This window comes from Pseudoduganella sp. GW821-FHT12E03 (assembly GCF_058807115.1).
Genome location: NZ_JBXAQJ010000003.1, coordinates 351907 through 408653, shown reverse-complemented (window position 1 = coordinate 408653; position 56747 = coordinate 351907). Strand labels below are relative to the sequence as shown.

General features: G+C 63.6%; 52 protein-coding genes and 1 pseudogene (1 of these 53 running past the window's edge). 32 read left to right on the top strand and 21 right to left on the bottom strand.

The window, feature by feature from the left end; all coding sequences use genetic code 11:
• Positions 1-170 carry the 3' portion of a metallophosphoesterase family protein gene (locus AC1RRC_RS09670; RefSeq protein ID WP_493055184.1) on the top strand. It extends 571 nt beyond the left edge of the window, so the window shows 170 of its 741 coding nt (coding positions 572-741); the start codon falls outside the window, past its left edge; it ends in the stop codon at positions 168-170.
• Positions 171-254: 84 nt separating this feature from the next.
• Here the strand turns inward: AC1RRC_RS09670 and AC1RRC_RS09665 are convergent, their stop codons facing one another.
• Complete coding sequence (locus tag AC1RRC_RS09665; RefSeq protein WP_493055181.1) at positions 255-1037, bottom strand: alpha/beta fold hydrolase; 783 nt, start codon at positions 1035-1037, stop codon at positions 255-257.
• Between the two features lie 148 nt (positions 1038-1185).
• On the opposite strand from AC1RRC_RS09665, the gene AC1RRC_RS09660 reads away from it, so the two are divergent.
• Positions 1186-1920 carry a substrate-binding periplasmic protein gene (locus tag AC1RRC_RS09660; RefSeq protein ID WP_493055178.1) on the top strand — a complete coding sequence of 245 codons (735 nt, stop codon included), beginning with the start codon at positions 1186-1188 and terminating at the stop codon, positions 1918-1920.
• 22 nt (positions 1921-1942) lie between these two features.
• Here AC1RRC_RS09660 and AC1RRC_RS09655 read toward each other — a convergent pair whose 3' ends face one another.
• From AC1RRC_RS09655 to AC1RRC_RS09645, 3 genes are all read right to left on the bottom strand, one after another.
• Positions 1943-4042: a DUF4214 domain-containing protein gene (locus tag AC1RRC_RS09655; RefSeq protein ID WP_493055176.1), complete on the bottom strand. Its 2100-nt coding sequence runs from the start codon at positions 4040-4042 to the stop codon at positions 1943-1945.
• 119 nt (positions 4043-4161) lie between these two features.
• Positions 4162-6288, bottom strand: a complete 2127-nt coding sequence (locus tag AC1RRC_RS09650) for a UvrD-helicase domain-containing protein (RefSeq protein ID WP_493055173.1) — start codon at positions 6286-6288, stop codon at positions 4162-4164.
• Positions 6289-6361: 73 nt separating this feature from the next.
• Positions 6362-7282 carry a LysR family transcriptional regulator gene (locus AC1RRC_RS09645; protein WP_493055171.1) on the bottom strand — a complete coding sequence of 307 codons (921 nt, stop codon included), beginning with the start codon at positions 7280-7282 and terminating at the stop codon, positions 6362-6364.
• 159 nt (positions 7283-7441) lie between these two features.
• Here AC1RRC_RS09645 and AC1RRC_RS09640 point away from each other — a divergent pair, with 159 nt between their 5' ends.
• The 11 genes from AC1RRC_RS09640 to AC1RRC_RS09590 all read left to right on the top strand — a co-directional run bounded on the left by AC1RRC_RS09640 (position 7442) and on the right by AC1RRC_RS09590 (position 25342).
• A complete protein-coding gene (locus tag AC1RRC_RS09640) occupies positions 7442-9070 on the top strand; it encodes a GMC family oxidoreductase (protein WP_493055168.1) in 1629 nt (542 codons plus the stop codon).
• A gap of 10 nt (positions 9071-9080) precedes the next feature.
• On the top strand, positions 9081-11054 hold the full coding sequence (locus AC1RRC_RS09635; RefSeq protein WP_493055167.1) for an alkyl/aryl-sulfatase: 1974 nt from the start codon (positions 9081-9083) through the stop codon (positions 11052-11054).
• Positions 11055-11228: 174 nt separating this feature from the next.
• Positions 11229-12665 carry a coniferyl aldehyde dehydrogenase gene (locus tag AC1RRC_RS09630; RefSeq protein WP_493055511.1) on the top strand — a complete coding sequence of 479 codons (1437 nt, stop codon included), beginning with the start codon at positions 11229-11231 and terminating at the stop codon, positions 12663-12665.
• Positions 12666-12688: 23 nt separating this feature from the next.
• Complete coding sequence (locus tag AC1RRC_RS09625) at positions 12689-14335, top strand: 3-(methylthio)propionyl-CoA ligase (protein WP_493055165.1); 1647 nt, start codon at positions 12689-12691, stop codon at positions 14333-14335.
• A gap of 54 nt (positions 14336-14389) precedes the next feature.
• Positions 14390-16354: a DUF1302 domain-containing protein gene (locus AC1RRC_RS09620; RefSeq protein ID WP_493055162.1), complete on the top strand. Its 1965-nt coding sequence runs from the start codon at positions 14390-14392 to the stop codon at positions 16352-16354.
• 11 nt (positions 16355-16365) lie between these two features.
• Positions 16366-17721, top strand: a complete 1356-nt coding sequence (locus AC1RRC_RS09615; protein WP_493055160.1) for a DUF1329 domain-containing protein — start codon at positions 16366-16368, stop codon at positions 17719-17721.
• 94 nt (positions 17722-17815) lie between these two features.
• Entirely contained in the window at positions 17816-18919 is a 1104-nt protein-coding gene (locus tag AC1RRC_RS09610) for a WD40/YVTN/BNR-like repeat-containing protein (protein WP_493055158.1), read from the top strand.
• Positions 18919-21294 (top strand): efflux RND transporter permease subunit, encoded by a 2376-nt coding sequence (locus tag AC1RRC_RS09605; protein ID WP_493055156.1) that lies wholly within the window; start codon positions 18919-18921, stop codon positions 21292-21294. Before AC1RRC_RS09610 ends, AC1RRC_RS09605 begins: the two co-directional genes overlap by 1 nt.
• A 130-nt stretch (positions 21295-21424) precedes the next feature.
• Positions 21425-22717, top strand: coding sequence for a methyl-accepting chemotaxis protein (locus tag AC1RRC_RS09600; RefSeq protein ID WP_493055155.1), 1293 nt, complete (start codon positions 21425-21427; stop codon positions 22715-22717).
• A complete protein-coding gene (locus AC1RRC_RS09595) occupies positions 22714-24183 on the top strand; it encodes a methyl-accepting chemotaxis protein (protein WP_493055153.1) in 1470 nt (489 codons plus the stop codon). The genes AC1RRC_RS09600 and AC1RRC_RS09595 overlap by 4 nt, the downstream gene beginning before the upstream one ends.
• Positions 24184-24235: 52 nt before the next feature.
• Positions 24236-25342, top strand: coding sequence for an ATP-binding protein (locus AC1RRC_RS09590; protein ID WP_493055150.1), 1107 nt, complete (start codon positions 24236-24238; stop codon positions 25340-25342).
• On the opposite strand, the gene gluQRS is transcribed toward AC1RRC_RS09590, so the two are convergent.
• Entirely contained in the window at positions 25306-26280 is a 975-nt protein-coding gene (gene gluQRS, locus AC1RRC_RS09585; protein ID WP_493055149.1) for a tRNA glutamyl-Q(34) synthetase GluQRS, read from the bottom strand. The two genes, AC1RRC_RS09590 and gluQRS, sit on opposite strands and share 37 nt — an antisense overlap.
• Positions 26281-26446: 166 nt before the next feature.
• Here gluQRS and AC1RRC_RS09580 point away from each other — a divergent pair, with 166 nt between their 5' ends.
• The 4 genes from AC1RRC_RS09580 (at position 26447) to AC1RRC_RS09565 (ending at position 29701) form a co-directional block, all read left to right on the top strand.
• On the top strand, positions 26447-28084 hold the full coding sequence (locus AC1RRC_RS09580; RefSeq protein WP_493055145.1) for a M28 family peptidase: 1638 nt from the start codon (positions 26447-26449) through the stop codon (positions 28082-28084).
• Positions 28085-28184: 100 nt separating this feature from the next.
• Positions 28185-28544: a nuclear transport factor 2 family protein gene (locus AC1RRC_RS09575; RefSeq protein WP_493055143.1), complete on the top strand. Its 360-nt coding sequence runs from the start codon at positions 28185-28187 to the stop codon at positions 28542-28544.
• 93 nt (positions 28545-28637) lie between these two features.
• On the top strand, positions 28638-29234 hold the full coding sequence (locus tag AC1RRC_RS09570) for an RDD family protein (protein WP_493055140.1): 597 nt from the start codon (positions 28638-28640) through the stop codon (positions 29232-29234).
• A 41-nt stretch (positions 29235-29275) separates the two neighbouring features.
• A complete protein-coding gene (locus AC1RRC_RS09565) occupies positions 29276-29701 on the top strand; it encodes a hypothetical protein (RefSeq protein ID WP_493055137.1) in 426 nt (141 codons plus the stop codon).
• Between the two features lie 87 nt (positions 29702-29788).
• Here the strand turns inward: AC1RRC_RS09565 and AC1RRC_RS09560 are convergent, their stop codons facing one another.
• The 6 genes from AC1RRC_RS09560 to AC1RRC_RS09535 are packed head-to-tail and all read right to left on the bottom strand — an operon-like array spanning position 29789 to position 35591.
• Complete coding sequence (locus AC1RRC_RS09560; protein WP_493055135.1) at positions 29789-30559, bottom strand: cyclic di-GMP-binding domain-containing protein, MshE-related; 771 nt, start codon at positions 30557-30559, stop codon at positions 29789-29791.
• A 15-nt stretch (positions 30560-30574) separates the two neighbouring features.
• Complete coding sequence (locus tag AC1RRC_RS09555) at positions 30575-31525, bottom strand: AraC family transcriptional regulator (protein WP_493055132.1); 951 nt, start codon at positions 31523-31525, stop codon at positions 30575-30577.
• Positions 31526-31539: 14 nt separating this feature from the next.
• On the bottom strand, positions 31540-32121 hold the full coding sequence (locus AC1RRC_RS09550; protein WP_493055130.1) for a DUF2059 domain-containing protein: 582 nt from the start codon (positions 32119-32121) through the stop codon (positions 31540-31542).
• A gap of 12 nt (positions 32122-32133) precedes the next feature.
• Positions 32134-33783: an OmpP1/FadL family transporter gene (locus AC1RRC_RS09545; protein ID WP_493055128.1), complete on the bottom strand. Its 1650-nt coding sequence runs from the start codon at positions 33781-33783 to the stop codon at positions 32134-32136.
• A 2-nt stretch (positions 33784-33785) separates the two neighbouring features.
• Positions 33786-34811: a transporter family protein gene (locus AC1RRC_RS09540; protein WP_493055122.1), complete on the bottom strand. Its 1026-nt coding sequence runs from the start codon at positions 34809-34811 to the stop codon at positions 33786-33788.
• A gap of 9 nt (positions 34812-34820) precedes the next feature.
• Positions 34821-35591, bottom strand: a complete 771-nt coding sequence (locus tag AC1RRC_RS09535; protein WP_493055117.1) for a C39 family peptidase — start codon at positions 35589-35591, stop codon at positions 34821-34823.
• A gap of 480 nt (positions 35592-36071) precedes the next feature.
• Between AC1RRC_RS09535 and AC1RRC_RS09530 the strand changes: the two genes are divergently transcribed.
• The 8 genes from AC1RRC_RS09530 to AC1RRC_RS09495 all read left to right on the top strand — a co-directional run bounded on the left by AC1RRC_RS09530 (position 36072) and on the right by AC1RRC_RS09495 (position 43375).
• On the top strand, positions 36072-36587 hold the full coding sequence (locus AC1RRC_RS09530; protein ID WP_493055114.1) for a DUF6160 family protein: 516 nt from the start codon (positions 36072-36074) through the stop codon (positions 36585-36587).
• A gap of 256 nt (positions 36588-36843) precedes the next feature.
• Positions 36844-37359, top strand: coding sequence for a DUF6160 family protein (locus tag AC1RRC_RS09525; protein WP_493055110.1), 516 nt, complete (start codon positions 36844-36846; stop codon positions 37357-37359).
• A gap of 91 nt (positions 37360-37450) precedes the next feature.
• Positions 37451-38251, top strand: coding sequence for a hypothetical protein (locus tag AC1RRC_RS09520; RefSeq protein WP_493055107.1), 801 nt, complete (start codon positions 37451-37453; stop codon positions 38249-38251).
• Between the two features lies 1 nt (position 38252).
• Positions 38253-39290 carry a hypothetical protein gene (locus AC1RRC_RS09515; protein WP_493055104.1) on the top strand — a complete coding sequence of 346 codons (1038 nt, stop codon included), beginning with the start codon at positions 38253-38255 and terminating at the stop codon, positions 39288-39290.
• Positions 39291-39294: 4 nt separating this feature from the next.
• The gene (locus AC1RRC_RS09510; RefSeq protein ID WP_493055102.1) at positions 39295-39759 is read left to right on the top strand and encodes a hypothetical protein; all 465 of its coding nucleotides are present in this window, start codon (positions 39295-39297) and stop codon (positions 39757-39759) included.
• A 172-nt stretch (positions 39760-39931) separates the two neighbouring features.
• Positions 39932-40696: a substrate-binding periplasmic protein gene (locus AC1RRC_RS09505; protein WP_493055101.1), complete on the top strand. Its 765-nt coding sequence runs from the start codon at positions 39932-39934 to the stop codon at positions 40694-40696.
• 13 nt (positions 40697-40709) lie between these two features.
• Positions 40710-42212 (top strand): dipeptidase, encoded by a 1503-nt coding sequence (locus AC1RRC_RS09500; protein ID WP_493055099.1) that lies wholly within the window; start codon positions 40710-40712, stop codon positions 42210-42212.
• 266 nt (positions 42213-42478) lie between these two features.
• A complete protein-coding gene (locus AC1RRC_RS09495; RefSeq protein ID WP_493055097.1) occupies positions 42479-43375 on the top strand; it encodes a TraB/GumN family protein in 897 nt (298 codons plus the stop codon).
• 54 nt (positions 43376-43429) lie between these two features.
• On the opposite strand, the gene AC1RRC_RS09490 is transcribed toward AC1RRC_RS09495, so the two are convergent.
• Positions 43430-43921, bottom strand: coding sequence for a hypothetical protein (locus tag AC1RRC_RS09490; RefSeq protein WP_493055094.1), 492 nt, complete (start codon positions 43919-43921; stop codon positions 43430-43432).
• Here AC1RRC_RS09490 and AC1RRC_RS09485 point away from each other — a divergent pair.
• Together AC1RRC_RS09485 and AC1RRC_RS09480 are read left to right on the top strand one after the other, a co-directional pair.
• Complete coding sequence (locus AC1RRC_RS09485) at positions 43920-44045, top strand: hypothetical protein (protein ID WP_493055093.1); 126 nt, start codon at positions 43920-43922, stop codon at positions 44043-44045. The genes AC1RRC_RS09490 and AC1RRC_RS09485 overlap by 2 nt on opposite strands.
• A 54-nt stretch (positions 44046-44099) precedes the next feature.
• A complete protein-coding gene (locus AC1RRC_RS09480) occupies positions 44100-44333 on the top strand; it encodes a hypothetical protein (RefSeq protein ID WP_493055090.1) in 234 nt (77 codons plus the stop codon).
• Here the strand turns inward: AC1RRC_RS09480 and AC1RRC_RS09475 are convergent.
• Positions 44274-44666, bottom strand: coding sequence for a VanZ family protein (locus tag AC1RRC_RS09475; protein WP_493055088.1), 393 nt, complete (start codon positions 44664-44666; stop codon positions 44274-44276). The genes AC1RRC_RS09480 and AC1RRC_RS09475 overlap by 60 nt on opposite strands.
• Before the next feature lie 336 nt (positions 44667-45002).
• Complete coding sequence (locus AC1RRC_RS09470) at positions 45003-45767, bottom strand: SDR family NAD(P)-dependent oxidoreductase (protein WP_493055084.1); 765 nt, start codon at positions 45765-45767, stop codon at positions 45003-45005.
• A gap of 103 nt (positions 45768-45870) precedes the next feature.
• On the opposite strand from AC1RRC_RS09470, the gene pyrF reads away from it, so the two are divergent.
• Positions 45871-46692, top strand: a complete 822-nt coding sequence (pyrF, locus tag AC1RRC_RS09465; RefSeq protein WP_493055080.1) for an orotidine-5'-phosphate decarboxylase — start codon at positions 45871-45873, stop codon at positions 46690-46692.
• A 111-nt stretch (positions 46693-46803) separates the two neighbouring features.
• Here the strand turns inward: pyrF and sbcB are convergent, their stop codons facing one another.
• Both sbcB and AC1RRC_RS09455 read right to left on the bottom strand, forming a co-directional pair.
• A complete protein-coding gene (gene sbcB / locus AC1RRC_RS09460) occupies positions 46804-48249 on the bottom strand; it encodes an exodeoxyribonuclease I (protein WP_493055077.1) in 1446 nt (481 codons plus the stop codon).
• Positions 48250-48380: 131 nt separating this feature from the next.
• Entirely contained in the window at positions 48381-49343 is a 963-nt protein-coding gene (locus AC1RRC_RS09455) for a GGDEF domain-containing protein (protein WP_493055074.1), read from the bottom strand.
• A 99-nt stretch (positions 49344-49442) separates the two neighbouring features.
• Between AC1RRC_RS09455 and AC1RRC_RS09450 the strand changes: the two genes are divergently transcribed.
• Complete coding sequence (locus tag AC1RRC_RS09450; RefSeq protein WP_493055510.1) at positions 49443-50228, top strand: helical backbone metal receptor; 786 nt, start codon at positions 49443-49445, stop codon at positions 50226-50228.
• A 45-nt stretch (positions 50229-50273) separates the two neighbouring features.
• On the opposite strand, the gene AC1RRC_RS09445 is transcribed toward AC1RRC_RS09450, so the two are convergent.
• From AC1RRC_RS09445 to AC1RRC_RS09435, 3 genes are all read right to left on the bottom strand, one after another.
• The gene (locus AC1RRC_RS09445; RefSeq protein ID WP_493055069.1) at positions 50274-50633 is read right to left on the bottom strand and encodes an HPF/RaiA family ribosome-associated protein; all 360 of its coding nucleotides are present in this window, start codon (positions 50631-50633) and stop codon (positions 50274-50276) included.
• Between the two features lie 169 nt (positions 50634-50802).
• Positions 50803-52062: an MFS transporter gene (locus tag AC1RRC_RS09440; protein WP_493055065.1), complete on the bottom strand. Its 1260-nt coding sequence runs from the start codon at positions 52060-52062 to the stop codon at positions 50803-50805.
• Between the two features lie 107 nt (positions 52063-52169).
• A complete protein-coding gene (locus AC1RRC_RS09435; protein ID WP_493055064.1) occupies positions 52170-53192 on the bottom strand; it encodes a CDP-6-deoxy-delta-3,4-glucoseen reductase in 1023 nt (340 codons plus the stop codon).
• 13 nt (positions 53193-53205) lie between these two features.
• Here AC1RRC_RS09435 and AC1RRC_RS09430 point away from each other — a divergent pair, with 13 nt between their 5' ends.
• The 3 genes from AC1RRC_RS09430 (at position 53206) to AC1RRC_RS09420 (ending at position 54894) form a co-directional block, all read left to right on the top strand.
• Entirely contained in the window at positions 53206-54102 is an 897-nt protein-coding gene (locus AC1RRC_RS09430; protein ID WP_493055060.1) for an SDR family oxidoreductase, read from the top strand.
• A gap of 42 nt (positions 54103-54144) precedes the next feature.
• Complete coding sequence (locus AC1RRC_RS09425; RefSeq protein ID WP_493055058.1) at positions 54145-54405, top strand: hypothetical protein; 261 nt, start codon at positions 54145-54147, stop codon at positions 54403-54405.
• 243 nt (positions 54406-54648) lie between these two features.
• A complete protein-coding gene (locus AC1RRC_RS09420) occupies positions 54649-54894 on the top strand; it encodes a hypothetical protein (protein ID WP_493055057.1) in 246 nt (81 codons plus the stop codon).
• Between the two features lie 91 nt (positions 54895-54985).
• On the opposite strand, the gene AC1RRC_RS09415 is transcribed toward AC1RRC_RS09420, so the two are convergent.
• Positions 54986-56044, bottom strand: coding sequence for a glycine-rich domain-containing protein (locus AC1RRC_RS09415; RefSeq protein ID WP_493055056.1), 1059 nt, complete (start codon positions 56042-56044; stop codon positions 54986-54988).
• Positions 56045-56291: 247 nt separating this feature from the next.
• A pseudogene (locus AC1RRC_RS09410) lies at positions 56292-56747 on the bottom strand (hypothetical protein); the annotation flags it as partial.

Sequence of the window (56747 nt, the reverse complement as noted above, 5' to 3'; positions counted from 1 at the left end):
TCGAGAACGGGACGCCGCATGCGCGCTATGCGTTACTGGAGAAGGGCGCGCACGGGTGGCAGGTGGAACTGGTGGCGGTGGCGTATGACTGGCGGGCGGCGGCGGAATTGGCGGCGCGTAATGGGCGGCCGGATTGGGAAGTGGCGTTGCGGACGGGGCGGATGGCTTGAGCAGGCGCGTTTCTGCATGCATGGTGGGTCTGTCAGACCCACCCTACGGAGTTACGGTGCGGCGTTGAGGTGCCCAGTGGCCTGTCAGGCCGCGTCGATTTCCTCGCCCACCAGGAAGCCCGCGATCAGCGGGTTGACCACGCCGGCGTGGGTGATCGGCGCCATGTGGCCGCCCTTGGTTTGTGCGGCGGCCGCATTGGGCAGCGCGTCGGCCAGGCAGGCGGCCACGCGGCGGGTGGACAGCGGGCTGTTGGCGCCCGACAGGACCAGCGCCGGCATGTCCAGCTGCGCCATGTCGGCCAGGGTGGCCGGTTCGTTCAGCAGCGCGTGGAAGTCCAGCTTGACTTTGGCGATCTGCGACGTGAAGCGCTGTTGTTGCGCTTCCTGCAGCGAATCGAAGGCGCCGGTGCGGTTCCAGTAATCGATGAAGGTGCGGGTGCCGTCCTGGTCGCTGGCGGCGTCGCGGATGCAGGCGACGACATCTTCGATTTCCACGCGCGCTTCGTCGGCTTCGTCCAGCAGGTGGAAGGCCACCGGCTCGAATACCGTCAGCGACAGCACGCGCGGGCGTTCCTGGCGTGCCAGGCGCAGCGCGGTGGCGCCGCCATACGAGTGGCCGACCAGGTGGAACGATTCATCCGGCGCCAGTTGCAGCGAAATCGTCGCCATCACGGCGTCGACTTCATGGGCCAGCGAAAAGGCGGGACCTGCCGCGTCTTCCGGGAAGGGGGATTTGCCATAGCCCAGCAAGTCAACCGCGATGAAGCGGAAGCTGGACTGGTGCTGGTTGATCAGTTCGGACCACTGGCCCTTGGAACTCATGGAGCTGTGCAGCAAAACAACTGCGGGCAATGCGTTGGAAGTCATTTGTGGTGAAAAAGCGAACGGCGAATCCGCGATTATATGCGGCTTTTTTGTGCAGGAGTACCATATGCCAATTAACAATTGGTAAGTTGGCATGAACACCATTTAATCCCGGCATAAACCGAATTTTCCACACCAAGCTGGTCACAACATGCGAGTAAACCCGTCCTTGCTGGTGCTTGGCTTGGCGCTGCAGTGGCTGGCGGCGGCAGGTTGCCGCGCGAACGAGCCGATCGTCGTCACCTACCATGACCGTCCGCCCTATCTGGCGCAGGGGGCAGATGGCGCACCCACCGGGTTGACGGGCACGCCCGCCGCCCATGCCTTCCGCCATGCCGGGGTGGCCGTGACGTGGCTGGTGGCGCCCACCAACCGCCAGCTGGCGATGGTCAAGGATCCGCAACAGCGCAGCTGCGCCGTGGGCTGGTTCCGCAATGCCGAAAGGGAGCGCTTTGCCCGTTTCACCAAGCCGATTTATCGTGACAAGGAATGGGTGCTGGTGGCGCATGCCGGCTACGCGGCGCGCGGCGACGCCACCTTGGACCAGTTGCTGCAAAACCCCGCCACGCGCATCCTCGTCAAAGACAACTTTTCCTATGGCCCGGAAATCGACGCCATGATCGCGCGCGGCAAGCCCACCGTCGCCGTCACCACCGGCAACGCGGAACAGATGCTGCAATCGGTTAGCGCCGGCATGGTGGATTTCATGTTCGTGTCCGAGGAAGAGGGCAACTATATGGTGTCGCGCAGCGGCGACCGTGGCGCCGGCTTGCGCCTGCTGCGGCCGCGCGGCATGCCGCGTGGCACGGAACGCTTCATCATGTGCGGCAAGGCGGTGCCAGAGAGCGTGATCGACCGGCTGAACAAGGCGATCACGTTCCGCTGACGCGGTTTGCCGCGCCGCTGCGTTACAGCGGCAGCGGGTCTTGCATCCCGATGATCGTCACGGGCCCGTTCGATACCAGGAAGTCCGGCAACAAATCCAGCGCGTTTTTCAGGGTGGCGTCGGTTGAAATGCCCGCCATCCAGTGCAGGCCCGCGGTGGTATTGACCCGGTACGCCTCGGCCAGTTCCGGCGTCGCCAGGGCCGCGGTGTATTCCAGCGCTCCCACGACCTTGTTGCGCACCGTGACCGCATCGCTGCCGGTGGCGCCGATGATCATGTATTGCGCCAGCGTGGCAAAGTCGAGCTTCTGGTCGCGCAGCATGCCGGTCCAATACAGCAGGCCCGCAGTATCGCCGCCGCGCCCGAACAGGTTCGTATACAGCGTGTTGACCGCCAAGGCATCGTCGCCCTTGCCTTGCCACTCCGGCAGCGATGCCAGTTCAGTGGCCAGCGCGGCGGGATCCCTTTGCGCCAACCATTTCTGCAGCGCGTCCGGCGCGGCGGGGCGGTTCAGCATGGCGACATACACCTGTTCCACCGTCAGCTTGTCCAGGATCGGCGGGATGTGTGGGCCGTCGTTCTCGCTGTACGGATCGATGTCGCCGACGTCGACGGCGGCGACTTTCGCTTTGATGGCGGTTTCCGTCCATTGCGGCAGCAGCGTGGCGGCTTTGTTTTGCGCCACCGCCCGGGGCAGCGTATCGGCCAGCTCGTCCAGCATGGCGCGCACCTGGGTGATATGCGCCAGGGTGGCATAGGTGTCGACGCTGGCGCCGATGCCGGTGCCGGCCTGGGTGACGGCGGCGCCCATGATTTGTTTAAAGGCGTCCAGGGTGGCGCTGCTGATCGAAGTCGGCGACGTGATGATCGTGGCATCGGCCTTTAACAGCAGCGCGGCGGCGTTGTTCAGCACTTGCAGCGCGGTGGCGCCGCTCTCCAGCGCGACGCTGCCTTTCGCCGCCGCCAGCACGCCGGCCATGCCGTCGTAGGCTGCCCGCATGGCCGCGTCCAGCGACAGTTTCGGCGGCTCGTAGCGGATGCCATCCAGCGGCAGGCGCGCGCTCAGCATCTGCAAGGTGCGCGCCACCACCTCGGCAATGGCGTCGATTTCCGCATGGATGGCGTGGATGGACAGCGGCGCGGTGCGCGCGCCGCTGTCGGCGTCAAACGCGGCGGTCAGACTGTCCGTGGCAGGACTGATTTTCACGCCGAACGCCGTGGCCAGGACGGCATCCACGGCATCGGCTGTCGTGCCGGTGCGCACCAGCGCATCGCGCAAGGTCGTCATGGCGCTGGCGGTGGCGCGCACCAGCGTGGTGGCCGGATAACTGCCCAAATGTTGTTGGGTGTACGTCAGCGACAGCGTGCCGTTGTGGGCGCGCTGGGTCGCCAGGTCATAGCCGCCCGTGACCACGATGTGCTGGTCCCACGAGGCCGGCGACTGCGGGAAGTCCGCTATGCCGGCGCTGGCCAGCAGGAAGTGGCCATTGGCGTCTGTTTTGGTGGGGAATTCCGTCGCGTCGAGCATGCCATTGCCGTTGAAGTCGACGAAGACCGTGGCGTCGCGCAGGTAACCCACGCCTTGCGCCTGGCCGCTGATCATCGTGGTGCTGGTGCCGGGGTTCGCCAGGTATTTCGCCAGTCCAGCGCGCGCGGTTTGCAGCGAGGCCGCGTCCGTCACCTGTTCCAGCCACATGGCGGAAATCGGGCCGATATCGCGGTCCGCCACATAGCGCAGCAAGACGTTGACGCCCGCGGTCCACTCTTGCGCCAGCACGGCCTTGTTGGCCAGTACGGTGGCATCGCTGCCTTGCGCGCCGCGCAGCAGCGCGAGCGCCACGTTGTCCGGCTTGACGGCGCCGCTGTCGAGCAGGCCGCTCCAGTACGCAACCCCGCCCGCATCGCCGGCGCGGCCAAACAGGTTGTGGTACATGGCTTTGACCATCTCCCTGTTGCTCATGTTGGCGTAGCGCTGCGTGAATTCAGGCGACGTGGAGAACGTCGCCGCGATGACGGCTTGCGGGGCATCGACGCTGGTCCAGTATTGCAAGCCCTCCGGTTCGGCGGGACGGTTGAAATAGGCGATATACAGTTGTTGGACTTCGGTTGCAGTAGGTTTCATGGTCGTTCCTTGAAAGATGCGCCATGTTAGAACCGCGTGACCGGTAAAAATGTGATTGTGATCACATTGCTATATTGGTAACTTTTTGCAAGTTGCCGCGCGAAGTCACCGCCCGCGCCTCAGTGCTGCAGCCAGCGCCGGAACGGTTCCAAATTCATGCCCGGTTCCACGTACCACGCCTTGCGCGACCAGTCGAACTTCGCACCGAGCGCCTTCACTTGCTGCGCTTCGTGGATGGTCGCACTGAGGTAACGGCGGGCCGGTGTCATGTCGCGCGAGGCGGCTTCATTGCGGGCCATCGCCTGTTCCGCCGCCGCGCCGATCGCATTCAATTTCAGGCGCGCCAGGTACGGGCTGCGGCGCTGCGCATCGTCCGGCGCAAGTAACGTCAGGCGCATTTTCGCGCGCGTGGCGGCCACATAAAACAAATTGTCTTCTTCGCGCGGATCGGCCAGCGCGGCCGGGAATTCGCCGGCTTCGAGGAAGGGCAGGATCACGTGTTCGTACTCCTTGCCCTTGGCGTTGACCGCGTAATCGATGGTCACCACGTCCTTGTCGCGCTTGCGCCCTGCGAAGGCTTCGGCGGCATTCAGTTCTTGCCAGAATCCGGCCAGGGTATGGCCCGATGCCTGCGCCGCCGCCATGAAACCTTCGATGGATTTCGCCACCGCTTGCGCGTCGTGTGGGCGCACGAAGATGCGGCGCGCCGCCAGTTCCAGGTTCATCGTCTCGCACACGGCGCGCAGCACTTCGTGCGCCGGGGTTTCCGGGGTGTGGCTGGCCGCGCAATCGATGGCGGCCTTGATCGGGCTCGGACGCCCATGATCGAGGTAGCGTTCATAAAAGCCGTCCAGCAGTTGCGGGTGCTTGGCGATATCGCGCTTGGCCTGCTCCAGCTGTTCATGCGAATGTTCCACTTCGCCAAACACCGCCAGCGCTTCCACGATCGCCATCCGCACGTCCTGCGACTTCACCGCCGCCAGGTCTTTCAAGGCAATCGCCATCATGCCGCGCAAGAACAGGATTTCATCGCGCTGCAAATAACCCGCCATCGGGGGCGTGCGGTAGCCGATTTTTGCGTGCATCAGCGCCTGTTCCACGGCGATGGCCTGGTGCCGGTCGCGCAGCAGCACGGTGCAGCCATCGATTGGATAGCCTTCTTTTTTCCACGCCTTGATGGCGGCCACGATCTTTTCGCCGCACCCGGCGGGATCGGCATACTGCGCCTGGCGGATTTCCGTATGCAGCGGCAAGCCCGATTGCACGGTCTTGGCCTTGAATTCCGCCATCGCCAGCGCCAGGTGCGGGCCATGGCGCCAGGTGATGGTCAGCGGATATTGTTTGACGTTGCCATGGTCGCGCGCAAAGCGGCTTTCCATGAATTCGCCGCTGGCGCCCAGTTTCGAGTGGATCACCTGGTCCTTGTCGCCCGCGCCGACAAACCAGCAATCGGGCTGCGCCAGCAGCGCCGACAGGATGCGGTAGCCCGCTTCATTCAGATCGTGCAATTCGTCACACACCGCCACGCGGTAGCGCGGCAGCGACCCAGCCGCCTCCGGCGCCTGCGCCAGCAGCTTCGCCAGGTCATAAGTGGCGTCGTATGGGCCGCGGAATTGCGCGCTGCCATCGCTGTCGCTGCGCAGCGTTTCATATTCAATCGTGGCCAGGTAATCGGCCAGCGGGGTTTTCAACAGTTCCGCTGCTTCTTCCACGCCGACATATTCCACGTCCACGCTGTCGAGCTGCATGGTGGCCTTTAACGCCAGTTGCACGTCGATGGCTTGCGACAGCGCGATGTTGTGGGTGCGGATATCGAGGTATTCGACCTGGCCCAGGTAGCGCTGGCCGACCCGGCGCAGCGCTTCCAGCAGCCATGGTTTCATGTCGCGCAAATGGCGCAGTCGGGCGACGTCGCCGTGTTCCAGGTCCGCCAGCGTCGCTTCCGCAAAATCTTCAAACGTCGCCACCCGCACGGCGGTCGCCAGCCCGTACGGAATGCCGAGGTCGAGCAGACGCTGGCGCAGCACGTCGCGCGCTTCCGGCGTGAACGTCAAGGCCAGGATCTGTTCCGGCGGCAAGCGGCGCGCCAGCGCTTCGCCGATGCGCAGCGCCAGGGTGGTGGTCTTGGCCGCGCCCGCGTTGGCGGCCACCAGCGAAATGCGGTTTTGCGCCAGCTGGATGGCGGCTTGCTCCGAGGTCGGAATCAAGCCCTGGGGGTGGAAGCGGGGTGCGGCGGTGTCGGACATGCGGAGGTCGGCGTTGGCGGAGAAAGGCGTATTATCGCCCGCCGGACAACAATGCCCAATATTCTCTCTATTCTCACTCGTGCAGGATGGTGGCCACCGTCTGCGCCGCCACTTCGCGCAGCGCCGCGATGGCGATCACCGCGCCGGGCGACATGGTGCGGTCAAACAGCTGCACCACGCCCACGTCCGTCGAAATGCCGGCCAGGCCGGCCACGTCCAGCATCGCCAGCTTGCCATCGCGCACGGCTTCCGTCACGGCGGCGTGCGTGGCCAGCATCACCATGTCGCTGTTGAGCGTGGCATGGACCAGCAACGGAATCTGGTCGCATTGCAAGCGCACCGGCAGCGGCGCGTCCTGCGACAGGCCGCAAATCTTGTACACCAGCGGCCGCACGCGCTCCGGCAAGGTCACGCTGGCCAGGCCGTAGTCCAGCAAATCCTCCACGCGCAGCGGCCGCGCCAGCAGCGGATGGCCGGCGCGCACCAGCAGGCAGCCATATTGGCGGAACAGCGGGGTGATCGTGATGTCCGGCGCCGGTTCGATGTCGTGCGTATCGGCGATGAAAAATTCCAGCTGCTCGCTGCGCAATTGCGCCAGCAACTGGCGCCAGTTGTTGGTGGCAATCGAAACACGCAAGCCCGGATGCCGCTCGCGCAGCAAATCCGTCAGGCCCGGCACCACGCTGGCCATCAGGAACGGGCCGGCGCCAAACGCCAGCTCGCCGCCGTCGCCGCTGCGCAGCAGCGCCATGTCGCGTTCCAGCCCCCGCATTTCATACGCGAGCTTTTTTGCGCGCGCCAGGAACACCGCGCCCACGCTGGTGATGGCGACATTGCGGTTGTCGCGGTCGAACAACAACACGCCCAATTCTTCTTCCAGGGTCTGGATGCTGCGGCTCAACGCGGGCTGGCTCAGGTTCACCTTGTCGGCGGCCCGGGCAAAGCTTTTTTCCTCGGCGACAGCCAGGGCGTGGCGGATGCGCTTGAAGTCCATGAGGCCTTATTGATGGGGTAATTGAGGCGGTGATTGATGCAAAATTTGGATCATACGCATAAATATAATGCAATTTACGCTGAAAAACACCCTCCCTATACTTTCCAACAAGGTCCGCGATCACATGACGGTACCTCAAAACAGGAAGGTCAGGAGAACATGCAGGAATTCGACTACGTAGTGGTGGGTGGGGGCTCGGCCGGCGCGGCGCTGGCGGGACGCCTGTCCGAAGACGCCTCGGTGACGGTGTGCCTGCTGGAAGCGGGCGGTCCCGATAAGAGTGTTTTTATTCACGCCCCGGCGGGCACGGTGGCCATGTTGCCACGTCCGCTCAATAACTATTGCTACCACACGGTGCCGCAGCCCGGCCTCAATGGCCGCATCGGCTACCAGCCGCGCGGCAAGACCCTGGGCGGCAGCAGTTCCATCAACGCCATGCTGTATGTGCGCGGCCACCGCTGGGATTACGACCATTGGGCCGGGCTGGGCAACCCGGGGTGGTCGTATGACGAAGTCCTGCCCTTCTTCAAGCGCTGCGAACACAACGAACACTTCAACGACGCCTATCACGGCCAGGGCGGTCCGCTGAACGTGACCTATCCGCGCCACGGCAGCCCCGTCAACCAGATGTTCCTGGACGCGGCGGCCGCCTGCGGCCTGCCGCTGACGCCGGACTATAACGGCGCGCAGCAGGAAGGCGCCTTCCTGTACCAGGTGACGCACAAGAACGGCGAGCGGTGCAGCTCCGCCAAGGCGTATTTGACGCCGAACCTGCAGCGCCCGAACCTGCGCATCATCACGCACGCGGTGTCGTCGCGCATCTTGCTGGAAGGCCGCCGCGCGGTCGGTGTTGCCTATCACCTTGGCGCGCAATCGCGCGAGGTGCGGGCGCGCCGCGAAGTGCTGCTGTCCGGCGGCGCGTTCGGTTCGCCACAACTGCTGATGGTGTCCGGCATCGGCCCGCGCGCCGAACTGGCGGCGCAAGGCATCCCGGTGGTGCATGAATTACCCGGCGTGGGCCAAAACCTGCAAGACCATATCGATTACGTCCAGAGCTGGCACGTGCCGGCCGACGACCGCACGTTCGGCTTGTCGATGAAGGGCGCGGCCTATATGGCCAAGGGCATGCTGGAATGGCGCCGTGAACGCACCGGCCCCGTCACGTCCACCTATGCGGAGGCGGGCGCCTTCATGAGTTCCGAGCCGGGCTTGCCGGCGCCGGACTTACAACTGGTGTTTGCGCTGGCGCTGGTCGACGACCATGCGCGCAAGGTGCACCGCGGCCACGGCTTCTCGTGCCATGTCGACGTGCTGCGTCCCTACAGCCGTGGCACGGTGGGCCTGGCCAGCCGCGATGCGCGCGACATGCCCCGCATCGATCCCGCCTTCCTGTCGGACGAGCGCGATGCCGCGCTGCTGTTGAAAGGCGCGAAAATGCAGCAGCGTATTTTCGAATCCGCGCCGTTCGATGCGATCCGGGGCGAGATGCTGTACCCGGTCCCGCCGGGCGACGATGCCGCGCTGATGCAGGATATCCGCAACCGTGCCGACACCCAGTACCACCCGGTCGGCACTTGCAAAATGGGCCCCGCCGGCGACCCGCTGGCGGTGGTGGACGAGCGCCTGCGCGTCCACGGCTTTGAAGGCCTGCGCGTGGTGGATGCTTCCATCATGCCCACGGTCATTGGCGGCAATACCAATGCCCCTTCCATCATGATCGGCGAAAAGGCGGCGCACATGGTGCTGGCCGACGCCCGCGAACAACAGGCGGCAGCAGCCGTCATCTGAGGAGAAATACATGAGCAAGATTTCGTACCAGCGCGGCGCGCTGGCGATGGCGGTCGCCCTGACGCTGGCCAATCCGGTCCATGCGGCCCATGCGGCCAACCTGCCGCAGCCTGCCAGCAGCCACACCACGCAAGCCAATAAAGCGTTCGGCGCGGCGCTGCCGCTGGCCGACCAGCAGGATTTCCAGGATGCGCAGCGCGGCCTGATCGCGACCCTGCCGGACCGCCTGATCAAAGCCGATGCGGGCGGCGTGGCGTGGGATGGCGCCGGCTTTGACTTCATCAAGGGCGAGGCGCCCGATTCCGTCAACCCGAGCCTGTGGCGCCAGGAAAAGCTGAACAACCAGCATGGCTTGTTCAAGGTCATGGACGGCTTGTACCAGGTGCGCGGCTATGACATTTCCAACATGTCCATCATCGCCGGCAAGGACGGCTGGATCGTGGTTGATCCGCTGACGTCGGCGGAAACCGCGCGCGCCGCGATGGAACTGGTGCAGCAAAAGCTGGGCAAGCGCCCGATCACGGCCCTCATCTTCACGCACGGCCACGTCGATCACTTCGGCGGCGTGCGCGGCATCGTCGATGAAGCCGACATCAAGTCGGGCAAGGTGCGCGTGGTGGCGCCGGAAGGTTTCATGGAATCGGTTGTGGCGGAAAACGTCCTGGCCGGCAACGCCATGTCGCGCCGCGCGCAATACCAGTTCGGCATGGTGCTGCCGTGGAACGCGCAGGGCGCGGTGGGCACGGGCCTGGGCAAGACCGGTTCCAAGGGCAATATCGGCATGATCGCGCCCAATGAAATCGTCTCGAAGACCGGCCAGGAACTGACCCTGGACGGCGTGCGCATGGTATTCCAGATGGCCAACGGTTCGGAAGCGCCGTCGGAATTCATGTTTTACCTGCCCGACATGAAGGCGCTGTGCTTTGCCGAAGTGCTCAACAACACGATGCACAACATCTACACGCTGCGTGGCGCCAAGGTGCGCGATGCGCTGGGCTGGAGCAAGTATATCAACGAATTGCTGGACGCCTACCCGGATGCGGAAACCGGCTTCGCCAGCCATCACTGGCCGGTGTGGGGCAAGGAGCGCGTGCGCGGCCGCATCACCAACCAGCGCGACATGTACCGTTTCATCCACGATGAAGCGCTGCGCCTGGCCAACAAGGGCGTGACGATGGCCGACCTGGCCAATGCGTCGTATTACCCGAAAGCGCTGCGCAGCGACTTTTCCACGCACGGCTACTACGGCACCCTGAGCCACAACCTGCGCGCCGTCTACAACTTCTACCTCGGCTACTACGACGGCAACCCGGCCACCCTGAATCCGCTGCCGCGCGTGGACAGCGCGCAGCGCCACGTGGCGGTGATGGGCGGTGGCGCCGCCGTGCTGGCGAAAATGAAGGAAGCGCATGGCAAGGGCGATTACCGCTGGGCGGTGGAACTGGGCAACCACCTGGTGTTTGCCCAGCCGGACAACAAGGCCGCGCGCGAACAGCAGGCGGCGTCGCTGGAGCAACTGGGCTACCAGGCGGAGTCCGGCGTGTGGCGCAATGAATACCTGACGGCGGCGCAGGAATTGCGTATCGGCGTCAAGAAATTCACCATCAACACGGCGGGGGCGGACCTGGTGCGCGCCATGCCGATGGAAATGCTGTTCGATTACCTGGCCGTGCGCCTGAACCATGAAAAAGCCGATGGCCTGGCGCTGGGCATCAATGTGCGCTTCACCGATACCGGAGAGCGCTATGCGCTGGAGCTGTCGAACTCCGTGCTGCACAACACCAAAGGCCGTGAACTGAAGCAGCCCAATGCGTCGCTGGAAGTGAGCCAGGCCGCCTTGTTCAAGCTGCTGCTGAAGCAGGCCACCCTGCCGCAGCTGATGCAGGGCGGCGAACTGAAATTGTCGGGCGACCCGCAAGTACTGGGCGCGCTGTTCGGCAAGCTCGATGAATTCGAGAACCAGTTCCCGATCGTGACTCCCTAACCGCCAAGCCGCGGGCGGTAATCCCCGTAGGGCGGTTTGGCGTGAAGCGCCAAGCCGCCGTGCGTGCGCCGTCGCTGACGCAACCAGCACCGGCCCGCACGCAATGGCGGCAAGCCTTCGGCTTACCGCCCTACAGCGCATACCAATAACTAATCGGACATACGAACCATGAACATGAGAGATGCCGGCGTGACGCAACTGGAAGCGGCATTTACCGCGTTGCGCGCCGCCAGCGCCCAAGACCGCACGCCTTTGTTTGCCACCCGCATGGACCGGCTGCGCCGCCTGCTGGCGCTGACCGTGCAGCACCAGGACCGCATCCTGGCCGCCATCAACGCCGACTTTGGCCACCGCTCCACGCATGAAATGCAGCTGGCGGAAATCTTCACCACCATGTCGGCGATCCGCCACAACATGCGGCACCTGCGGCGCTGGATGAAACCGCGCCGGGTGGCCACGCCGCTGCACATGCTGCCGGCCAGCAGCCGATTGCTGCGCCAGCCGCTGGGCGTGGTGGGCGTCATCGCGCCGTGGAATTACCCGTTCCACCTGGCGCTGGGCCCGGCCGCCGCCGCGCTGGCCGCCGGCAATACGGTGCTGATCAAGCCCAGCGAACTGACGCCGCGCCTGTCGCAGCTGCTCAAGGAACTGGTCGAGCAAACGTTTGCCGCCCATGAAATGGCGGTGGTGACGGGCGATGCGGAAGTTGGCGCGGCCTTTTCCGCACTGCCGTTCGATCACTTGTTCTTTACCGGCTCGACCCAGATCGGCCGCATCGTGGCGCAGGCGGCGGCGCGCAACCTGACGCCGGTGACGCTGGAATTGGGCGGCAAGTCGCCGGTCATCATGTCCGCCGATTGCGACTTCGACGTGGCCGCGCCGCGCCTGGCGTTCGGCAAGACCTTCAACGCGGGCCAGACCTGCGTCGCGCCCGACTATGTGCTGGTGCCGCGCCAGCGCGTCACCGAATTCGTGCAAGCCATGCAGCGCGCCACGTGCGCCATGTATCCGTCCGTGATGGACAACCCAGACTACACCGGCATCGTGTCGCAGCGCCATTACGAGCGCCTGGCGCTGCTGCAGGAAAACGCCTTGCAGCAGGGCGCTTCCGTGGTGCCGCTGACCGCCATGGAAAAGTCACCGGGCTTGCCGGGCATGTCCTGTACGCCTCGCAAGCTGGCGCCCGCGCTGCTGCTGAATGTGAACGATGGCATGCAAATCATGCGCGAAGAAATCTTTGGCCCGCTGTTGCCGGTGGTGCCTTACGACACGCTCGACGAGGCGCTGGCGTACATCAACCGCGGCGACCGTCCGCTGGCGCTGTACTGGTTCGGCAAGTCGCGCGCGGAACGCGAGCGCGTGCTGAAGGAAACCATCGCCGGCGGCGTGACCGTCAATGACGCGGTGTGGCACGTGGCGCAGGAAAACCTGCCGTTCGGCGGCGTCGGCGCCAGCGGCATGGGCAGCTACCACGGCGAACATGGATTCCGCACTTTTTCCAAGGAAAAGCCGGTGTTCCTGCAAACCCGCTGGAACGCGTTCGGCATCTTCCGCCCGCCCTATGGCCGCCTGTTCGAGCGCACGCTTGGCGCGCTGAAAAACCTGTTCTGACCTGAGACTATCGAGGATTAACCATGCTTGGATTGATGCAAGACCAGCCGCTGATCGTGTCGCACGTACTGCAACACGCCGAGCGCAACCACCCGAGGGCGGAGATCGTCACCCGTACCGTTGAAGGCCCCGTGCACCGGACCACCTACGGCGACGTGGCGCGCCGCGCGCGCCGCCTGGCCAATGCGCTGACCACCCTCGGCATCAAGCCGGGCGACCGTATCGGCACGCTGGCGTGGAATACCTACCGCCACATGGAACTGTATTTCGGCGTGTCCGGCATGGGCGCGGTGCTGCATACGATTAACCCGCGCCTGTTCCCGGAACAGGTGGAATTCATCGTCAACCATGCGCACGATGAATACGTGTTCTTCGACATGACATTTGCGCCGCTGATCGCGAAAGTCGCGCCGCTGCTGCCGAACGTCAAGGGCTTTGTCGCGCTGGCCGACCGCCTCACCGTCAATGGCCTGCAAATTCCCCGCTTGCTGTGCTACGAAGACTTGCTGGAAGGCGCCAGCGAAGACTACAGCTGGCCGGAACTCGACGAGCGCAGCGCCTGTTCGCTGTGCTACACGTCCGGCACCACGGGTAACCCGAAAGGCGTGCTGTATTCGCACCGTTCCACCGTGCTGCATTCGATGGCGATGTGCAGCGCCGATGGCGCGGCGCTGGCCTCCACCGATTCCGTGATGGTGGTGGTGCCGATGTTCCACGTCAACGCCTGGGGCTTGCCGTATGCGGGCGCCATGTGCGGCGCCAAGCTGGTGATGCCGGGACCGGCGCTTGATGGCGCCAGCGTCTACAACCTGTTGCGCGACGAGCGCGTTTCGCTGGCGCTTGGCGTGCCGACGGTATGGCTGATGCTGTTCCAGCACGTGGACGTGATGGGCTTGAACCCGCGCACCGAACTGCAATTGCGCCGCGTCGCAATCGGCGGCTCCGCCGTGCCGCGCACGATGGTGGAAGGCTTCATGAACAAGTTTGGCGCCAGCGTGCTGCACGCCTGGGGCATGACGGAAATGTCGCCGCTGGGCACCTTGTGCCGCCTGTTGCCCAAGCATGACAAGCTCGATGCGGAAGGCCAGATGCAAGTGCTGCTCAAGCAGGGCCGCGCGCCGTATGGCGTGGCGCTGCGCATCACCGACCCGGACGGCAATGTGCTGCCGCATGACGGCAAGGCGTCCGGCCACCTGAAAGTCAAGGGCCCGTGGATCCTCCAGCATTACTACGGCGCGGAAGGCGAGCAATTGCTTGACCAGAATGGCTATTTCGACACCGGTGATATCGCCAACATCGATGCCGACGGCTACCTGCAAATCACGGACCGCGCCAAGGATGTCATCAAGTCCGGCGGTGAATGGATTTCCTCGATCGACCTGGAAAACGCCGCCATGGGCCACGCGGCCGTGGCCGAAGCCGCCGTGATCGGCGTTGCGCATCCGAAGTGGCAGGAACGCCCGCTGCTGATCGTGGTGCGCAAGCCAGGCCAGCAACTGAGCCGCGAATCCATGCTGGCTTACCTGGACGGCAAGGTCGCCAAGTGGTGGCTGCCGGACGACGTCGTGTTCGTCGAGGAATTGCCGCATACGGCCACCGGCAAGGTGCAGAAACTCAAGCTGCGCGAACTGTTCAGGCATTACCGCCTGCCGCAATCCGAGGCGGCATAAGGCCGGCCCCCGGCACGCTCGGAATACAACGATAAAACCACCCCAGGAGAACCCATGAATCACGAAGTACAGCAATTACCGCAGCAGCGCGGCAGCCTGCGTCCGCGCGCCATGGCGGCCGCATGCGCCATGGCATGTGCGGCACTGGCAACGCTGGCCGCGCCGGCGCACGCCGACACCTTCACGCTCGACAATGGCGTGGAAGGCCGCTGGAACCTGAACCTGTCGCTGGGCCACAGCATCCGCACCGCCGACGCCGACAAGAACCTGCTGTCCAAGGCCAACGGCGGCACCGCCGGCAATGGCCAGGATGACGGCAACCTGAATTTCCGCAAGAACGATCCGATTTCCACCGTGGCCAAGGCGGTCGGCGAACTGGAACTCAAGCATGAGAACATCGGCATGCTGGTGCGCGCCAACGCCTGGTACGACTATGTCACCAGCAACAAGGGCATGCGCCATGGCAGCGTCAATAACGGCTATGTGCCGGGCGCGCGCCTCAGTGATGAAGGTTTCGACAAGCTGTCGACCTTCAGCGGCGTGGCACTCGCCGATGCTTACGTGTTCGGCAATTTCGACCTGGGTGGCAACCCGCTGCAAGTCAAGGCCGGCCAGCAAGTGGTGAACTGGGGCGAGAGCCTGTTCATTCCGGGCCTGAACGCGATGGGCGCATTCGACCTGACGGCGGCGCGCCGTCCGGGTGCGCAAGTCAAGGAAATCCTGCGTCCGCTGCCGCAACTGGTGGCCAATATGGGCCTGGGCAATGGCGTGTCGGTGGAAGCGTTTTACCAGTTCAAATGGAAGCGCACCGTGCTCGATGGCTGCGGCACGTACTGGTCGGTGGCCGATTCGCTGAATTGCCCGCCGGGCGCCGTGGTGTTTGGCGATTCGGTCGGCAGCGACCGCATGCAGTATGACGGCGTGCCCCTGCTGGCCAAGCTGCCGGCCGCGTTGCTGTCGACCGTGGGCCTGACCCCGGGTTCGCTGGTGAACTTCCGCCTGACCCAGGCGCCGCAAAAGCACACGCCGAAAGACAGCGGCCAGTTCGGCCTGTCCAGCCACTACTTCTCGGATGAACTGGGCACCGACTTTGGCGCGTACTTCGTCAATTACCATGCCCGCATTCCAATGCTGATGTCGGTCAAGGGCAAGTCGCCGATCCCTTCAGTGTTCTCGGGCGCCGTGGCCGACCTGGCCGCCAAGCTGCCGCCGGCCGCCGCCGCGCAACTGGGCTTGCTGGCCAAGATGCCAGCCTCGCAACTGGCATGGAACTACGACATCGAAAGCATCAAGGCTTTCGGCGTGTCGGCATCGACCACCGTGGCGGGCGTTTCGCTGTTCGGTGAACTGGTCCACACCCGCGACGTGCCGGTGCAAATCAACGTGCCGGACATCCTGGTCGGCGCCGCGCTGGGTATCGGCCCGCAAGGCTGGATGGCAAAGATGACGCGCGATCCATCGGTGACCGACGGCACTCTGATCGGCGGCTATGACCGCAAGAACAAGACGCAGCTGCAGGCGTCGTTCATCAAGCAATTCCCGCAAGTGCTGGAAGCCGATGCGCTCAACATCATTGGCGAAGTCGGCGTACAAAAGTGGAGCGGCATCGGTTCGTCCTATAACAGCACGCGCTACGGCCGTGGCTTCCTGTTCGGCTTTGGCGACTATACCGGCGTGCCATCGTGCGCCGGCGTCAACCCGTATGCCGGCTATTGCACTTCCGACGGCTACGCGACCCGCTCCGCATGGGGCTACCGCGTGCAGGCGGAGCTGACGTATCCAAACGTGTTTGCCGGCGTGACCCTGAAGCCGCGCGCGTTCCTGTCGCACGATGTCAGCGGTGTTTCCGCCGACAACACGTTCCTGAAAGGCCGCCGCAGCGCCGCCATCGGCTTGCGCGCCGATTACATGAACCGCTACTACGCCGATTTCACGTACACCCGCTACAACCATCACGCCAAATTCGATCAATTCCACGACCGCGACTATGCATCGCTGGTGGTTGGCGCCAACTTCTAAGGAGACCTGACATGAGCATGATGAATATTCATACCCTGCTGAAAGCCGCCGCGTTCGCAGCCCTGGCCACTTCCGGATCCGCGTACGCCGCGTTGTCCCCGGCCGAGGTCGAGCGCCTGGGCAAGGAACTGACGCCGGTTGGCGCGGAAAAGGCCGGCAACAAGGATGGCTCGATTCCTTCGTGGGAAGGCGGCATCACCAAGGCGCCGGCCGGCTTCGATCCGAAGGCCGGCTACGCCGATCCGCTGGGCGACGACAAGCCGCAGTACACCATCACGTCGGCCAACATGGCGCAATACAAGGACAAGCTGGCCCCGGGCCAGATGGAAATGCTGAAGCGCTATCCGACCTACAAGATCAACGTCTACAAGAGCCACCGCACGGCGGCCTTGCCGCCGTCGATGTATGACGCCATCAAGCTTGAGGCGGGCAAGGCGGAACTGGTGTCCGGCGGATCGGGGGTGCAAAACATCCAGAAGTCGTCGGTGCCATTCCCGCAGCCGAAGTCCGGCGTGGAAGCGATCTGGAACCACGTGATGCGCTACCGTGGCGGCAGCGTGCAGCGCTTCTCGACCGAGTTCCCGGTGCAGGCCAACGGCGCCTTCACGCCGGTAACCCGTTCGGAAACCATTGCCTTTGCCCACGCCATGGCCAAGCCGGAAGCCAACCGCCTGCTGTACTACACCGGCGCCATCACCGGCCCAGCGAGCATGGCCGGCGAAGCCATCATGGTGATCGACCCGCTTGACCAGGTGAAGGAAGCGCGCCTGGCCTGGTCGTACAACCCGGGCCAGCGCCGCGTGCTGCGCGCGCCGGACATCGCCTACGACTCGCCGGGCCAGGGCGCGGACGGCTTGCGCACCACCGACGATTACGACGGCTTCAACGGCGCGCCGGACCGCTACGAGTGGAAGCTGGTGGGCAAGAAGGAAATGATCATCTCGTACAACAACTACAAGATCACCAGCAAGAGCCTGAAGTATGCGGACATCGTGCGCCCGGGCCACGTCAACCAGGACATGGTGCGCTATGAACCGCACCGTGTGTGGGTGGTGGAAGCGACCCTGAAGGGCGGCAAGCGCCACGTGTACGGCAAGCGCATGTTCTACCTCGACGAGGACACCTGGCAGGTGGCGCACACCGATGCGTATGACGGCCGTGGCGAACTGTGGCGCGTGCATGAAATCGGCGCGATCCAGTACTACGACGCCTCGACGCCGTACATCGCGTATGAGACGCAATACGACTTGCAGGCGCGCCGTTACCTGTTGACGGGCCTGTCGAACCAGGAAAAACCGATCAAGTTCGGCCTCAAGCTGGAGCCGTCGTACTTCACCCCGGACAACCTGCGCCGCCTGAGCAACTGATCGCGGCGGCAACGGGCACCAACACTGCACTGCAGTGTCTCCTTTGCGCTCCCTCTCAGTTCCCGGGGGGAGCGTTTTTTTTCGGGATGCAAACATGCAAATGACTAAACATTGGGCGGCAGCGCTCGGATTGGCTGTGGCCGCGCTGTGCGCCCAGGCCGCCGAGCCGCTGGACACGCCCGCGCGCGTGTCGGCACGCGCGCACAAATCGCTGCTGACCGGCGTTGCACTGGCCGGCAAGCGGCTGGTGGCGGTGGGGGAGCGCGGCATTGCCGTGTACTCCGATGACCAGGGCGTGAACTGGATCCAGGCCAAGGTGCCGGTCTCCGTCATGCTGACGGCGCTGCAATTCATTACGCCGGCCAGGGGCTGGGCGGTGGGCCACGATGGTGCGGTATTGGCCACGGAAGATGGCGGCGCCACCTGGAAACGCCGCTTCGACGGCGGCCAGGCCAACAAACTGATGCTGGAAGGCGCGCAGCGCATGGCCGAGGCGGCCCGCGCGGCCGCCGGCAGCCAGACTTCCGGGCCGGCGGCCGAGGCGCTGACGGCGGCGGAAAACGCCTTGGGCGATATCGAAGCGGCGGTGAAATTCGGCCCATCGCGCCCGCTGCTGGCGGTGTGGTTCCGCAATGAACAGGAAGGCTATGTGGCCGGCGCCTACGGCCAGCTGTTCCGCACCACGGATGGCGGCGCCACGTGGGAATCGCTGGCCGCCCGCACCGGCAACATGGAGAGCCTGCACTACAACGCCATCGCGGCAGGCACCGGCAACACGCTGTTGCTGGCGGGCGAGGGCGGTAAGGTGTACCGCTCGGCCGATGGCGGGACCACGTGGAAAGTCGCGGACACCGGCTACAAGGGCCACTTGTACGGTGTGCTGGCGGCCGGCGAGGCTTGGATCGCGTATGGATTCGGCGGCAATGCCTTCCGCAGCACGGATAACGGCGCGACCTGGCAAGCGTTGCCGCGCGTGGTGCGGCGCAGCCTGGTGGCGGGCGCGGCCCAGCCGGACGGCAGCCTGCTGCTGGCGGCGCAGGATGGCCGGCTGCTGCGCAGCACGGACCAGGGTAAAACCTTTGCCATCGTGCAGCCGGAGAGCGGCGAACCGGTGGCGGCGATGGCGCTGCAAAGCGGTGGCAAGGCAGTGCTGGCCGGCGCCGGTGGTGTGCGCATGGTTGGCAGCGGAGGAAAATAATGAAAAACGATATCAATGACCACGGCCACCAGAAATTCGGCGCCGTCGAGCGCTTCCTGGAACCGCGCCTGTTCAAGCACCGCTTGGCCGTGCTGCTGTTCTTTATCGTCGCCTCCGTACTGATGGCATGGCAGGCGGCGCAACTGAAGCCGGACGCCAGCTTCGCCAAGATGGTGCCGGCGTATCACCCGTACATTGCGAATTACTTCAAGTACGAAAATGAATTGCGCCCGCTGGGCAACAACATCCGTATCGCGGTGGAAGCGCAGGATGGCGATATCTACAGCAAGCAATACCTCGAGACGCTGAAGAAGATCACCGACGAAGTGTTTTACATTCCCGGTGTCGATCGCGGCAACTTGAAGTCGCTGTGGACGCCGAACGTGCTGTGGATGGAAGTCACCGAAGGCGGCATGAACGCGGGCCAGATCATTCCGCAGGGCTTTGACGGTTCGCCTGAAAAGATTGCCGAAGTGCGCGCCAACGTGCAGCGCTCCGGGCGTATCGGTTCGCTGGTGGCCGCCGACGGCAAATCCACCATCGTCCATGTGCCGCTGCTGGAAACCGATCCGGACACCGGCAAGAAGCTCGACTACGGCCTGTTCTCCGAGCGGCTGGAAAACCTGGTGCGCGACAAATATGAAAGCCAGGGCGTCAAGATCCACATGGTTGGTTTTGCCAAGGTGGTGGGCGACCTGATTCACGGCGCGAAAGCGATTGCCCTGTTCTTCGCCATCACCATCGTGCTGACCATCGTGGTGCTGCTGTGGTATTCGCGCTGCTGGCGTTCGACTGCCGTGACGGTGCTGTGCTGCGGGCTGGCGGTGGTGTGGCAACTGGGCGTGGTGCGCATGCTGGGTTTCGGACTCGATCCGTATTCGATCCTGGTCCCGTTCCTGACCTTCGCGATTGGCGTATCCCACGCGGTGCAAAACATCAATACCATGGCCTCGGCCAAGCTGGGCGGCGCCTCCAACATGGAAACCGCGCGCCTGACGTTCCGCCAGTTGTTCATCCCGGGCACCATTGCGCTGCTGTGCGATGCGGTGGGTTTCTCGACCCTGCTGGTGATCAAGATCGGCGTGATCCAGGAACTGGCGATTTCCGCCAGCGTGGGCGTGGCGGTGATTGTCGCCACCAAGATGTTCCTGCTGCCGGTGCTGATGTCGTATGTCGGCGTGTCCGACGCGTGCCTGCGCCACCAGGCGAAGAAAGCCCGGAGCAAGCACACGGTGATGCGCTTCATTGCCCGCTTTGCAGAACCGAAGCTGGCCAAGGTGGCGGTGCTGGTGGCGCTGGGTGTTTACGGCGCCGCGTATGTGATGAGCCGCGATTTGAAAATCGGCGACCTCGATCCGGGCGCGCCGGAATTGCGCGCCGATTCGCGCTATAACCGCGACAACGCCTTCATCGCTTCGCATTATTCGACCAGCCCGGACGTGTTTGTCGTGATGGTGAAAACCCCGGCCGGCGAATGCGGCAGCTATCCGGTGGCGGAAGCCGTGGACCGCTTCCAGTGGGAGATGGAAAACGTGCAGGGCGTGGAATCGACCACGTCGCTGTTTACCGTGATGAAAAAAGTCATCGCCAATGTCAATGGCGGCGACTTGCGCTGGCAGGCGCTGTCGCGCAACCGTTTCGTGACGAATTCCGCGCAGCGTTCGGTGCCGTCCGAGTTCTATAACAACGATTGCTCGATGACGCCGGTGCTGGTGTTCCTGGCCGACCACAAGGCCGATACCCTGACCCGCGTGGTGCAGGCTTCGGAAAAATTCGCCCAGGCGAACAACACGGAAAACGTGCAATTCATCCTGGCGGCAGGTAATTCCGGCATCGAAGCGGCCACCAACATCGTGATCAAGCAGGCTGAAATCACCATGCTGTTCCTGGTGTATGCGATTGTCGCGGCCCTGGTGTTCTGGGAATTCCGCTGCTGGCGCGTGACCCTGTGCATCATGCTGCCGCTGTACATCACGTCGGCGCTGTGCGAAGCCATCATGGCCAAGCTGGGCCTGGGCGTGAAAGTCGCGACCCTGCCGGTGATTGCGCTGGGTATCGGTATCGGCGTCGATTACGGCATTTACATCTATAACCGCCTGCAGCACTTCCTCGATGAAGGTCTGGCGCTGAAGGACGCTTATTTCGAAACCCTGAAAACCACCGGCGTCGCGGTGGCGCTGACCGGGGTGACGCTGGCGCTGGGCGTGATGACGTGGCTGTGGTCCGACATCAAGTTCCAGGCCGACATGGGCTTGCTGCTGGTGTTCATGTTCCTGTGGAATATGGTGGGCGCCATCATCATGATCCCCGCGCTGGCCTGCCTGCTGTTGCCCGCCAAGCGCAAGGAAACCGGCAAGGTGCCGGTGCCGGCGTAAGTTCTTTTGTCGGCGGTGCCTGCCGCGTAGGGCGGTTTCCGCTTTGGCGGAAGCCGCCATGCCCGCATCCCGGTGTTGTCAGCCATTGTCGGCGATAGCGGTTGAAATTGTTACCTAGTGAGGAGTCACGATGCGTCTGCTCAACCTGAAAATCCGGGGCCGGCTGGCGATAGGCTATGGCGGTATTGTGCTGGTCATGGTGGTGCTGTCGGTGGGCGGCATGGGGGCGATGCTGGCGGCGCGTTCCCGGACCTTCGATGCGCTCGACCAGCACCTTGTGAAACTGGCGCAATTGCGCGCCGAGCGCGACACGCTGCTGCAATCGCCGTCGTCCACGCCGGCGCAGCTGGCGGCGCTGGCGTCGCTGGTGCAGGCCGAAGCGGCGGCGCGCGACGCGGTGCTGGAAAAAAGCGAGACCGATACGCGCGGCCGCCAGAAAGTCATGTACGGCGTGCTGGCGTTGCTGGCGCTTGGGATTGCCGCGTTCAGCCGCATGGTCACGCGCGGCATCACCCGGCCCCTGGCAAAACTGCAGCGGGTGGCGCACGGCATTGCGGAAGGGCGGCTGGGGCGGCATGTCCCGGCCGGCGGCAGGGATGAAATCGGCGATGTGATGCGCGCCATGCAAACGATGGACGGCGCGCTGACGGGCATGGTGTCGGGAGTGACGGCATCGGCCGGTGCGATCGCCTCGTCCGCCCGCGAACTGGCGGCGGCCAATGGCGACTTGTCGGTGCGCACTGAAAGCCAGGCCGATTCGCTGGCGCAGACGGCAGCGACCCTGGCGCAACTGACGCAGGCGGTGCAGCGCAATGCGCAGCACGCGCAATCGGCTAGCGGGATGGTGGACCAGGCTGCGGCAGCGGTGCGGCAGGGCAGTTCGGATGTGCTGCGCGCGGTGGACGCGATGCAGGCGATCCGCGATGGCTCGCAAGCGGTGGCGGCGGTGACCAGCGTGATCGACACCATCGCGTTCCAGACCAATTTGCTGGCGTTGAACGCGGCGGTGGAAGCGGCCCGCGCGGGCGAGCAGGGACGCGGTTTTGCCGTGGTGGCGGGCGAAGTGCGGACCCTGGCGCAGCGCGCGGCGGCGGCCGCACGGGAAATCCGCGAACTGGTGGAGGCGTCCGGGCAGGAAACCGATGCCGGGGTCGAGCTGGTGGGACAGGCGGGCGGCGCCATGCGCGATGTGGCCGATGAAGTGGCGCGCATCAGCACCCTGATGCAGGACATCGCGCGGGAAAACCGGGACCAGAGCCAGCGCATCGCCACCGTCAATGGCGCGGTGGAACAGATGGATGACACCACCCAGCGCAATGCCGCGCTGGTGGAACAGGCAGCGGCGGCGGCGGCCAGCATGCACGAACAGTCGGCGGCGCTGCTGGCGGCGGCGCGCCGCTTCACGGTGGCGGAGGGAGTATGACGGTGCGGAACATGTCCGTGGGTTACCGGCTCGGCGCCAGCTTTGCCGTCCTGGTGCTGGTGATGCTGGCGGCGCTGGTGGTGGTGACCGGGTATGGCAATGTGGTGCGCCAGGATTTCCGCGCGGCGGCGGCGGATGCCTTCCTGCGCGCCGGCCTGGCCGACACCATGGTGGCGGCGGAGCTGGAGCGGTTGCACCGGCCCGCTGCGGCGGAGCAGGCGGCGCGGCGGTACCGCGAGGCGCTGGAACGGCTGATGGCGTTGCCGCCGCCGCAAACGCAGGACGCCGCGCAGGCGCGGGAGGCACCGGAGGGTTCGAACGGGCCGGCGGCGCCATCGCAGGAAGCGCAGGCGCTGCTGGCGCAAATCGCGGCGGCGCCGGAATCGGCCGGACGGGTGGCACTGCTGCGCCGCTACATGTCGGCGCAGCAGCAGGTGGAACATGACGCCCGCGCCGCGTGGGTGAACCGGTGGCGCAAGGTGGTGACCGGCGTCGTGATCGAGACCGTCACCATGATCGCCGTGGCGCTGGCGTTGCTGGAGCTGGCGCGGCGCGGCATCGTCGGTCCGCTGGGGCAGGCGGCCGAGGTCACGCAGCGCATTGCGCAGGGAGAGCTGGGCGTGTCCGTGCCGGTGGAGCGCGGCGACGAACTGGGGCAATTGCAGCACGCCATCGGCAACATGAGCGCGGCGCTGACCGGGACCGTCACGCAGGTGCGCATCTCGGCGCAAACCATGCGCGTGGCCACCAGTGAAATTGCGGCCGGCAATGCGGACCTGGCGCTGCGCACGTCCGGCCAGGCCACCGCGCTCGATGACACGGCGGCTGCCATGCGGCAACTGGCCGAGGCGGCGCGGCGCAATGCCGACCATGCGCAGGAAGCGGACCGGCTGGTGCAGGCGATGTCCGGCCTGGCGCGCCGCAGCGGCGGCGTGGTGGAGCAGGTGGTGCGGCGCATGGAGGCGATTCAATCCAGTGCGGCGCGGGTGGCCGACATCACGGGCGTGATCGACGGCATTGCGTTCCAGACCGGCATCCTGGCCTTGAACGCCGCAGTGGAGGCGGCGCGCGCCGGGGAGCGGGGCAGGGGTTTTGCCGTTGTCGCCCAGGAAGTGCGGGCGCTGGCGCAGCGCGCGTCGGCCGCGGCGCTCGACATCAAGCGCCTGATCGGCGTGGCGGCGCTGGATGTGGCGCGGGGCGCGCAATTGGTGGCGTCGGCCGGCGGCGCCATGGACACCGTGGTGCGGGCGGTCGATGGCGCGGCGCGCCTGATGACGGAAATGGCGCGCGAGGGCGCGCGCCTGCAGGAAGGTATTGCCGGTGTGCATACTTCGATCGGGCAAATCGATGGCATGACGCAGCAAAACGCGGCCATGGTGGAGCAGGCGGCGGCCGCCGCGCAGGCGACGCTGGAACAGGCTGAAGGGCTGGAGCGGGCGGTGGCGGGATTTCGCGTCGTTGCGTAAGGTGGTGTAATGAAAGCCGGCGCCGGCCGGGGGCGGGTGCATAATGGCAGGCATGCCTGCCCCGCACAAAACCAATGCCACCAGCATCGTCTGGTTGCCGCAACTGGACGGCGCGCCGCCCCGCGCCACGCGCATCCATGGGCGCGAAGCCATGGTGGTGGCGCTGGCGGGCGAACTGGCGCTGCGCCGCATGGTCACCATTACCGGCACCGGCGGCATCGGCAAGACCACGGTGGCGCTGGCGGTGGCGGAGCACATGCATAAACAGTGGCGCCAGGGCGTGGTCTATGTCGACCTGGCGCCGCTGGCGGACGGCCGTGGCCTGGCGCCGGCACTGGCGGCGGCGCTGGTGATGGAGCGTCCCGCCCAGCGCACCCTGGACGATATTACGGAAGCGTTGCGCAGCCACCATATGTTGCTGGTGCTCGACAGTTGCGAACGGCTGCTGGATGACATATCGGACATGGCCGATGCGCTGCTCGATGGCGCGCAGGGCTTGCGCCTGCTGGCCACCAGCCGCGAGCCGCTGGGCTTGTCCGGCGAGTGGGTGACGCAACTGCCGCCGCTGGCCGCGCCGCCTGATGACGTAATGACCATGGAGCAGGCCATGCACTGGCCGGCGGCGCGGCTGTTCGCCGACCGCATGGGCCGCGTGCCGACGGACGACGAAGCGCCCGGCATTGCCGAGATCTGCCGCCGCCTCGACGGCATTCCCCTCGCGCTGGAACTGGCTGCCGCCAACGTTGGCGTACTCGGTGTGCGTGCGCTGGCGCGGCGCCTGGGCGATGGGCTGCACTGGCACGGTGGACGGGGCGGGCAGGGTGGCCACAGCGGGCGCCATCGCACCATGGAAGCGGCGCTGGACTGGAGCTATGCGCTGCTGGGGGAACAGGAGCGCCAATTGCTGCAGCGGCTGTCGCTGCTGCGGCGTGGTTTTTCACTGGAAGAAGCGCTGCACCTGGGGGCGGACAATCTGGCCGCCTGGGAAGATACGCTCGACGCCTTTGCCGGCCTGCTGCGCAAATCCATGCTGGCCACCATCAGCGATACCGATGCGCACCGCTACCGGCTGCTGGAAACCACGCGGCGCTATGCGGCGGCGCGGCTGGCCGAGGGGAGCGATTACCGGCAGGTGCTGGCGCGGTTTGAGGCGATGTGATGGCGTGGGTTCAGCATTGCGGCCCAGGCGGGGACTGCGGCCTTCCAGAAGGTGTCGATGCTGTTGGCTTGCACATCCAGTCCGAGGAAGCGCGCCGCCGGAATCAATGCCGACGCCACCAGCGCTTCCGGATCGCCGCCGCCGTCAAACGCCAGCGCCCCGGTCTGTTTCGACAATTTTCCCCCATCGGCATTGGCGACGACGGGCACGTGCAGGTATTCCGGATGCGGCAAGCCCAATACATCTTGCAAAAACAACTGGCGCGGCGTGGAATCGAGCAGGTCGGCGCCGCGCACCACGTCGGTCACGCCTTGTTCGGCATCGTCGACCACCACCGCCAGCTGGTATGCCCAGAAGCCGTCGGCACGGCGGATCACGAAGTCGCCGACGTCGGCGGCCAGATACTGGCAAGTGACGCCGACCCAGCGGTCGTCAAAACAGTATTCATCGTCCGGCGCATCGGGCACGCGCAAGCGCATGGCGCGCGCGGTCTTGCCTGCGGCCAGGCCGCCGCGGCACGTGCCGGGATAGACCAAGCCCATCGCACCCGTTGCGCTCTGGCCCAGGCGCAATTGCGAATCCGCGATTTCCTTGCGCGAGCACGAACAGGGATAGGCCGCGCCCCGCGCCACCAGTTGTTCCAGCGCCACATCGTATAAACCGGTGCGCCGCGTCTGCCAGGTGACGTCGCCATCCCATTGCATGCCGCAGCGTTGCAGCGACGCCAGGATGTGCTGGTCGATGCCAGTCACGTTACGGTCGCGGTCCAGGTCTTCCACCCGCACCAGCCATGTGCCGTAGTGTGCTTTGGCGTCCAGGTAGCTGGCCATGGCGGCCACCAGGGAACCGAGGTGCAGGGGACCGGTGGGGGAGGGGGCGAAGCGGCCTACGTATTGGCCGGATTCGGGAGCGTTGCGGGATGGGCGGACGGACTTCATGTTCGGAAGTATCCCCGACCCGGCCATCGACCGTCAACGGGCGTCCGATGTTGCAGCGCGCAACGGCCGCGCGGCATTCTTCGCATACAATGCCCGCCTGCGGCGCCGGGCAATCCCCGCCCGCCACCACCCCCGATCAACACTCGACCACACTCGACGAGACACCATGCAGAAATTGCTCACGACCCTCGCCGCGACCGCACTGGCCACCAGCCTCGCGTTCGCATTCCCGGCCCATGCCGCCGGCGGCAAGAAAACCGGCCTGTTCACCGTGCAGGAAGCGCCGTTGCGCGCGCACCTGGCATTCCTGTCCAGCGACTTGCTGGAAGGCCGTGGCACGGGCCAGCGCGGCGGCGACCTGACCGTCGCTTACCTGGAAAACCAGGCGCTGGCGGCGGGTTTGAAGCCGGCCGCCGGCAACAGCTTCCGCCAGGCCGTGCATATCGCGGGCGTGAAATCGCTGCCACAAGACAGTTCGCTGCGCCTGGAAGCCAATGGCGCGCCGTTGCCTGCCGCCTTCGGCAAGGACTGGGTATGGGCGCCGGGCGATGCGCAGGCGTCGCACAGCATCGATGCGCCGCTGGTGTTCGTGGGCTACGGCATCACCGCGTCGGAAGAAGGCTGGAATGACTTCAAGGGTGCGGATGTCAAAGGCAAGGTTTTGGTCATGCTGGTCAACGATCCGCAGCCGACGGCGGAAGAACCGAATCGTTTCGGCGGCAAGTCGCTGACGTATTACGGCCGCTGGACCTATAAATTCGAGGAAGCGGCGCGCCTGGGCGCGGCCGGGGTGTTGCTGGTGCATACCACGCCGTCGGCGTCGTATGGCTGGAGCGTGATTCAGAATAGCTGGGACGGCGTCGAGCGCTTCCAGTTGGCACAGGGAGAACTCGGCACCCCGCTGCAAGGCTGGATGACGGAAGACACGGCGCGCAACCTGTTCAAGGCCGGCGGCCAGGACCTCGACGCCTTGCGTGCGCAAGCCGAGCGCAAGGACTTTAAACCAGTGGCGCTGAACGCCAAGGTTGGTGGCGACATGAAAGCCGCCGTGCGCAAGGTGGACCAGTTCAACGTGGCCGGCATCGTGCCGGGCACCGATCCGCAACTGAAACAGGAAGTGGTGATTTACAGCGCGCACTGGGACCACCTGGGGATGCAGGGGACTGGCGCCGACACGATTTTCAATGGCGCGGTGGACAACGCTTCCGGCAGCGCGGCGCTGCTGGCGATGGCGCAGGAAGCCGCGCGCCGCCCGGCCAAGCGCAGCCAGATGTTCCTGTGGGTCGCGGCCGAAGAACAGGGGCTATTGGGCAGCGCCGCCTATGCGACCGCGCCACTGTGGCCGCTCGATAAAACCGCCGCCAACCTCAACCTGGACAGCCTGAATTTCGCCGGCGTCACGCGCGACATCGCCACGCAAGGCAGCGAACGCACGGAACTGGGCAAGCTGGCCGAAGCCACGGCCAAGGCCATGAACATGCGCATTGCCGACGCCAAGCCGGACCTGTCGGGCGGCTACTTCCGCAGCGACCATTTCAGCTTTGCCAAAGTCGGCGTGCCGGCGTTTTCCATCACGCGGGGCAGTGATTACCTGGGCGACCAGGCGGCGGCCAAGGCAAAAAATGACGCCTATTCCAAGCGTTACCACCAGGTCAGCGATGAATACGACGCCAGCTGGGACCTGGGCGGCATGACGCAGCAAGCGGCATTTACCCTGAACCTGGGCCAGGCGGTGGCGAATGCGCCAAAAATGCCGCAGTGGAAAGCCGGCGACGCGTTCGGCAAGGTGCGCGCGGCGAAGTAAGCGCACGCGGTATCCTGTGCTCCCATGCCCTGCGCGATGTGATGTCGTGCAGGGCATGCTAATATTATTTAATTGATAATATTAAGTGGGAGGAACCGGGATGACCGATACCAGCCATGCCGCCGTGGTCGAGTGCTATGTGGCGGCGTATAACGCATTCGATGTGGACGCCATGCTGGCGCTGCTGACGGACGATATCCATTTTGAAAACCACGCGGAAGGCCGGCTGACGGCATCGGCCAACGGGATCTCTGCCTTCCGCGAACTGGCGCAATATGCGTGCACCCTGTTTGCCACGCGCGAACAGCGCATCGCGCGGCTCGACAGCCATGGTGACCGCGCTGTCGCCGCGATCGATTACAGCGGCACACTGGCAGCCGGTACGGCGCTGGCGCTGGCCGGCACCACGGAATTCACGTTCCGTGACGGCCGCATTTGCAAGCTGGTGGACCGCATCTGAATGCGCCAGTGGGATTGTGTGAGTTTTGGCGCCCGTGCGCCAACCTATAATGTCCGGTTCCCCATCCCGTAACTTCGTACAACCATTCGTATTATGACCAACCCCTACGCGACACCCGAATCCGACCTCACCGCAACCATCAGCAATGACGCCGCGCCCGTTTATGGCGGTTTCTGGCGCCGCCTGTCCGCCGTCATGATCGATGGCCTGTGCATATCGCCACTGATCGCGCTGCAGTTTTTCCTGATGGCGCAAGGCCGCTTTGGGATGGCGTATGCAATGGTGCCCATGATCGCGGTGCCGCTGCTGTACAACGTTTACCTGGTCAAGCGCTATGGCGCCACGCCGGGCAAGCTGGCCATGAAAATGCGTATCACCATGCTGGACGGTTCGCCGGTGACGGGACAGGCCGCGCTGATGCGCTACCTGCCTTGGGTTGTTTTTGGCGCGCTGCAAACCCTGGGAGCGGCACTGGCCGCGCTCAGCATGACGGACGAAGCGTATGCAACGTTTGGCTGGGTGGAGCGCAGCACGCAGCTGGAACTGGTACAGCCGGTATGGGCCACCTATGTGGGCCATGCAATGAAGGCATGGTCGCTGGCGATGCTCATCTCGCTGCTGGCCACCAGCAAGCGCCGCACCCTGCATGATTTCCTGGCCGGCACGGTGGTGGTGCGCAAGCCTGCCTGATACGGTATGCTGTGCGGTTTGTTTGTCACGATTGAGAGTTCATGCAATATAACCGCTACCTGATGGCTGGCGCCGCCGCCAGCGGCGCTGTCGCCGTGCTGCACCTGTTGTGCATTGTGTTTGGCGCCGCGTGGTACCGTTTTTTGGGCGCGGGCGAGCACATGGCGCAACTGGCGGACGCCGGCAGCCCCGTTCCTGCCATGATTACACTGGGAATTGCCGCGCTGCTGTCGCTGTGGTCGGCCTATGCGCTGGCCGGCGCGGGCGCGATCCGCAAGCTGCCGTTTACGCGGCTGGCCTTGTGTTTTATTGCTGGCATTTACTGCTTCCGGGGTCTCGCGTTTCCTTCGCTGATCTTTTTCTTCCCCGGTAACAGCTCGGCGTTCTGGATGATCAGTTCTTCGCTGTCATTCGGCATCGGTATGCTGCACGTGTTCGGGTTGAAGCAGATGTGGTGGAAGCTGTGAGAAGCCGCCGGCCTGCGGGCATGGCGGCTTGACCCTCGGTCAAACCGCCCTACGGAATCACGCCGCCATGCCTGCAGCCCGCCGGCGTTATTTGCGGAACGACAGCGAAATCACGGTCCCCGTCAAATCAATCCCCTTGATGGAAATACTGCCGAAGCTCGGGCCTTCCGAGCCGCGCACCCGGATGTTGGCAAAGCTGATTTCACCGATCGAGGTGGGCAGCGCCAGGGTCAGGGTGCCATCCTTGCCGAGCGTCGCGGTGGTCTTGCTCGGATCGTAGACCACGTTTTTCATTGTCACGTCCGAGTCCAGGAAGCCCAGCACCGGATTTAAGACCTTGGCCATGTCGCCCAGCACTTCGACCCCATTGTCCTTCATCTGCTTTTGCACTTGCTGCACCAGTTCATCGTGCAAGCCCTGTGCCGAGGTGTCGCCCATTTCTTCTTCCGACATCGGTTTCAGTCCGCCGAAGGAAGGCGCCGCTGCCGAAGGTGGGGCAAGTGCGGCAGCGCTGGCAATGGGCGCGCCGTCACCGGACGCCTGGCCGCTGTCGCTGCGCAGCACCACCGGCGCCGTCACGGCCACCGCCGGCACGGCGGCCGCCGCGTAGGTTTCCAGCGGCGCCACCAGCGCCGTCACGATGGCGGCGGCCAGCCGCAGGTGCCGCTGCTTGCGCAGGGCGTCCTGGACGTGCTGGTGCGTCACCAGATTCCATTCGGCGAAAATGTCACCGAGGCGCTGGCCCGTGGTGCGCTGCAATTCAATCGCGCGCGCCAGCTGTTCTTCCGAAATCAGGTTCTGCTTTACCAGCAGTTGACCGATCAGCGCCTTATTCTGGTCGTGCTTGAACCAACTCATGGTGACTCCCTCGCATTAAGCGGATTTGCGCGATGGCGCGTGGTTGACGATATCGGACGGCGTCATGCCGAACCAGCGCTTGCAGGCCCGGTAAAACGCGCTGGGTTCGGAAAAGCCCAGCTGGAAACTCAGCATCTTCAGCGACAGTTCCCCGGTGGACAGCGACTGGCGCGCCAGTTCGCGGCGCGTTTCATCGACCAGGGTGGTAAAGCTGGTGCCTTCTTCCGCCAGCCGGCGCTGCAAGGTGCGCTCGCTCATCATCAGGTGCGCGGCCACGTCTTCGCGGTGCGGCGGGCCTTTCGGCAGCATGGCCGCCAGCATGCCCTGCACCCGCGCCGCGACCGATGGCGGCTGCGCGTGGGCCAGGCTGGCCAGCACGCCGGCGCCATTGCTGCGGTAGTCCGGCAGCGCCGCCACCAGGTCGGTGTCGGCAAATTCCATCACATTGTGGGGGCGGCCGAAATGCACCGGGCAGCCAAAGGTCTCTTCATAAAAGTCCGCATTGGCCGGTTTCGGGAAGGCATATTCGACCAGCACCGGCGACGCGTCATCGCGGCCGGCGGCGCAGCGCAGGCTGCGTAATAGCACGCACCAGACGAAATCGTAGCGTTGCTGAGGCACGTCGCGCTGCGCGCCGGGCAGCACCAGGCCGACGCGCGTGTGGCCGTGGCAGCGCTCGATGGAGCTTTGTACGGTCGGCGACACCAGCATGATGTGGCCCATCACGCCCAGCCAGCCAAGGCGGTGCGGCGTCGAGATTTTCAGGCCGATCAGCGGATCGCCGGAATGGTCGACCAGCAGCGACCACAGGTGCGACAGCTTGTCCGACAGGGTCAGCGCGTCGCAAGCGAGGCCGTCGCCCTCATCGAGGCCGGCCATTTTGAACAGGGCGTCCGCAGCGACGCCGGAATGGGTGAGGCGCGACTTCACGCCGCGCACCAGGTGCAAGGCCGATGAATAGGTCATGCCGGCATCTCCGCTCATTGGGCTACAGCCGCGCGCAGGCGCAGGCCAATGCGCTGTTTCAAATCCTGCAGCTTGGGATTGACCACCGGACCGGAATCCGTGGCCACCGCTTCGCCCAGGTTCTTCTGCAATTCCGGCAGCAGCGCTTCAAATTTTTGTTTTACCGGCGACTCCAGGATGGCGATCATTTGTTTCAGCTCGTCTTCGGTGAAGCGCTCGGCCAGCAGCGGGGCCACTTTGGTCGGGATCAGTTTTTGCGCACTGGCGCGCACGGCGGGCGTGGCGTCGGCCATGAATTTCTTGGCTTCCTCGACGATATCGGTCATGGCCGCATCGCGCTTTTCCGCCGAGGCACGGCCTTGCAGCATGGCGCGCGCCTGGCCGACCGCGTCGGTGACCGGGGCTTGCAGCATCGACTGGCCGATGCTGTCCATGTGCCACAGCGACAGCACCTTGTCGATCAACACCTGCTTCGATGCCGGGATGGCGGCATTGGCGGCGGCGGCGGGCGAGGCCGGGGTGGAGGGGGCGGACGACGCCGCATGGGCGTTGCCGCACAGGGCCATCACGATGAGGGTGTTACGTAGTACTTGCATGGTGTGGTCTCCTTAGAATTTCTTATTGAGGGTGAATCCGACATAGCGGACATGGATATCACCCGTCACGTCCATACCGGCGAACGGGTTATAGATAATGTTGGTAAAGGTGTTGCAGTTCATGTTGCAGCTACTGTTGGCGGGCGCATTGAATTTGCCCTTCAAATACGACCCGGTCAGGCTGATTTCCGTGCCGCTGGCAAAGCGGTAACTGGCGCCCACGCCAAACAGCTTGGTGTCCGGCAGCGGTGCGATCAAATCGATCTTGTCGGCCGGGACGGAGCTCTTGCGCGGCTCCAGCCCGAAGCGCAGGGTCAGCTTTTCAGTGGGGAACAGCTGGATGCCATAGCCGAAGTTCACCAGGCTCTTATAGCCGCGCGGGATTTTCAGCTTGGACGAATCCGGGATGCCGTACAGGCGTGCCACTTCCAGCAGCTTGATGCTCTGGTCGAATTCAAACGTCAGCGCGCTCCAGTCGGCCCAGGTGGCATAGCTGGCGTCCACATTGACCTGGACGTAGCGGATCGGTTTGAGCTTGATGCCGACCTGCACGTGCGTGGGCAATGGAATGGTGGCCGTCATGTTGCCATGCTGGACTTCCGGGATCGAGGTCGGGAAGCCCAGCACGGCGCCGGCGATCGGTCCCAGCAAGCCGGAATTCAAGCCTTTGACGAAGTTGCGCAGCATCGGGTCCGTATTGAACACGTACTTGCCCGAGTAGCGGGTTTTCGCGCCGCCCTGGTACACGGCGCCGATGGAAAACCACGGTTTCGGTTCCCACAGCACCCCGAGGTTGATGGTGGGGTCGAACGGCGCCGTCATTTGCAGGTGCATGTTGGCCGCCTTCTTGAACGGGCTGACCATGCCTTCCTTGCCGCCGCCGCACAGGCCAAAGCCGAACGTGTCGAGGATGTTGCCGCCGTTCTCGGGGCACCAGCCCTGCTGCAGCTTGCCGAACACGCCCAGCAATTCATTCGGGAAGCGCATGTCGGTATCGACGATGAAGGCGGCGTGGGCGATCGGCACGGACAGGCCGAACTTCAGCGTATCGGAATAGTCATAGCCGATCGAGGGCGACGCGTACACCATGCGCTGCACCTGCACTGTCTTGCCCTGGAAACGGGCAGGGTCGTTGAGGTCCGTGCTGCGGTCCACGCTCATCGCCTGCGCCATATAGGAATTGGTGGCGAAGGTGAATTTCGAGCCTTCCTTGTGCCATGCAAAACCCAGGCTGGGAATCACCACGCCCGGCAGGCGCCAGCCCGGCTTGCCGTAGCCCGGCACATACATGACCTGGCGCACCGGCCCGGTCCGGGTATTGTTCAGCGGGTCTTCGGTCCAGCCGCCGACATCGAAGTTGGGGCCCTGTTTAAAACTCGCATGGGTGCGGATCGACGCGCCGAACGAGGAGTGGGCTTCGCGGTCTTCCTTGATGCGGGCCAGTCCGGCCGGGTTGAAGTGGACCGAATCGATGCCGGGCGGATCGGCAGTGACGGCATTGCCCAGCGCCATCGCGGTGACGCTGGTGGTCAGGTTTTCCACCAGGGCCGCGTGCACCGGCGTGGTCAACCCTGCCGCCAGTCCGGCGCACGCCAGCGCAATGCGCAACGGCCGCAATCGGAAAGGCGATGGCGGCGATGGAGGTATTAGTGCGCGCGCCATGGTCAGAAGGCCAGCGGCAAGTTCATACCTAACGTCATGTTGGGCGAATCCGCGGTGACGCCGATGCCGACCGACAGGTTGACGGTGGTTTTTGGCGACACCCGGTAGCCCAGGCCGAAGTTCAGCATGCCGGACGTTTGCATCGACGTCTTGGCATTGAGGCCGTCGGCAAAGCGCAACTTGGACCCGGCGGCGATGGCTTGCTGGAACGACAGTGTGGTGGAAATGCCATACGACAGCGCGTAGGCGAAGCCCATGCCGAAGCCGACGTTCATGCCGGGCGCCACGCGGGTCAGGATGCGGGTGCCGTTGACCTGGTACAGGTCTTTGGCGGGCAGCGCGGCGCCCAGCGACAGCGAACCAAACAGCGCGACGGGGTCGACGATGCGGTTCACGTTCAAGCCGGCCGAGAATTGCGTGACGCCGCTGCCGGTGGCCTGGCCGCTGCCGGCCACGATCTTGAACGGGCTGCGGCCCGATGGCAGGCGCACGTTACCGGTGACGGTATAGGTGGCCTGGTCGCGGCGCGACTCCAGCGGCTGCCAGCGCGCGCCCAGCGACAGGTCGCCGATCGAATTGGAAATGCCGGCGTGGCCCTTGGCGCTGGCGTAGCGGGAAATCACCGGCACCGTGACATTGCCGGTCAGGTTATTCAAGACGCCATAGTCGGCGGACACCGTATTGGTGACCGTGTGCGAGCTGACGTTTTCAATTTCAAACAGGGTCAGGCCGGTGGCGCTGATATCGGTGACGATTTTTTCCTGGCCGATGTAGGCATAGTTCAAGTCATAGGACACTTGCACCTGGCCTTTACGGATCATGCTGTATTGCTTGTCGATGGCGGTCAGCGTCTGTTTCAGCAGCGCGCTCTGGTCGCCTTCGCCTTCCTTCTTGGCCAGCGCATCGCGCGCATCGGCGGCCGATGGCTGCGCCGTGGATTGGGCCAGGGCGGGCGCCATCAGGGTGGCGCCCAGGATTGCGAGCGTCATGTGGCACGCGCGGCGCGCGTGAATCATTGGAAACTTCATGGGACTTCCTTATTGACGGTGCATCCAGGTACCGGCGGCGCCCGAGTTGATGGCGCGTTCCAGCAGCAGGGTGCGATTGTTGATGCCGCCAAGGCGGCCATGATCTGTAATACGGTCCATGTCGACCACGCCCAGCTCCTTGTCGGTCAGCGCCAGTTGCGCGATGGCGGGGCGGTCTTTTGGCGGCGACAGGATGAACAGCGTGTTCTTGTCCCACAGCCGGGCGAATTCTTCGAGCGAGAACACGATGTTGCCGGCCGAGGGATCGGCAATGAACACCACGCCGCCACGGATGCCGCGCAAGATCACGAAGTGCTTGAAGCCGGCGTAATCGATCGGCACGATGGCCGGTTCGGTCAGGGTCAGCAAGTCTTTGACTTCGGCGCGGAAGCCGGCGCCATTGACGCCGAGCGAGGCCACATAGCGCTTCATGTCCAGCAGCGAAAAGCCGCGCCGCTCGACGATCTTGTCCTTTTCACCTTTGTCCAGCATGCCTTCCATGGCAGCCTGTTCATCGACCATGATGCCGAGGTGGTAATTGAGGATGGTCACCAGCGCGGCCGAGCCGCAGCTGTAGTCGAACGCCTGGCGCACGATGTTGCGGTACTTGAGTTTCGAGTACGGCTCCATGACGACGGGTTCGCTGTAGGCGCCCTGGCCGGCCAGCAAGGTATGCGGCATCTCGAACTGGTCTTGCGGCCGGTCCTTCGGTTCCTTGCGTTCGACCACGCCCGCGCCGCCGATGGCTGCGGCGAGTACGCCCAATAGCAGCATCAGCATGGCAGTGGCTTTTTCATGACTGCGCGGCGGCGCAGGGTGGGGTGGACGGGGTTGCCGCGATGCACGGTCCCCTGAGGCGTCTGGCGCCCCAAATTCGCTTGCTTCATTTCCCATGTCTCCAGTACGAACGGTCGTGCTATTTGTGCACGTGCCGCTGTTTGTCTTTTTTGTAAGAATATTAAGCCACGCTTTGCGGCGGGTCAGCATCTAAATAATTAGACCTGTTCCTCTAGCGTGCGAATGTCGATTGCATGCTATCGCATGCCACACCCCGCAAGCGCGCCCGCCGCTCTGGGTGTCTCCGGCGGTCATGTGGTTGGCTTTGCCAGTCATCGCATGGCCATGGACTGTTGCGGATCAGCTCTCCTATGATGAATTTAAGTTGCTATCCGAGCAATGACTTTCCGCCAAGGTACTTGCATCAAAAGCAAGGCTTGGCAACGGGAACGCCACTACTACAACCACATGGAGATACCCAGCATGAAACTGATTCAAACCGCCGTCGCAGCCGCCCTGTCCACCCTGGCTTTCGCCGCTTCCGCCATGACCCCGATCCAGGATGCAGACCTGTCCGCCGTGAGTGGCCAGGACGGTGTGTCGATCGCCGCCAACCTGAACGTGAAAATCGATTCGTTCGTGTACACCGACACGGACGCGGTTGATGCACAAACCGGCCTCGGTGGTGGTTCGGTCGCCTTCAACGGCATCAAAGTGAATGGCCTGATCGCCGCCAGCATCGACATCCTGTCGCGCGCTTCGTTCCTGCAGGCCGCCGGCGCGGCGGGCGTGACCAATCCAGGCACTTTCTACAACCCGCAAACCGGCGGCGACGTGGTGCAGATCGCGATCCCGGCCGACGTGCAAGTGGGCGCCGGCAAGCTGCTGAACATGTCGGTGGACTCGATCAAGATGGGCAACAGCAACGCGTCGTTCGGCTCGATGGCCATGAACCAGGTTGACCTGCGTGGTACGACTGTGTGGATCTGGGCGCACTAATCGCGTTCCGGCGCTCGGCTCCCCAGGCACGTTGCTTGGCCTTGAAAGTCAGTGCAACACGATGGACCCGCCCCGAACCCGAGTCGTATCATAGTTTTAATTAATATTAAATAAATATTAAGACAAAGCGCCAGGCGGCGTGGCTTTACCGGGCCGAAATAGCCGCCCTGGTGCTGGAGTTGCAGTTCGCAGGAAGCAGTTCCGCAGCACAGAGAAAACCTTAATTCATTCAAAAACCAAACTGGAGATAACTAGCATGAATCTGATCAAAACCGCCGTCGCAGCTGCCCTGTCCACCCTGGCTTTCGCCGCTTCCGCCATGACCCCAATCCAGGATGCAGACCTGTCCGCCGTGAGCGGCCAGGACGGTGTGTCGATCGCTGCCAACCTGAACGTGAAAATCGATTCGTTCGTGTACACCGACACGGACGCGGTTGATGCACAAACCGGCCTGGGTGGTGGTTCGGTAGCCTTCAACGGCATCAAAGTGAACGGCCTGATCGCCGCCAGCATCGACATCCTGTCGCGCGCTTCGTTCCTGCAAGCAGCCGGCGCAGCGGGTGTGACCAACCCAGGCACCTTCTACAACCCGCAAACCGGCGGCGACGTGGTGCAGATCGCCATCCCTGCCGACGTGCAAGTTGGCGCCGGCAAACTGCTGAACATGTCCGTTGACTCGATCAAGATGGGCAACAGCAACGCGTCGTTCGGCTCGATGGCAATGAACCAGGTTGACCTGCGCGGCACCACCGTCTGGATCTGGGCGCACTAATCGGTCCGTTGTAAATTCTTAAGTAATCCCCGCGGACGCCTCGGCCTGGCTCGGCCAGGCAGGGGCGTCCGCCCCATCAGCAGGACATCCCATGCTCACGATCAAACAGGCGCGCCGCGCCTTGGCCTTGTTCGCCTGTACCGCTTGTGTGTCGCATCCGGCCCAGGCGCAATTGCAGCCCATGACGGAAGAAGACATGGCGCGCGTGCGCGGCCAGGGTTTGATTGAGATGAGCAACACCACTTATGGCGGTTACGATTTCAGCCGCGTCGCGCTCGATGCGGACATCACGCTGAACGCGAATTTGCGCAGCACCCGTTTGGGTGAATACACGGTGGCCGGCCGTAATGGCCTGGGCGCCGACATTGACATGCCGCTGCTGCAATTTGGCCGCAGCGATGGCACGGAAGCGCAGCGCTACGTGCACATCACCAATCCGTACATTGAATTCGTTTATAAAAGCGCCGGCAATGGCGCGCCCCGGGAAGTGATCGGCATGCGCCTTGGTTTCGACACCATCAGCGGCGATGTCGGTTTGAAACTCAACACGCTGTCCGGCTCCATGCGGGTGGACGGCAAGGCGGCCGATGGTTCCGCCATCGCGATGGACTCGCGCACCGACCTGGCGGGCGGCGGCAAGCGCTGGGACGGCGCCTGCACCGCGCCCTGCCTGCCCATGGCGCAAGTGGGCGGCGTGACCGCCGGCGACGCGGCAGGGCCCAGCCGGGACTTCTGGATTTCCCTGTTAAAAAATGGCGTGCAATTCGCGCCCGGCGCCAACGGCCAGGCGCCCGATATGGCGCAAGCCGGCGTCTGGATGAACTGGCGCGACAAGCTGACCGCGATCACCACCAACGGCGCGACGCCGCCGAATTTGCCGAAGGTGCGCTGAAATGAAGACTGACCTGCACGGCGCCTGTCCGCCACCGGCGGCGACGCCGGACCATGCCGGCGCGGCCGAAAGCGCGCCGGAGCACCGTTCCGGGACGAAGGGCGCCACCAGGCGCGCCAGCCCGCCGCGCCACCGCACCGCACAGCGCGCCGTGGCCGCGCGGACCGCGCTGCGCACGCGCTGGCGCGCGGCGTTACCACTGTTGCTGGCGCTGGCCGCCGCCTTTGCCGCCGGCCCGGCCCCCGCGATGCAGCCGCTGGCCGATGGTGAACTGGCGTCGGTGCGCGGGCGCGATGGCGTCAGCTTCGACCTCAATGGCTTTGCCATGAATGGCGACGTGCGCGTGACCTACATCGCGCCGAACGGCGCCAGTATTTACAGGGGTAACCTGTCCGCCTCGCGCAGCGACAGCAGCGATCCGTTTTCCGATCCTTACCGCATCGATATCGTGCCGGGCGCACCCGGCATGGCCGATGTGATGCAACTGATGTTCCCCGCCAATGGCCTGGGCGAACAGCGCTGGCAATTCGCGTACGACTGGGGCGTGCAAGCCAATGGCGTACTGCGCGACAACGGCGCCGTGGTGATGGACGATTTCGTCTACCGGGGCGGCGGCCTGCAGTTTTCGACCCCGCAATACACGGACGGCATTGCCTGGGGCGCCGCGCTGCGCGTCGAGATCGGCCAGTTGGCGTACCGGCCGATGGGCCGCGCCGATGCCAGCGAACAGATGGCGTTCAAGAATATCCAACTGGGCGCGATCGACGCCAATGGCAACTTCACGGGCGGGGCGTGGCAACTGGCGCACGTGGCGTCGCAGCCGGGCATCCTGAATGCCTACAACGATGCCGACGGCCCGCGCCTGCACCTGGCCATAGACTGGCCGGATGCGCGTTATGGCGATGGCGCCGCGCCGGCGGGTGGTCTGGCGATCGGCAACATCTCGTTCAACAGCGCGGCGGGCGGCAATGTGGACCTGGGGTCGTCACGCATCGGTTCGATGCAAATCCAGTATCTCGACATCAAATTCAGGCGCTGACACCATGCATACCTCCCTGCTGCTCCCTGCCTTGTTCTGCCTCTCCGCCGCTGCCGGCGCCACCGGCTTGAAGCCGCTCGACGACGAAGCGCTGGGCCAGGTCACGGCGCGCGATGGTGTCAGCTTTGCCGCCCACATTGTCATCAACAATCCCGAACTGGTGGGGGCGGTGACGGACAGCCGCCTGTCGCTGGGCTTTGGCGGCGATGGCCCGAACCGCTATGTCGTTATCCGGAATTTGCGGGGCGTGGTGGATATCGGCGGCGTGCACATCAACATTGAAAAGAAGCCGGACGGCGGCGAATATGTCGCGGTGTCGATGCCGACGTACGTGAAATTCTCCAGCCTGGGATTTGAATCGCTGAGCGTGCAGAGCGATCCGCTGGCGCCGGTGACCAGCAGCATGGGCAGCGTCAACGTCAACGGCACCATGAACATGCAGGGCCAGTTCCGGATCTGGGCCCACTGAGTTTCGAAAGCCCGTAACGCCGATCCGGTAGGGCGGTTTCCGCACGGCGGAAGCCGCCATGCATGCAGCCCGGCGACTCACGGCGGCTTTGTAAAAGCCGCCCTACGTTTTGCTTCCAACCTGCTGACAGTCTGTCGGGAACCACCGGATTCCCGTAAAATTGTTGGCAGTCATGAACCTTCGCCTTGCTTCCCTGCCGCTGTTGATGCCGCTGCTGCTGGCAGCGCCGCACGCATGCGCATCGGATAACGGTTCGGACGCCCCCGCGCCCCCGCCGCCGCAAAAACTGGTGGTGCTGGTCGATACCGGTTCCCACATGCCGCTGGCCGACATCACCGATGGCGCCCTGACGGGCGGCTTGCACCGTGACGTCGGCGCCGCCCTGGCGGAGCGCCTGGGCCGCACCCCGCAATTCAAGGTGTGGCCGCGCAAGCGCATCGGCGCCGCGCTGGAGCAGGGCGAGGGCGATGTCCTGTGCCTGTACATGCCCGAGTGGCTGCCCGGGCGGCTGCACTGGAGCGCGCCGTTCTTTCCCATTACCGAAGTGGTGATCACGCGCCGCGACGCGCCGCGTCCGCAGGCGCTGGCCGACCTGGCGGACCAGCAGATCGGCACCGTGCTGGGGTATGTGTATCCGGAACTGGAACATGCGCTGGGTGCGCATTTCGTGCGCGCCGATACGGCGTCCGGGTTGAACAGCTTGCTCAAGCTGGAACTGGGGCGGGTGCGGCACGCCGAAACCACGACCTTGTTCGTGGATTATTTTTTGAAACAGGGCGGCAAACTGGATATCCATCCGCCGCTCGCCGTCAAGACTTACCGCACGCTGTGCGCCGTGTCACCGCGCGGCAGTGTGGCGGTGGACGACGTCAACCGCGCCATCGGGCAATTGCTGCACGATGGCGGACTGGCCAGGATACTGGCCTCTTACCGCTAATGACAGGGGACACATGCTGAAAAAACTTACTCTGGCCACGATGTTGCTGGCTGCCTTGCCGGTCTCGATGGCGGCGCCGGTCAGCGCGCCCGCCACGGCGGCCGCGCGCCATGCGCTGGATACCTATCCAAACCAGTTGCAGGCCAGCCTGACCAGGATGGTCAGTTTTAATACCGTGGCCGATCCGGCCATCCCGGCGGAGAAAAATCCCCAGCATCTCGGTTTCAAGCAATTCCTCAAGGAAGAAGCGGAGCGCCTTGGTCTGGATTACCGCGACCACGGCATGGTGGTGGTGATCGGCCATGGCGCGGCGGAAGAGCGGGTCGGCATTATCACGCACGGCGATGTGCAGCCGGTGAATCCCGCCAAGTGGGCCAAGTCGCCGTTCCAGCTCGACGCGGCATCGGAACCGGGCCGCCTGATCGCGCGCGGCGCCGAAGATGACAAGGGCCCGATCGCCACCGCGCTGTATGCCATGAAAGCCATCAAGGACCAGCAAGTGCCGCTGCGCCGCCGGCTGGAATTGTATGTGTACATGGCGGAGGAATCGGACTGGGCGCCGCTGGAAGCGTTCCTGAAAGAGCATGTGCCGCCACAGGTGAACATCACGCTCGACGCGGAATATCCGGTGGTGACGGCGGAAAAAGGCTGGGGTGGTGTCACGGTGACCATCCCCGCCCAGATAGCGAAAAAGCCTGGCAAGGATCCCGAGGTGCGCGAATTTTCCGGCGGCTATTTCGCCAGCCAGATCCCGGAAGACGCCAGCGCCGTGATCGGCAATGCCACCCGCGCACTGGAAGCGCAAATCAAGAAGCGCGCCGCCACGCAAAAGGGGATGCGCTACCAGACCGCATGGCAGGGCAAGGATTTGACGGTGACGGCGCTGGGATTGTCGGCGCATTCCTCCAAGCCGGAAGAGGGTGTCAATGCGATTGCCATGCTGGCCGATGCGCTGAAAGTACGGCAGTGGCGCACCACTTCGGCCGGCGCGATGGTCGATTTCCTCAATGACATGGTCGGCACCGGCGTCACCGGTGAACGGTTTGGCAAGGTCGCCTACCGCGATGCGTTCATGGGGCCGATGACGGTGGCGCCGACCGTGCTGGCGCATAAAGCCGGCTGCATGGAATTGACGATTAACTTGCGCCGTCCGCGTGGCAAGAGCAAGGGTGAGCTGACCACGCAGTTCCAGCAGGCGTTTGACCAGTGGAAGCGGCTGCATGCACCGCAGGCGCGGATCAAGATGGAAATCGGCGAGCCGTGGGTGCAAACCGATGCGCCGCAAGTGCCTGTGCTGCTCGACGTGTTTTCGCATTACACCGGTATCGCCAATGCCATGCCCATCGCTATCGGCGGCGGCACCAATTCGCGCCTGTTCCCGAAAGCCGTGGCGTTTGGCCCGGCCATGCCGGGTGTCGCGTACACCGGCCACTCCGAACACGAATTCATTACGCACAAGCAGTTGCTGCTGAACTTGCAGATGTACACGGCTGCGCTGGTCGAACTGGCAAGGTAATGCCAGCCTGATATTGAAAACGGGGCGCCGGTGCGGGCGCCCCGTTGTTTTTCGTTTCCGCCGGTTTTAATCTGTTCCCTTGCGGCAAAATAAGTCTTACTATCAATTCTGATGGATCAAGACGGCCCCAGCGCCTGCCCGCCTTTCCTTTTCCCTAATTGTTAGAACTCCATGCTTGCCGGATTGACGGCAGGGAGAACTGTATGCGTCGCACTTTATTGGCAATCTGCTCACTGCTGGTGGCGGTCTGCCGTCCGGGAGTTTCGATGGACATGAATGAGCTGCACAGCGCGCACCTTGAGCGTGCGTCGGCGGCGGTAGCCGTAGCCGAGATGGATCCGCCGCGCCGTGGCGCACTGTACCGGGTGCGGCAGGAGGGCAAAATCAGCTATTTGTTTGGCACCGTGCACGTCGGTAAGCAAGCGTTTTATCCGCTGGAACCGCAAGTGACGCGGGCGCTGGCGGAATCCACGTCGCTGGTGCTGGAGCTGGATATCCGCGCCGATGCGGCATTCCAGAAAGCGCTGGCCCGCTATGCGCGCTATGCGCCGGGCGATTCGGTGCGCAACCACGTGTCTGCGGAAACACTGGCCATTTTGAACCTGGCGCTTGGCAAGGCCGGCATGTCGCTGTCCAGCATGGAACACTTCAAGCCGTGGCTGCTGGCCAATGTGCTGGTGGGCGCGGAAATTGAACGGCAGGGTTACCGGCGCAGCAACGGCGTCGAACAATACCTGTTGAGCACGGCGGAACAGCAAAGCAAACCGTTGCGCGAACTGGAATCGGCGGATTATCAGCTCAGCCTGTTCGATACGCTGGACGATGCACAGCAGGAAGCGTATTTGCGTGAAAACCTGGCGGAATTGGCCAGTGGTGTCTCGCTGACGAAAACCGCGAATTTGCTGGACGCGTGGAGCCAGGCCGATGCGCGCGGCATCTGGGCGTCGTGGAAAACGCTGACCAGCGGTGAAACCGTGTCCGCCGCGTTCATGGAGCGCACCCTGCTGGGCAAGCGCAACCCGGAAATGGCGACGTCCATCGAAGCCATCATGCGGCAAGACCAGGTCGCCTTTGTCGGCGTCGGCCTGCTGCACCTGGTCGGCGACAACAGCTTGCCGCAATTGCTGCGTGAACGCGGCTACCAGGTCGAGCAACTATATTAGATTGCATGGGTGCCGGGCCTTCAGGCCGGGCACCCACACATCAGTGACTACCGCTTATTCGCGCTGGACGGAACCATCGCGGTAGCGCACCCGGTCGCCGGACTTATAGGTCGGAATGCTGTCGAGCACCACCACTTGCGTGGTGCCGTCGTCGGCCCGCATCGTGATGCGGTACACCTTGTCGTTTGGCGAACCTTCATTCGACATGACGCCGCCCGCAGCGGCGGCGCCCGCCATCCCGACACCCATCGCGGCCGCATCCTGGCGCAGGATCGGATCGACGGCTATCACGACGCCGCTCCAGCTGTGCGCCGTGGCGGTGCTTGATCCGGAATAGGATTTGGCGCCCGATGCCGTGCCCGGTGTGGTGACCGCAGCACTACTGACGGTATTGCCAGGCTCGGGACCCGACGCCGCTGCCCATGTGGTGGAACCTGGTGCGGAAGTCGGGTCGTCGTACATGGCGGTTTTGCGGTCGCTGGCGCAGCCGGCCAGTGCTGCCAGCGCCGCGGCCGTAACGGCCACGGTAATAATCGAGGATTTCATGTTGGCTCTCCTGGTAATGAGCGAAGGCTCGTTTACGTTGGATCAGGCCATCATGCCCTTTGTTTCATTTGGAGTGAGCACGATTGAGATAGGTCAAACAGTCGGCGTGGATGAAAAGCAATAATTGCACGTCAGAAATCAATAGGGATAGACTATGCCGACTTGCTCGTCTGAAACAGTGATCAACCAATTAATCTTTGCCGTCTATGGTGCGCAGGCCGATGCGCGCCAGCGCCACGTGCTGCGGCAAGCCCTGCACGGCCTGGTGCGGCAAGCCCGTGCCGAGCAATTGCAGGAAATGCGGCGCGATGTGTGGCGCGCCAGCGGCATGGCGTGGCTGGCGCCGGATGGGTCAGGCGACTTTGTGGCGCTTCCACATAGCCCACATGATGATGACAGTCGCGATGGCTGACGTGACATCGACCACCCAATCCCCTACCGTGCCGTGGCGGTAGGGCAGGAAACTCTGCACCAGTTCATCACAAGCGCCCATGGCCGCCACGGTCAGCACGGCTTTCAGGGCGCGCGCCGCCAGGGTGCCGCTGCCACCCGTAAATAACAGGAACGTGATACCGGCATACGCGCAGGCATGCAGGATCACGCCGGAGGCGACGTGGCCGATGTCTTGCCGTGCGCCGGGGATCGAGCCCAGGATCAGGATCAGCGCAAACAGGGTCAGTGCGGTTCGGTAGCGCAAATTCGCGTGCACAGTCGTCAGGACGAATTGATGGAAGAAATTCAGCATCGCGCAACGATAGCACAAGGTAAAAAAAACGCCCGCTGGTGAAAGCGGGCGGAAGGTCTTGAACGTGAATTCGGTCGGTGCGCCGTGGCGCACCTTACTGCTTCCACACATATCGGTTGTGTGTGAAGCAGATAGAGCAAGTCTACGGGGCGCATATGACGGCACCATGACACAAGAGCACCAATAAAAAAAAAAGCCCGCTGTTGCGCGGGCTTGAAACTATTTTCTTGGAGGAGAATAGTGGAGACAGGTGTAATTATGCTGCGTCGCCACATATATGTCTAATTTCATGTTTGGATACCAGACATGCGTTATTTGTATATCTTACTTTTCCGCTTACTCGCGCACCGGCACCGTGTAGTTCAGCGCGAGGCGGCCGCCGTCGACGAACAGGGTCTGGCCGGTCATATAGCTGGCGTCGTCGCTGGCCAGGAAGGCGGCGATCGATGCGACTTCTTCCGGTTCGCCGCAACGGCCCATTGGTGTGCGCGACAAAATCGTATGGCGCGCTTCCGGGCTGCCCAGCACGGCTTTTTTCGCCAGTTCCGTCAAAATCGTGCCGGGGCCGATGCCGTTCACGCGCACGCCGTGCTGCGCCAGGTTCAGCGACATTACTTTGGTCAACTGGTTGATGCCGCCCTTCGACACCACGTACGGTACCTGGTCGGGAATCGCCAGTTCCGAATTCACGCTCGACATATTGATGATGCAGCCGCTGCGCTGGCTGACCATCACGCGCGCCGCCGCCTGGCCGCACAGGAACATGGATTTCAGGTTAATCCGCAGTACGCGGTCGAAATCGTCTTCGGTCAGGTCGAGGAAGTCGGCTTTATGCGTGACGCCGGCATTGTTGATGAGGATATCGATGCGGCCAAACACGGCCAGGGTTTCCGCCACCAGGGCGTCCACGTCGGATTTCTGGCTGACGTCGGCGGTAAAAAAGCGGGCCTGGTCGCCCAGTGCTTCGGCCGCTTGTGCGCCTTCCGGTTTGATGTCCACCAACATGACTTTGGCGCCTTCGGTCACAAGGCGTTGCGCGCAGGCCAGGCCGATGCCTTGTGTGGCGCCGGTCACGATCGCTACTTTATTGGTTAATTTCATCGCGCGTCCTTTCGGTGAGTTGTATAGCGGAATTTTACCCCAGCGATCGGTCGTCCCTGCCGGGGTATAATCGCGGGTTTGCTATTTTTTCTGGAGGGATGTCGTGACTTTTATCAATAAACTCAATGCCGCATGGGCGAGCAACGACTCCCTGCTGTGCGTCGGCCTGGATCCGGACATGGACAAGCTGCCGGCGCAATTCCGCAGCCAGCCGAACGGCATCTACGAATTCTGCAAAGAGATCATCGATGCGACGGCGGACCTGGCGTGCTCGTTCAAGCCGCAGATCGCCTACTTTGCCGCCTTGAGCGCGGAGCGTCAGCTGGAAGACATTTGCGCCTACGTGCGCGAGAACTACCCGCACATCCCGCTGGTGCTCGACGCCAAGCGCGGCGACATCGGCGCCACCGCGCGCCAGTATGCGCGCGAAGCGTATGACCGCTACGGCGCCGATGCCGTGACCGTCAATCCGTATATGGGCTCTGACTCGGTGGAACCATACATGGAGTGGGCCGACCGCGGCGTCATCATCCTGTGCCGCACGTCGAACGCCGGCGGCTCCGACCTGCAATTCCTGGACGTAGGCGGCAAGCCGCTGTACCAGCACGTGGCGGGGCTGGTGGCCAATAAATGGAATACCAATGGCCAGTGCGCGCTGGTGGTGGGGGCGACCTTCCCGGAAGAACTGGCGCAAGTGCGCGCGATTGTCGGCGACATGCCGCTGCTGGTGCCGGGCATCGGTGCGCAGGGCGGCGACATTGCCGCCACCGTCAACGCGGGCCGCACCGTCGCCGGCGCCGGCATGATGATCAACTCGTCGCGCGCGATCCTGTACGCGGCGCCGCAAGCCGGTGAAGACTTCGCCGCGGCCGCGCGCCGCGTGGCCGAAGAAACCCGCGACGCGATCAATCAGTACCGCAAATAAGAAAAGGGGCTTGCGCCCCTTCTTTGATCGATGGTGGTCGATGGGGCCTGGCCCTTTTAGCACTATCGTGCTCAATGCGAACGATAGTGCGAAAGGGGCCAGGCCCCTTTTTTAATACCGCTGGGGAGCGATCATTTCAGCGTAGTCGTACAGCGCGCCCAGCACTTCCTCGCCGCGCTCGTCCACGTTTTCCGACAACTGGTCGATTTCCGTAAACAATTGCTCGACCGTGCGGGCCCCGCCGGCGCCGTCAAACAGGCGGGCCGCGCGGTGCTGTTCCCATTGCTCCATTTCGTGTTCGGACAAGGTGTGCGGGAAGTTGCGCGCGCGGTAGCGGAACACCAGTTCCGCCAGCCGGCCATCTTCAAACGGCGGCGTGCGGCCCGCCAGTTGCGCGGCCGGCAGGCGGCGCAGCGATTCCAGCTGGCGCCGGTCGGCGCTGCCGATAAAGCCGCCATACAAATCCTCGTCGACATCGGCCTCGCCGCCATCTTCCTTGCGGAACACCTGCGCCCACAGCGCCGATAAATCCGGCCCGGTGGCGGCAAGGTGCGCGTGGCGGCGGCCGGTTTCCAGGTCCATGCCCCAGCGCTCGGCCATGGCCGGCGACAGGGTCTTCAGGCTGGCCACCAGCATCGGCGATTTATTCAAATGGATGCTCTTGATCGGCAGGCGCGTCACGCCTTCCGGCAAGTCCGCGCCGCGCGTAAACATGCGCATGCGCACCGTGTCCGCATCGAGCCCGAACAGCTCGGATGGATCGTGCGCGCAATCCCATACCAGCACTTCATTCTTGTTGGTCGGATGGACGCCGAGCGGGAAGACCAGCGCCAGGCAGCCGCGCTCGGCCGGGAACATGCCGGACACGTGCAGGAAGGGCTGGCGCATGGCGGGCGTCACGTGCATGCCGATTTCATCGGCCACGCGGTCTTTCTTGTGCAGCGCCAGGCAAAAGTCGAACAGGCGCGGCTGCTTCGAGCGGATCAGGCGCGCCAGTGCGATGGTGGCGCGCACGTCGGACAGCGCGTCGTGCGCCGCCTCGTGCACCAGGCCGTTGGCCCGGGTTAAATCTTCCAGGCGGAAGCTGGGTTTGCCGTCCGGTTTCAGCGGCCACTCGATGCCTTCCGGGCGCAGTGCATAGGTCATGCGCACCACATCGAGCAAGTCCCAGCGGCCACACTGGTTTTGCCATTCGCGCGCATACGGGTCGATCAGGTTGCGCCAGAACAGGAAGCGCGTGACTTCATCGTCAAAGCGGATCGTGTTGTAGCCGACACCGATGGTGCCCGGCGTGGCAAATGCCTGTTCAATCGTGGCGGCGAACTGGTGTTCCGGCACACCCTGTTCCAGGCATTGCTGCGGCGTGATGCCTGTGATCAGGCACGCTTGCGGATCGGGCAGGAAGTCCGGCGCCGGCTGGCAAAACAGCATGACAGGATCGCCAATTTCGTTCAATTCCGCATCGGTGCGGATCGCGGCGAACTGTGCCGGGCGGTCGCGGCGCGGTTGCGCGCCGAAGGTTTCATAGTCGTGCCAAAGGAAGGTGTGGGTGCTCATAATCTCTGGGAATGCGCGTTGAAATGCGCTTATGCGGCGCCATCATACGCGATTGGCGCTGGGCGTAGGGCGACTTGGGTGTTTCAAGCCGCCGTGTGTGCGGGCCGGCGCCGCGGGTGTGGTTTCGGGGCTCAGGCTGCCACTACGCGGTTGCGGCCCGCTTCTTTCGCGCGGTACAGCGCGGCGTCGGCGCAGGCGATCAGCGCCTGCTCATCCTGCCCCTCGGTCAGGCTGGCCACGCCCAGCGAGGCGGTCAGGTGCGGCATCGGCAAGCGCATGTCATGGAAAATCACGGACTGGCGGATGCGGTCGCACAGCCGTTCCGCCACCACCACGGCGACGTCGGCGCCGGTGTCCGGCAACAGCACCATCATTTCTTCGCCGCCATAACGCACGGCGAAATCCGATGGCCGCAGCGCATTGCTGATGGCTTGCGCCGCGGCGCGAAGCGCCTGGTCGCCGGCCAGGTGGCCGTGGCTGTCGTTGAATTTCTTGAAGTGATCGAGGTCGACCATGATCAGCGACAGCGGCTGTTCGGTGCCATGGGCCTGGCCTACCATCGGCGGCAACAATTCATTGAGCCAGGCCCGGTTATACAAGCCGGTCAAGCCGTCGACCATCGACATTTGCCGGTAAAACTCGCCGACTTTCTGGCGCCGGCGCAATTGCGCGTTGGCGGCGCGAATGCGGAACGACAGCAGGCGCAACAGGTTGCGCGCCACGCAGTTCGATTCATCGATCAGCTTCCACACGGTGGCGGCATCGATCGCCAGCACTTCGGAATCTTCCAGCGCCGTGACGGCGGACAGGTTCGCCTCTTCATCGAGCACCGCCTGTTCGCCCGCGCTTTCCCCAGGCAATACCTTGGTGATGTTGCCATCGGCCATACCCATGCGGGCGTCGCTGGCCACCGACAAGGCGCCGCGCAGCACGATATACAGTGCGCGCCGGCCATCGCCCACCGGCCGGCCCGGCGCCACCGGGATGATGGGGCAGGGCGCCAGCAGTTTGCGGACGGTGGCCTGGTCGGCGCCCGCGAACAGCTGGATCAGGTCGGTGGAATATGGAGAGGCGCTGAACGTGATGGGCTTCAAGATAGTTACCTGCGGAAAAGATCGTTAAATGATAGCCGATGCTGGCGCGCGGCGGCCCCGCTGTGTTTCAATACCGCCACGAACATGATCAAAACCACCATGACTTATACCGACGCCATCGGGCAAACTTTTGCCGCCGCGCCCGGCGCACGCATCGTGTCGCTGGTGCCCTCGATTACGGAATTGCTGTGCGACCTGGGACTGGCGCCGCAACTGGTGGCCCGCACCGGCTTTTGCATCCACCCGGCCGCCACGGTGCGCACCATCCCGAAAGTGGGGGGCACCAAGGATGTGAACCTGGACAAGATCCGCAAGCTGGCGCCCACCCACGTCATCGTCAACATCGATGAAAATGAAAAGCCGGTCTTTGATGCCTTGCGTGAATTCGTACCGCATGTCGTGGTCACGCACCCGCTGGCGCCGCTCGACAACGTGCCGCTGGCGCGCCTGATGGGCGGTATCTTTTGCGCGGAAGAAAAAGCCGAAGCGTGGTGCCTGGCCTTCGAGCAGGAATACGCGGCACTGCGGTCGCTACCGAAAGGCCCGCCGCAAACAGTGCTGTATTGCATCTGGCAAGACCCGTGGATGAGCATTTCCGACGACACGTATATTGCACGCATGCTGGCGGAAATCGGCTGGCGCATCCCGGACCTGGGACCGGAGCGTTACCCGTCGTTCGAATGGAGCGAGGCGCTGGTGGCCGGCATCGACCAGGTGTTGCTGTCGTCGGAACCCTACCGTTTCACGCAAGCCCACGCCGATGCGCTGGAAAAGCAGATTGGCAAGCCGGTGCAACTGGTGGATGGGGAAATGATGTCGTGGTATGGCAGCAGGGCGCTGCAGGGATTGCGGTACTTGCGGAAGGTGTTGCAGGGACAGCTGTAAGCGGGCCTACACCAAGGCCGCCGTTCTCCGGCGGCCTGTCCTTGATTATGCTTCTTCTTCGTCTTCGACTTCCGGTGCCAGCGGTGCACGTTTATGGTCGGAGCGCTTGCCTAGGGCGCTGTCCAGTGCACGTTTGAGCTTGTCTGCAGCGCCATTGATGGCCTGGTGCAGGGTGGCGGAGTGGTCGCTCACGGCGACGGGTTGCAGTCCGTTGACACGGGCTTCGATCAGGCAACGGTTGTCGCCATCCAGCGATTTTTCGCCTTTATTGTCGCTGAGGTGGATTTCAACACGGCTGATATGTTCAGAGAATCGGCTGATGGCAGTTTGCACGACGGTTTGTACGTGGCTATCAAGGCCGGCATGACGTTCAATGGTTTTATCGCAATTGACGTTGATCTGCATTTACTGCTCCCGTTTGTTCATCAATACAGCACCGGAAGATGACCGGCGTGTGAAACCATCTTACTCCTTTTGCTACTAAGCGCCAATTTAGTGCAGTGCGGAACTCAGGTATTGCCCCACAGCAGTGCGCAAGCCTTACAATTGAAAAGTTGCCCGGACGTCAGGCCGCTCAGGCCGCCACGGATTTTTCCGCTGCCTCCCGCTCGGCGTGGGGGAACCTGTCCATGCGCGACAGCACCGGGAACAACACGCTCCACAAGCCGGTCACGGCCAGGGTGGCGATGCCGCCGAACACCACGGCGCGCGTCAGGCCGAACCAGCCGGCGGTGACCCCCGATTCAAATTCCCCCAGCTCATTCGAGGCGCCGATGAACACCGCATTGACGGCGCTGACCCGGCCACGGATCGCATCCGGGGTTTCATATTGCACCAGCAGGTGGCGCACGTAGACGCTGATCATGTCGCCCGCGCCCATCAGCAGCAGGGCCGCCAGCGCGACGCCGAAACTGGTGGTGGCGCCCAGCACCACGGTGCACAGGCCAAACACGGCCACGCCGCCAAACATCCAGGCGCCAACCCGGCGGGTAATCGGGAAGAACGCCAGCGCGATCGAGCACAGCGCCGCACCGGCGCCAGGCGCGGTGCGCAGCAAGCCAAGGCCGCCGGGGCCCACGTGCAGCACGTCGGCAGCCAACGCGGGCAGCAGGGCGGTGGCGCCGCCAAACAGCACGGCAAACAAATCCAGGGAAATGGCGCCCAGCACGACCGGACGCGACTTTACGAAACGCATGCCTTCCAGCACGCTGTGCCAGGTCGCGGGCTCTTTGCTGATGGCTTGCCTGGCGGCTTTGGTCATGCACATCAGCACCACCGAGGCGGCCAGCAAGACGGACGAGACGACAAACACCGTGGTGGCGCCGTAGTAGTACAGCAGGCCGCCCAGGGTGGGCCCGAGGATCACGGCGACGTGGAAGGTGGAGGAATTCAGGGCCACGGCCTTGCTGAAGCTGTCAGGCGGCACCAGGTTGATCACCATCGCTTGCGACGCCGGTGTCATGAAGGCGCGGGCGCTGCCGAACAGGGCCAGGATGGCGAATACCGGCCACACGGTCTTGGCGCCGCTGAGCGTAAAGGCCAGCAAAAGCAAGCCGCACAGCAATTGCGCCGCCATGCACAGCGCGACAATATCGCGCCGGTTGCGGCGGTCGGCGATTTGCCCGGCCGGCAAGATGAACACCAGGAACGGCGCGAACTGGGCCAGGCCGATCAGCCCGAGGTCAAACAAATTGCCGGTCAGCGCATACACGTGCCAGCCAATGGCGACGTGCTGCATTTGCACGGCCAGGGTGCCGAGCAGGCGGGCCGACAGGTAACTGGTGAAATTGCGGTGCTTGAGGACGGAAAAACCGGTGGCGTCGAAGGCGGGCATGGGCGGATATCAGGCAAGGCGGGGCGGGACAGCCTGTTATTGTGCCTGATATCGCTAACGCGTGCTGGCGGTGAGGCCACCGCCAGCAAGTGAGTACTTACTGCAAATTACTTGGCCAGGTCGGCCTCGGTGGTGAACGCATCCGCATAAAACTCGTCATCGGGCAGCTTGCACTGGGCCACGAAGTCGGTTTTGGCCGATTCCACCATGATCGGTGCGCCGCAGGCATACACTTGGTGGCCGGACAGGTCCGGCAAGTCCGCCATCACGGCATGGTGCACGAAGCCGGTGCGGCCGCTCCAGTTATCTTCCGGCAATGCATTCGAGACCACCGGCACGTAAGTAAAGTTCGGCAGCTTGGCGGCCCATTCGCGGCACAGCGCATCCATGTACAAGTCCTGTGGGCGGCGGCCGCCCCAATACAAGGTCATTGGGCGGGTGGCGCCAATCTGGTTCAAGTGTTCGACGATGGCCTTGATCGGCGCAAAGCCAGTGCCCGAAGCCAGCAGTACCATTGGCTTGTCGCTGTCGTCGCGCACGAAGAACGTGCCCAGCGGGCCTTCAAAGCGCAGGATGTCGCGCTCTTTCATGGTCGAGAACACTTGTTCGGTAAAGAAACCGCCCGCCATGTGGCGGATGTGCAGGGTGATCGGGCCATTGTCCGGCGCGGTGGCCATGCTGTAGCTGCGGCGCTTGCCGCCTGGCAGCATGAATTCAATGTATTGGCCGGCGCGGTATTTCAGGTTTTCGTTGGCCGGCAATTGCAGGGAAATCACCACCACGTCCGGCGCGACTTTTTCAATGGTCGAGACGCGCGACGGCATTTTCTTGACCGGGTAATCGCTGCTGCCCGCCACTTCGCGTGCTTCGATGACCAGGTCGGCATGGGGCGTGGCGCAGCAAAACAGCGACATGCCGGCCGCGGCTTCTTCTTCCGTCAGCGCGCGCTGCTGGTGCGCCTTGTGCGTCACATTGCCGGAAATGACTTTGCCTTTGCATGAACTGCACGCACCGTTCTTGCAGCCATAGGGCAAGCCGACGCCGGCGCGCATGGCTGCGGCCAGGATGGTTTCATCTTCGTCGCAAGTGAACTGGTGGCCGCTCGGCTGAACAGTAATCTGGAAAGTCATACAATCCTTACTTATGAAAAACGTCAACGTTAATAAATTTGCCCGCCCACGCTTGCTGATCGTCGGCTGCGGTGATGTCGGTATGCGCTTGTTGCCACTGGTGCGGCAGGCATTTCGCGTGATTGCCATCACCAGCCAGCCGGAACGCTGTGCGGAATTGCGGGCTGCCGGCGCGGTGCCGGTGGTGGCCAACCTGGACCACCCGGCTACGCTGCGCCGGCTCAAAGGGCTGGCGCGCCACGTCGTGCACCTGGCGCCACCGCAGCCGGAAGGCCCGCTCGACCGGCGCACGCGCCATCTGACCGCCATTTTACCCGAGCGGGGGCGGCTGGTTTACATCAGCACCACCGGCGTTTATGGCGATTGCAAGGGGGAATGGGTGGCGGAAAGCCGTCCCGTGGCGCCGCGCAACGCGCGCGCCATCCGCCGGGTCGATGCGGAACAGGTGTTGCGCCGCTGGGCACGGCGTAGCGGGAGCGTGCTGTCGATCTTGCGCGCCCCCGGCATTTACGCGGAAGACCGCTTGCCGCTGGAGCGTCTCCGGCTGGGGACGCCGGCGTTGCGTGACGACGACGATGTGTACACCAACCACATCCATGCCGAGGATCTGGCGCGGGCCATTGCCCGCGCCTTGTTCAAGGGCTTGCCGGGCAGGGTGGTCAATGCGGTTGATGACAGCGATATGAAGATGGCGGCGTATTTCGATGCGGTGGCCGATGCGCATGGCTTGCCGCGGCCGCCCCGTTTGCCACGGGATGCGCTGCGCCAGGTGGTCTCGCCCGCATTGCTGTCGTTCATGTCGGAATCGCGGCGTTTGCGCAACAGCCGGTTGAAGAACGAACTGGGCTTGAGGTTACGTTACGAAAAGGTTGTGGACTGTCTACAACAACGAAAGCCCGGCGTAAGTTAGCTGGAGCATAATTAATTCCACGACGGTCCTGCAGGAGAGCAAATGCAAACCATCCCGCACCCTACGAAAGAGCAAGTGCGCTTGTATATGATGTTGCGGGGCCGGGCCCATCACCCGCCGCCGGCGCCGGATGAAATCCGGCGTCAGCTGGGATGGAGCTGGCGTTGCGAAGATGCTACGCCGTGCCTGATTTTCCCATCGCCACAATTTGGCTTGTTTTTTCCAGGCACGCTTGCGCAACTGAGCGCGGCGATTGCCGTGGAATGGATGTTCCTGGCATCCGGTTTCTATGGGCGCGAATAACGAAAAACAACGATTTCGATATTTAACAATTCCTACCACAGCTTGCAAGTGAGAAATCTATCAAATTCTCACAAATTTCTCGCCAGATTAGCCTATAAGCAATAAAAACGTGTATCATACGGGTCATGTGCTATAAAACATAGCAAATGCCCTATGTAGGCTAGCGCTCGACCGACTTTATTCCGCTAATTATTTTGTGAAAGTGTGGCCTTTTTACAACATAAGGCTACCGGGAACCGACAAATGACTACCTCTCTCAAGGAAATCACCTCTTCGCCAACGTACAACCCGAACCGGGTACTGGATGCGATCATTGAAAAGCTGCAGCTGAAGAATGATGCGGCACTGTCGCGCGCGCTCGAAGTGGCGCCACCTGTGATCAGCAAAATTCGCCACAACACGCTGCCGATCGGCGCCACCATCCTGATCCGCATGCATGAAATCAGCGATTTCAGCATCCGCGAACTGCGTGAATTGATGTCTGCCTGATCCGCGAACAGCATGAATGCAACGGGCCGCTACCTGGTGACAGGTAGCGGCCCGTTGTTGTTTTTAGCGGATAGCGTCCGCGTTATCTGGCTCAGGCAGCCGGGGTCAGGCGTGGACGTTCCATGTACATGTCCGCCACCTGGCGCGCCGGTGCGGATGGCACGCCGGAGTACGCGGTTTGCGCGGACGGCACACCGGAATAGGCGGTTTGCGCTTGCGCAGCCGGTACACCCGAGTAAGCGGTTTTCGCCTGGGCGGCAGGTACGCCGGAATACGCGGTTTGCGCTTGTGCCGCAGGGACGCCGGAGTAAGCGGTTTTAGCCTGTGCGGCAGGCACGCCTGAGTACGCGGTTTGTGCTTTTGCGGCAGGCACGCCCGAGTAAGCGGTTTGTGCTTTTGCGGCAGGTACGCCCGAGTACGCGGTTTGTGCTTTTGCGGCAGGTACGCCCGAGTACGCGGTTTGTGCTTTTGCAGCAGGTACGCCCGAGTATGCGGTTTGCGCTTTTGCGGCAGGTACGCCCGAGTATGCGGTTTTCGCCTGGGCGGTTGGCACGCCGGAATAGGCGGTTTGCGCTTGCGCGGCTGGCACGCCCGAGTACGCGGTTTTCGCCTGGGCCGCCGGCACGCCGGAATACGCCACCGTTGGCACGCCGGAATAAGCGGACTTGGCTTCGGCCGCAGGGACACCGGAATACGCCACGGTTGGCACGCCCGAATAAGCCGCGTCAGCCTGCTGGGCAGGCACGCCGGAATACGCCGCTTCGGCTTTCAGGTAGCTTTCGCCGAACGTCGCTTCATACAATTCCTTCATGCGGTCGCCGACGCGGTGGTGTACTTCTTCGTCGTCTTCGCCGCGCAGGCCAATGTATGGGAAATGGTGCAGGAAGTAGCCAAATACAGCGTCGCAGTCGACCGCGTACTTCATCGTGTCGAGGATGTGGTAGTGCCAGAAGGTATCCACATCCATCAGCGGTGCAGTCTGCTCATGTGGGAATGTCTTCATCAGGTACAGGAACCGGCGGTATTCAAATTCCACTGCATTGGCTTTTTGCAGAGACCAGCCTTCACCGGACGCTTCGTGCATCAGCTTGACTTTAATTGGCTCGAGGTCGAGGTCCGCAATGGCTTGGAAGCTTTCTGCTGAAATCATGGATGACATTCCTCTATGTGGATAAGGTTTTGTTGTCGAAAAAAGTGGGTAGACGCTTGTGTTGGCTGAAGAGGCCGGCGCGCTCAAGTTCGTTGTTGTGGAACGAGAGTTGATTCGTGTCAACAAAACCTAGTATAGGCAGACTGTAGTGGAATGCAAGCGAGGGTGTCTATCGTGCGCAACGTCAATAAATGCTTGTGGGAACAATGACTTATTGTTCCCACGTTCCTACTATAACACTAGTAAATTAGGCGGTTACCGGCAAACGTGGACGAACAGTATAAAACGCCGCCACGTCTTGCTTGCCGCTGGCAATGCCGGAAAACGCGGTCTGGGCGCTGGCTTGCTCCGTTTTACCTTGAGTGGCAATCCCGGAAAACGCGGTCTGCGCGCCAGCAGTGGCCTCTTTACCCTGGGCCGCGATACCCGAGAATGCTGTCTTGGCGGCAATGCCGGAGAAGGCGGTCTTGGTGGCGATGCCGGAAAACGCAGTCTGGCTTCCCGCCGCTTCGCCTTTGCCCTGGGCCGCGATGCCCGAGAATGCTGTCTTGGCGGCAATGCCGGAGAAGGCGGTCTTGGTGGCGATGCCGGAAAACGCAGTCTGACTTCCCGCCGCTTCACCTTTGCCCTGGGCCGCGATACCCGAGAATGCTGTCTTGGCGGCAATGCCGGAGAAGGCGGTCTTGGTGGCGATGCCGGAAAA

Excerpts from the sequence above, each read along its gene's own strand:
- AC1RRC_RS09665 (WP_493055181.1), bottom strand. The coding sequence starts at position 1,037 with ATGACTTCCAACGCATTGCCCGCAGTTGTTTTGCTGCACAGCTCCATG.
- AC1RRC_RS09660 (WP_493055178.1), top strand. The coding sequence starts at position 1,186 with ATGCGAGTAAACCCGTCCTTGCTGGTGCTTGGCTTGGCGCTGCAGTGG.
- AC1RRC_RS09655 (WP_493055176.1), bottom strand. The coding sequence starts at position 4,042 with ATGAAACCTACTGCAACCGAAGTCCAACAACTGTATATCGCCTATTTC.
- AC1RRC_RS09650 (WP_493055173.1), bottom strand. The coding sequence starts at position 6,288 with ATGTCCGACACCGCCGCACCCCGCTTCCACCCCCAGGGCTTGATTCCG.
- AC1RRC_RS09645 (WP_493055171.1), bottom strand. The coding sequence starts at position 7,282 with ATGGACTTCAAGCGCATCCGCCACGCCCTGGCTGTCGCCGAGGAAAAA.
- AC1RRC_RS09640 (WP_493055168.1), top strand. The coding sequence starts at position 7,442 with ATGCAGGAATTCGACTACGTAGTGGTGGGTGGGGGCTCGGCCGGCGCG.
- AC1RRC_RS09635 (WP_493055167.1), top strand. The coding sequence starts at position 9,081 with ATGAGCAAGATTTCGTACCAGCGCGGCGCGCTGGCGATGGCGGTCGCC.
- AC1RRC_RS09630 (WP_493055511.1), top strand. The coding sequence starts at position 11,229 with ATGAGAGATGCCGGCGTGACGCAACTGGAAGCGGCATTTACCGCGTTG.
- AC1RRC_RS09625 (WP_493055165.1), top strand. The coding sequence starts at position 12,689 with ATGCTTGGATTGATGCAAGACCAGCCGCTGATCGTGTCGCACGTACTG.
- AC1RRC_RS09620 (WP_493055162.1), top strand. The coding sequence starts at position 14,390 with ATGAATCACGAAGTACAGCAATTACCGCAGCAGCGCGGCAGCCTGCGT.
- AC1RRC_RS09615 (WP_493055160.1), top strand. The coding sequence starts at position 16,366 with ATGAGCATGATGAATATTCATACCCTGCTGAAAGCCGCCGCGTTCGCA.
- AC1RRC_RS09610 (WP_493055158.1), top strand. The coding sequence starts at position 17,816 with ATGCAAATGACTAAACATTGGGCGGCAGCGCTCGGATTGGCTGTGGCC.
- AC1RRC_RS09605 (WP_493055156.1), top strand. The coding sequence starts at position 18,919 with ATGAAAAACGATATCAATGACCACGGCCACCAGAAATTCGGCGCCGTC.
- AC1RRC_RS09600 (WP_493055155.1), top strand. The coding sequence starts at position 21,425 with ATGCGTCTGCTCAACCTGAAAATCCGGGGCCGGCTGGCGATAGGCTAT.
- AC1RRC_RS09595 (WP_493055153.1), top strand. The coding sequence starts at position 22,714 with ATGACGGTGCGGAACATGTCCGTGGGTTACCGGCTCGGCGCCAGCTTT.
- AC1RRC_RS09590 (WP_493055150.1), top strand. The coding sequence starts at position 24,236 with ATGCCTGCCCCGCACAAAACCAATGCCACCAGCATCGTCTGGTTGCCG.
- gluQRS (WP_493055149.1), bottom strand. The coding sequence starts at position 26,280 with ATGAAGTCCGTCCGCCCATCCCGCAACGCTCCCGAATCCGGCCAATAC.
- AC1RRC_RS09580 (WP_493055145.1), top strand. The coding sequence starts at position 26,447 with ATGCAGAAATTGCTCACGACCCTCGCCGCGACCGCACTGGCCACCAGC.
- AC1RRC_RS09575 (WP_493055143.1), top strand. The coding sequence starts at position 28,185 with ATGACCGATACCAGCCATGCCGCCGTGGTCGAGTGCTATGTGGCGGCG.
- AC1RRC_RS09570 (WP_493055140.1), top strand. The coding sequence starts at position 28,638 with ATGACCAACCCCTACGCGACACCCGAATCCGACCTCACCGCAACCATC.
- AC1RRC_RS09565 (WP_493055137.1), top strand. The coding sequence starts at position 29,276 with ATGCAATATAACCGCTACCTGATGGCTGGCGCCGCCGCCAGCGGCGCT.
- AC1RRC_RS09560 (WP_493055135.1), bottom strand. The coding sequence starts at position 30,559 with ATGAGTTGGTTCAAGCACGACCAGAATAAGGCGCTGATCGGTCAACTG.
- AC1RRC_RS09555 (WP_493055132.1), bottom strand. The coding sequence starts at position 31,525 with ATGACCTATTCATCGGCCTTGCACCTGGTGCGCGGCGTGAAGTCGCGC.
- AC1RRC_RS09550 (WP_493055130.1), bottom strand. The coding sequence starts at position 32,121 with ATGCAAGTACTACGTAACACCCTCATCGTGATGGCCCTGTGCGGCAAC.
- AC1RRC_RS09545 (WP_493055128.1), bottom strand. The coding sequence starts at position 33,783 with ATGGCGCGCGCACTAATACCTCCATCGCCGCCATCGCCTTTCCGATTG.
- AC1RRC_RS09540 (WP_493055122.1), bottom strand. The coding sequence starts at position 34,811 with ATGAAGTTTCCAATGATTCACGCGCGCCGCGCGTGCCACATGACGCTC.
- AC1RRC_RS09535 (WP_493055117.1), bottom strand. The coding sequence starts at position 35,591 with ATGCTGATGCTGCTATTGGGCGTACTCGCCGCAGCCATCGGCGGCGCG.
- AC1RRC_RS09530 (WP_493055114.1), top strand. The coding sequence starts at position 36,072 with ATGAAACTGATTCAAACCGCCGTCGCAGCCGCCCTGTCCACCCTGGCT.
- AC1RRC_RS09525 (WP_493055110.1), top strand. The coding sequence starts at position 36,844 with ATGAATCTGATCAAAACCGCCGTCGCAGCTGCCCTGTCCACCCTGGCT.
- AC1RRC_RS09520 (WP_493055107.1), top strand. The coding sequence starts at position 37,451 with ATGCTCACGATCAAACAGGCGCGCCGCGCCTTGGCCTTGTTCGCCTGT.
- AC1RRC_RS09515 (WP_493055104.1), top strand. The coding sequence starts at position 38,253 with ATGAAGACTGACCTGCACGGCGCCTGTCCGCCACCGGCGGCGACGCCG.
- AC1RRC_RS09510 (WP_493055102.1), top strand. The coding sequence starts at position 39,295 with ATGCATACCTCCCTGCTGCTCCCTGCCTTGTTCTGCCTCTCCGCCGCT.
- AC1RRC_RS09505 (WP_493055101.1), top strand. The coding sequence starts at position 39,932 with ATGAACCTTCGCCTTGCTTCCCTGCCGCTGTTGATGCCGCTGCTGCTG.
- AC1RRC_RS09500 (WP_493055099.1), top strand. The coding sequence starts at position 40,710 with ATGCTGAAAAAACTTACTCTGGCCACGATGTTGCTGGCTGCCTTGCCG.
- AC1RRC_RS09495 (WP_493055097.1), top strand. The coding sequence starts at position 42,479 with ATGGACATGAATGAGCTGCACAGCGCGCACCTTGAGCGTGCGTCGGCG.
- AC1RRC_RS09485 (WP_493055093.1), top strand. The coding sequence starts at position 43,920 with ATGTTGGCTCTCCTGGTAATGAGCGAAGGCTCGTTTACGTTGGATCAG.
- AC1RRC_RS09490 (WP_493055094.1), bottom strand. The coding sequence starts at position 43,921 with ATGAAATCCTCGATTATTACCGTGGCCGTTACGGCCGCGGCGCTGGCA.
- AC1RRC_RS09475 (WP_493055088.1), bottom strand. The coding sequence starts at position 44,666 with ATGCTGAATTTCTTCCATCAATTCGTCCTGACGACTGTGCACGCGAAT.
- AC1RRC_RS09470 (WP_493055084.1), bottom strand. The coding sequence starts at position 45,767 with ATGAAATTAACCAATAAAGTAGCGATCGTGACCGGCGCCACACAAGGC.
- sbcB (WP_493055077.1), bottom strand. The coding sequence starts at position 48,249 with ATGAGCACCCACACCTTCCTTTGGCACGACTATGAAACCTTCGGCGCG.
- AC1RRC_RS09450 (WP_493055510.1), top strand. The coding sequence starts at position 49,443 with ATGACTTATACCGACGCCATCGGGCAAACTTTTGCCGCCGCGCCCGGC.
- AC1RRC_RS09445 (WP_493055069.1), bottom strand. The coding sequence starts at position 50,633 with ATGCAGATCAACGTCAATTGCGATAAAACCATTGAACGTCATGCCGGC.
- AC1RRC_RS09440 (WP_493055065.1), bottom strand. The coding sequence starts at position 52,062 with ATGCCCGCCTTCGACGCCACCGGTTTTTCCGTCCTCAAGCACCGCAAT.
- AC1RRC_RS09435 (WP_493055064.1), bottom strand. The coding sequence starts at position 53,192 with ATGACTTTCCAGATTACTGTTCAGCCGAGCGGCCACCAGTTCACTTGC.
- AC1RRC_RS09430 (WP_493055060.1), top strand. The coding sequence starts at position 53,206 with ATGAAAAACGTCAACGTTAATAAATTTGCCCGCCCACGCTTGCTGATC.
- AC1RRC_RS09425 (WP_493055058.1), top strand. The coding sequence starts at position 54,145 with ATGCAAACCATCCCGCACCCTACGAAAGAGCAAGTGCGCTTGTATATG.
- AC1RRC_RS09420 (WP_493055057.1), top strand. The coding sequence starts at position 54,649 with ATGACTACCTCTCTCAAGGAAATCACCTCTTCGCCAACGTACAACCCG.
- AC1RRC_RS09415 (WP_493055056.1), bottom strand. The coding sequence starts at position 56,044 with ATGATTTCAGCAGAAAGCTTCCAAGCCATTGCGGACCTCGACCTCGAG.